At 43.5% G+C, this 57,671-nt stretch carries 37 protein-coding genes and 1 pseudogene (2 of these 38 running past the window's edge); 16 read left to right on the top strand and 22 right to left on the bottom strand.

The genetic code is table 11. From position 1 onward, the window contains the following. The 14 genes from A587_RS0114920 to A587_RS0114855 form a co-directional block, all read right to left on the bottom strand. Positions 1 to 593: the 5' end (the start) of a hypothetical protein gene (locus tag A587_RS0114920; protein WP_017218232.1), read on the bottom strand. 916 nt of this gene lie to the left of the window's left edge; the window shows 593 of its 1,509 coding nt (coding positions 1-593); the start codon lies at positions 591 to 593; the stop codon falls past the left edge of the window. 11 nt (positions 594 to 604) lie between these two features. Further along, entirely contained in the window at positions 605 to 1,444 is an 840-nt protein-coding gene (locus A587_RS0114915) for a GEVED domain-containing protein (RefSeq protein WP_017218231.1), read from the bottom strand. An 11-nt stretch (positions 1,445 to 1,455) separates the two neighbouring features. Then, complete coding sequence (locus A587_RS0114910; protein WP_010377895.1) at positions 1,456 to 2,703, bottom strand: hypothetical protein; 1,248 nt, start codon at positions 2,701 to 2,703, stop codon at positions 1,456 to 1,458. Between the two features lie 56 nt (positions 2,704 to 2,759). Next, complete coding sequence (locus A587_RS0114905; protein WP_017218230.1) at positions 2,760 to 4,706, bottom strand: Hint domain-containing protein; 1,947 nt, start codon at positions 4,704 to 4,706, stop codon at positions 2,760 to 2,762. Between the two features lie 10 nt (positions 4,707 to 4,716). Continuing rightward, positions 4,717 to 8,394, bottom strand: coding sequence for a PKD domain-containing protein (locus A587_RS0114900; protein WP_017218229.1), 3,678 nt, complete (start codon positions 8,392 to 8,394; stop codon positions 4,717 to 4,719). 507 nt (positions 8,395 to 8,901) lie between these two features. Continuing rightward, a complete protein-coding gene (locus A587_RS0114895; protein ID WP_017218228.1) occupies positions 8,902 to 9,438 on the bottom strand; it encodes a hypothetical protein in 537 nt (178 codons plus the stop codon). Positions 9,439 to 9,930: 492 nt separating this feature from the next. Next, entirely contained in the window at positions 9,931 to 11,166 is a 1,236-nt protein-coding gene (locus A587_RS0114890; RefSeq protein WP_010377904.1) for an ABC transporter permease, read from the bottom strand. Beyond that, positions 11,166 to 12,356, bottom strand: a complete 1,191-nt coding sequence (locus tag A587_RS0114885; protein WP_010377906.1) for an efflux RND transporter periplasmic adaptor subunit — start codon at positions 12,354 to 12,356, stop codon at positions 11,166 to 11,168. The genes A587_RS0114890 and A587_RS0114885 overlap by 1 nt, the downstream gene beginning before the upstream one ends. Next, positions 12,353 to 13,507: an efflux RND transporter periplasmic adaptor subunit gene (locus tag A587_RS0114880; RefSeq protein ID WP_017218227.1), complete on the bottom strand. Its 1,155-nt coding sequence runs from the start codon at positions 13,505 to 13,507 to the stop codon at positions 12,353 to 12,355. Before A587_RS0114880 ends, A587_RS0114885 begins: the two co-directional genes overlap by 4 nt. Then, positions 13,497 to 14,447, bottom strand: a complete 951-nt coding sequence (locus tag A587_RS0114875; protein WP_017218226.1) for an HlyD family secretion protein — start codon at positions 14,445 to 14,447, stop codon at positions 13,497 to 13,499. Before A587_RS0114875 ends, A587_RS0114880 begins: the two co-directional genes overlap by 11 nt. Next, on the bottom strand, positions 14,429 to 15,115 hold the full coding sequence (locus A587_RS0114870) for an ABC transporter ATP-binding protein (RefSeq protein WP_017218225.1): 687 nt from the start codon (positions 15,113 to 15,115) through the stop codon (positions 14,429 to 14,431). Before A587_RS0114870 ends, A587_RS0114875 begins: the two co-directional genes overlap by 19 nt. A gap of 226 nt (positions 15,116 to 15,341) precedes the next feature. Beyond that, positions 15,342 to 15,794: an NfeD family protein gene (locus A587_RS0114865; RefSeq protein WP_017218224.1), complete on the bottom strand. Its 453-nt coding sequence runs from the start codon at positions 15,792 to 15,794 to the stop codon at positions 15,342 to 15,344. A 5-nt stretch (positions 15,795 to 15,799) separates the two neighbouring features. Continuing rightward, positions 15,800 to 16,750 carry an SPFH domain-containing protein gene (locus A587_RS0114860; RefSeq protein ID WP_010377916.1) on the bottom strand — a complete coding sequence of 317 codons (951 nt, stop codon included), beginning with the start codon at positions 16,748 to 16,750 and terminating at the stop codon, positions 15,800 to 15,802. Positions 16,751 to 16,897: 147 nt separating this feature from the next. Continuing rightward, complete coding sequence (locus tag A587_RS0114855) at positions 16,898 to 18,358, bottom strand: pre-peptidase C-terminal domain-containing protein (protein WP_017218223.1); 1,461 nt, start codon at positions 18,356 to 18,358, stop codon at positions 16,898 to 16,900. A 189-nt stretch (positions 18,359 to 18,547) separates the two neighbouring features. Between A587_RS0114855 and A587_RS0114850 the strand changes: the two genes are divergently transcribed. Then, on the top strand, positions 18,548 to 19,426 hold the full coding sequence (locus A587_RS0114850) for a hypothetical protein (RefSeq protein ID WP_017218222.1): 879 nt from the start codon (positions 18,548 to 18,550) through the stop codon (positions 19,424 to 19,426). Between the two features lie 43 nt (positions 19,427 to 19,469). On the opposite strand, the gene A587_RS0114845 is transcribed toward A587_RS0114850, so the two are convergent. Both A587_RS0114845 and nudB read right to left on the bottom strand, forming a co-directional pair. After that, a complete protein-coding gene (locus A587_RS0114845; protein ID WP_017218221.1) occupies positions 19,470 to 20,591 on the bottom strand; it encodes an alanine racemase in 1,122 nt (373 codons plus the stop codon). A 7-nt stretch (positions 20,592 to 20,598) separates the two neighbouring features. Then, positions 20,599 to 21,039 (bottom strand): dihydroneopterin triphosphate diphosphatase, encoded by a 441-nt coding sequence (gene nudB, locus A587_RS0114840; protein ID WP_017218220.1) that lies wholly within the window; start codon positions 21,037 to 21,039, stop codon positions 20,599 to 20,601. A 509-nt stretch (positions 21,040 to 21,548) separates the two neighbouring features. On the opposite strand from nudB, the gene A587_RS0114835 reads away from it, so the two are divergent. Both A587_RS0114835 and A587_RS0114830 read left to right on the top strand, forming a co-directional pair. Beyond that, on the top strand, positions 21,549 to 23,456 hold the full coding sequence (locus tag A587_RS0114835) for a M6 family metalloprotease domain-containing protein (RefSeq protein WP_017218219.1): 1,908 nt from the start codon (positions 21,549 to 21,551) through the stop codon (positions 23,454 to 23,456). 185 nt (positions 23,457 to 23,641) lie between these two features. Next, positions 23,642 to 24,940 (top strand): methyl-accepting chemotaxis protein, encoded by a 1,299-nt coding sequence (locus A587_RS0114830; protein ID WP_017218218.1) that lies wholly within the window; start codon positions 23,642 to 23,644, stop codon positions 24,938 to 24,940. 678 nt (positions 24,941 to 25,618) lie between these two features. Here A587_RS0114830 and A587_RS0114825 read toward each other — a convergent pair. Continuing rightward, positions 25,619 to 27,466: a choice-of-anchor I family protein gene (locus A587_RS0114825; RefSeq protein ID WP_017218217.1), complete on the bottom strand. Its 1,848-nt coding sequence runs from the start codon at positions 27,464 to 27,466 to the stop codon at positions 25,619 to 25,621. A gap of 318 nt (positions 27,467 to 27,784) precedes the next feature. On the opposite strand from A587_RS0114825, the gene A587_RS24750 reads away from it, so the two are divergent. The 4 genes from A587_RS24750 to A587_RS0114800 all read left to right on the top strand — a co-directional run bounded on the left by A587_RS24750 (position 27,785) and on the right by A587_RS0114800 (position 37,674). Beyond that, the gene (locus A587_RS24750; RefSeq protein WP_017218216.1) at positions 27,785 to 30,598 is read left to right on the top strand and encodes a CHRD domain-containing protein; all 2,814 of its coding nucleotides are present in this window, start codon (positions 27,785 to 27,787) and stop codon (positions 30,596 to 30,598) included. Positions 30,599 to 30,997: 399 nt separating this feature from the next. Beyond that, complete coding sequence (locus tag A587_RS0114810) at positions 30,998 to 32,374, top strand: glycerophosphodiester phosphodiesterase family protein (RefSeq protein ID WP_017218215.1); 1,377 nt, start codon at positions 30,998 to 31,000, stop codon at positions 32,372 to 32,374. 785 nt (positions 32,375 to 33,159) lie between these two features. Further along, on the top strand, positions 33,160 to 34,905 hold the full coding sequence (locus A587_RS0114805; RefSeq protein ID WP_017218214.1) for a methyl-accepting chemotaxis protein: 1,746 nt from the start codon (positions 33,160 to 33,162) through the stop codon (positions 34,903 to 34,905). Between the two features lie 387 nt (positions 34,906 to 35,292). Next, positions 35,293 to 37,674 carry a TonB-dependent receptor domain-containing protein gene (locus tag A587_RS0114800; RefSeq protein ID WP_017218213.1) on the top strand — a complete coding sequence of 794 codons (2,382 nt, stop codon included), beginning with the start codon at positions 35,293 to 35,295 and terminating at the stop codon, positions 37,672 to 37,674. Between the two features lie 344 nt (positions 37,675 to 38,018). On the opposite strand, the gene dgt is transcribed toward A587_RS0114800, so the two are convergent. Further along, the gene (gene dgt, locus A587_RS0114795; protein ID WP_017218212.1) at positions 38,019 to 39,542 is read right to left on the bottom strand and encodes a dGTPase; all 1,524 of its coding nucleotides are present in this window, start codon (positions 39,540 to 39,542) and stop codon (positions 38,019 to 38,021) included. A gap of 617 nt (positions 39,543 to 40,159) precedes the next feature. Here dgt and A587_RS0114790 point away from each other — a divergent pair. The 6 genes from A587_RS0114790 (at position 40,160) to A587_RS0114765 (ending at position 47,990) form a co-directional block, all read left to right on the top strand. Next, positions 40,160 to 40,762 (top strand): class I SAM-dependent DNA methyltransferase, encoded by a 603-nt coding sequence (locus A587_RS0114790; protein WP_017218211.1) that lies wholly within the window; start codon positions 40,160 to 40,162, stop codon positions 40,760 to 40,762. Positions 40,763 to 40,766: 4 nt separating this feature from the next. Continuing rightward, the gene (locus A587_RS0114785) at positions 40,767 to 43,760 is read left to right on the top strand and encodes a DEAD/DEAH box helicase family protein (RefSeq protein ID WP_017218210.1); all 2,994 of its coding nucleotides are present in this window, start codon (positions 40,767 to 40,769) and stop codon (positions 43,758 to 43,760) included. A 189-nt stretch (positions 43,761 to 43,949) separates the two neighbouring features. Beyond that, complete coding sequence (locus A587_RS0114780) at positions 43,950 to 44,720, top strand: hypothetical protein (protein ID WP_017218209.1); 771 nt, start codon at positions 43,950 to 43,952, stop codon at positions 44,718 to 44,720. Between the two features lie 24 nt (positions 44,721 to 44,744). Then, positions 44,745 to 45,098 (top strand): hypothetical protein, encoded by a 354-nt coding sequence (locus tag A587_RS0114775; protein WP_017218208.1) that lies wholly within the window; start codon positions 44,745 to 44,747, stop codon positions 45,096 to 45,098. A 282-nt stretch (positions 45,099 to 45,380) separates the two neighbouring features. Then, a complete protein-coding gene (locus A587_RS24105; protein WP_017218207.1) occupies positions 45,381 to 46,520 on the top strand; it encodes a DUF1570 domain-containing protein in 1,140 nt (379 codons plus the stop codon). Between the two features lie 228 nt (positions 46,521 to 46,748). Continuing rightward, positions 46,749 to 47,990, top strand: coding sequence for a UPF0149 family protein (locus A587_RS0114765; RefSeq protein ID WP_017218206.1), 1,242 nt, complete (start codon positions 46,749 to 46,751; stop codon positions 47,988 to 47,990). A gap of 86 nt (positions 47,991 to 48,076) precedes the next feature. Here the strand turns inward: A587_RS0114765 and A587_RS0114760 are convergent, their stop codons facing one another. After that, entirely contained in the window at positions 48,077 to 49,768 is a 1,692-nt protein-coding gene (locus A587_RS0114760) for a hypothetical protein (RefSeq protein ID WP_017218205.1), read from the bottom strand. A gap of 388 nt (positions 49,769 to 50,156) precedes the next feature. Between A587_RS0114760 and lodA the strand changes: the two genes are divergently transcribed. Beyond that, positions 50,157 to 52,241: a CTQ-dependent lysine 6-oxidase LodA gene (gene lodA, locus A587_RS0114755; RefSeq protein WP_017218204.1), complete on the top strand. Its 2,085-nt coding sequence runs from the start codon at positions 50,157 to 50,159 to the stop codon at positions 52,239 to 52,241. Positions 52,242 to 52,246: 5 nt separating this feature from the next. Further along, complete coding sequence (lodB, locus tag A587_RS0114750; RefSeq protein ID WP_232288078.1) at positions 52,247 to 53,377, top strand: lysine-epsilon-oxidase maturase LodB; 1,131 nt, start codon at positions 52,247 to 52,249, stop codon at positions 53,375 to 53,377. A gap of 68 nt (positions 53,378 to 53,445) precedes the next feature. Here the strand turns inward: lodB and A587_RS0114745 are convergent, their stop codons facing one another. Next, the gene (locus tag A587_RS0114745) at positions 53,446 to 53,751 is read right to left on the bottom strand and encodes a hypothetical protein (protein ID WP_010375339.1); all 306 of its coding nucleotides are present in this window, start codon (positions 53,749 to 53,751) and stop codon (positions 53,446 to 53,448) included. Between the two features lie 112 nt (positions 53,752 to 53,863). On the opposite strand from A587_RS0114745, the gene A587_RS0114740 reads away from it, so the two are divergent. Continuing rightward, on the top strand, positions 53,864 to 54,745 hold the full coding sequence (locus A587_RS0114740) for a LysR substrate-binding domain-containing protein (RefSeq protein WP_017218202.1): 882 nt from the start codon (positions 53,864 to 53,866) through the stop codon (positions 54,743 to 54,745). A 159-nt stretch (positions 54,746 to 54,904) separates the two neighbouring features. On the opposite strand, the gene A587_RS0114735 is transcribed toward A587_RS0114740, so the two are convergent. Then, a complete protein-coding gene (locus A587_RS0114735; RefSeq protein ID WP_017218201.1) occupies positions 54,905 to 56,815 on the bottom strand; it encodes a S9 family peptidase in 1,911 nt (636 codons plus the stop codon). Positions 56,816 to 56,985: 170 nt separating this feature from the next. Beyond that, positions 56,986 to 57,671 (bottom strand): annotated as a pseudogene (gene katG / locus A587_RS24100) (catalase/peroxidase HPI); it runs 1,514 nt beyond the window's last position.

Here is a 57,671-nt window from a genome sequence, read left to right as displayed (position 1 = left end):
TTCATGTTAATGAGTAGCTGTGCACCGTATTCAATCTCACTGATAAATCCATCGCCTGCCATGCTCATTAGTTTACTTTGATATTCATTCGCTAACGTATTACCTGACGGGGTCAAGGTGTAACCAATGTTGGCATCCGCTGGCATAAGTACACGCTTTTTCGGTGTTAATGATGCTTGGAAAGTATAAGTATTAGAAAACTCAGTCGAGGACATTTCTTTGGCTAAGTGGCCGCCAGCTTTGACACGAATGACCGGAAAGCCAACATCAACATCAACATTACCGTTGAGTTGACGGAGCACTTCGTCATAGCTGCCATTGTTTACCAGTTCAAATTGCACACGGGTATTGCCGAGAGTCTCAACAGTTTCCCCTGCGACAGTTTGAACATTCAAAAAGCGCTTTTGGTCGCTGTTATAAGCCGTACCTAGCACAATGTGATCGTTCATCAATCCGGGAATTTCGCTTTGAAAGGTATTCACATTTTGTGCTTTTTGCATTAATTCCGCTTCGTTCACAAAATTGGAATCTGCGAATGCGAAAGGTGTAGTGCCGGCAATAAGTGCCGCGATAGTCTGTTTGTATAAGTTCATGTTGCCACCTATTACTTCACGTAAAGGAGGTAATCTTCTACCTCTCCAGAGTCTATTTCTTTACATGCGTCATTGCTGCCACCCAAGTAATCCATGGTAACGCGCATTTTCGTCATGCCCTTTTTGGCGCCCGTTGGCGGTGTAATTTCTACCTGAACTGCTTGTTCTGAGACACCTGCAAATAAGGTTTCTTTTGTATCGTTAAAATCACCATCTTGGTTCCAGTCAATAAACACATGCCAAGTTTCCGGATATGTTTCTGCACTACTAAATCCTGGGGTTAACGTTAACTGGTAGCTTCTATCGGCATATATTTTCGCAGTATCACCAACATAGTTACTGTAAAAGGTGTTGCTACTGGTGTTTTCAATATTAGAAAACTTGACTGATTGGATAAACTCATAGGCACGTTCACGAGACTTTGTGGCGCAGTAGTTCGGCATTGCAGGTGTAACCATCACCGCGCTTATGCGATAATCTGATGGGATCTGCAAACAAGAAGTCGTTGGTGACTTACCCGCAAACCAGTTCTTTGGATTCGCATTGTCTTCATCTCCAAAGGTAAGGTATTTTGCATCAGTCCTGAGGGTACTATTTTTGTATAGCATTACTTTTTTAAGATTTGCTATTTTCTCATCATTTGGAATGGGAGTTGTGGGATCAAAGATATTATCAGAGACTTCAACCAACAACCCTGGGTAGCACTTTTCCAACCATTGAAAGCGTCCTAACGCTTGCTGTGGCGTAAGTACATCTCGAGATTCAAATAAAGTCGTATTTGCCTGCGCTGATGGTGCTACTGTCGCAGCGAATGAGGCAATTAATGTGCTGGTTAGCATGACTTTTAACATAGTCTTATTCCTTATAATTCTAGCCATTTACGGTCATACTGATGAACGCGGCCACGAGTCTGTAGCTCTCTATCGCGACAGTAATTACCAATTGGATTACGCTTACAATAATCAACGGCGTCTGCCAGAATAAATGAGTTAAAGAGCGCATTATCGCGAATGGTTTCTAATGCAGTTCGATGTGAGTTATTCAGCTCACTGGCGTAGTAATTGAGTAGGTTATCGGCACGACGATTGTCGAGAATTGCCTGTACCCAATCATCACTCATGTTTTTCAAAGCCAACTTAGTCAAGATGCTTTTGGCAGGATAGACATCATCAGGTACTAAGGGAGATAGGCTTGGTCCAGAGTCGGTATAACTTTGTGTTAAGACTCGACCAACGTTGTATTTATCTAATGTATCAAACTGAGTAACGTAGTTAGTTTTGATGTAATCGATACTGTTTTTAAACACATCAAAGCATGGTGTTGGGTTTTCCATCGTACAGTTGACGAGCTGATTGGGGATCACCTTCAATAGTTCAGTTGGATCACCACCAAGCTGTAGCGCAGAAACGGTAATTTTGATGTTACGCTTCACATTTTCGTCTACTTTTTGCAGTTTACCACTGACACTGACTTTACCCGCCCAGTCCACACCAAGCTGACCCCCCCATTTGACTTTGTCTTCGTCATTTTTATATTGGAACTTGAGGTTGATCATAACTTGAGAGCCGTACTCAATCGCTGATACAAACTCATTACCAATATTATTGAATTTATCTCCAGGGTTAGCATTGACCAAATCAAGCGCAGCTTGTGTAGGTTTAAATCCAGTCTGAGGATCCGCAACTAACAGTCGTTTTTTCGGTTTTAAGGAGAGAAATAGGGTGTAAGTGCCAGTGTAGTTATCTGCGGCGTTTTGTTTTGCGTAGCTTGCGCCAACGCCAACTTTTATGACTGGAACATCAAGTGCAGCGCCTAAATTACCATCTAGCATACTAGATAGTTGGCTATAGCTCATATCTACACCGACGACAAAATCCATTTCGGTATTGCCATAGGTTTCATCAACTCGGCCAAGCACACTTTGCAGTGCATAAAAACCTTCTTTTTCACTATGGTAAGCAGTACCGAGTGTCACTGAGTCTAAATCAGAGTTATTTGCTTGGGTAGTGAACTCTGGATTAGCAATTTGATCAGCAGTAGCTGAAAAACTGCAGGCAAAAAGTCCCATTACCCCCATGGCACGTGCCAATGGAGAATATATAAATTTCATGTTGAATTCCTTACTGAGAAGTATGGCCCCTCAATAGGAGAGGCCAGATGCAGCGATTAGTTCAGGCTGTTGATGTAGTCTGTTTTCCACTTTTCAGGAAGACGTTGGAGGATCTCTTCTTCTGACATGCGTACGTCCTGATCTTTGTAGTTAAACTCATCTTGTGTAGCAAGATCGCCTACCGCCATACCATTGGCAAACATGGCAAAGTTACGTGACTCAGCTAGTTTAGAATCTGCTGTTGGCGCAAGTTTTAGGTTATAAATCTTGTCGCGATACTTCTCTTTAGTCACGCTTGTTACCAGCACCGATCCATTCTCAGTTAAGATACGATCGCCAACTTTTAGCTCTTTCGCCCAAATAATTCCTTTATTTGAGGTCGAAATTGGGTGAGTCTCGGTAGTTAAGATATCAGAGCCATCTGCGCCTTTTACGCGATACATCTTGATAGCTTCAATCCCAACCGACACATCAATAACTTGCATTGGTTCTTTAACTTGGGTATTCGAAGCAAGTGCACCTAATACCAAATCGCCTTTCGCAATGTCTTCAATAGCAAGTTGTTTGCCATCGGCCATGGTGATCATTGTGCCTGTAGCTAGACAGCTATAACCTAACTTCATCATAGGTAATACTTCACTATAGAAGTTACCAAAACGCGTTGATGTTTCTGACGTTAGTGAAACTTGGAATGCAACGGCACCACCACGTCCTTTCTTAAAGTACGGATAACCTTTAACAGCAAAGGTCATATACCAGTTTGCTTCAGCGATGTTTGAGAACAGTTTGGCATTACCAAAACGGCCCTCAGAACGTGGAATATTCCAACGGATAATCGACTCTTGGTTTACTGTATCAACTTCGAACTCCAAGTAATCGGAAAATTGCTTAACCGCGTTTTCGAGCCCTTTATAGCTTTGCTTTGTCGCGCCGCCATAGATACCTTCTTGTAGATAGATATTCGTTGGTTCATCTATACCGTTTGGCAAATCGCCTACAGTTGGATAGATTTCAGTGATTTCGTGAGGAACACGTAACTCGCCGTTGAATGGGATATTTACATCGGTAATTTCATTCGGTTCACGGTATTGATCTGCTGCGTAATCACAGTCAGTATGACTACGGTTTAAACAGATTTTAATAACCGCGTCGTTGTTTTTATCGATAGGCGCAGTCGCATTATACTTCGGACGTGTATCCAAAGATGAGGTGATCCCTACGTTAAGTGCAGAAGCCTCACCTTTTGCAGCTGGTGCAGCAGAGCCATAAAGCGCTTCAAAGTGCTCCCATGAGAATGGGTATTCAGTGTACTTCATCGTCGTACTGATAGTGCCATCTTCTTGCTCTAGTTCAACGTATGAACTTGCGTAAATGGTATCTAGGTTGGGAAAGTTTGCTTTCAATGACTTCAGTGAAATAGTCGAAGTTGCAAGTGTGTCTTTACCATCTAGTACATTAAATGTAGAACCTAAAGGCGCAAGCTGATTACCATTTGCATCTTCTAACAACAAGTCGATGTAGGTCGCCTTTGTACCACCAAAGCGTGAGCTTTTTGCACGTACAATGAGATAAGGCTCGTTTGTATCAGACGAAATAGCTAAGTTCATATCCAAGAAGAAATGTGCTTCTTTAATGATATCCACTTCAGTTTCACTAACTGGCGGCACTTCAGAGGTGGTCATATTCATTTTGGCTGATAAGTGCTGTCCTTTTGCTACATCTAGCGTTTTGTGTAGCTGTGGGAACTCGCTCTCAATACGGTTTGCTTTGATTAAGCGTGACTTAGCCAATTGATAGTGCTGCGGATTGGACATATCGAGTTTACGGATCCCGAATTGGTCTGGCTGAGTTACTGCGATCCCCTGGGTTGCAGCAGGTCCAGACTTCTGTTTCGACGCCGTGGTAGTTGGTTGTTCATTAACACTGTTGCTAGCAGCTACCGCATTGCTGACTGCTAACGCGATTGCAAGCGGCATGAGCACCTTTTTGTTTAGTTTTTTCATTTTATTTTCCTTAATTCTTATAGATTTCTACAAGGTAGTCTTCAATTTCTCCGCTCCCCGAGGTCGCGGCACTGCTATAGTCAGAGCAAGGATCGATACTATTCACTCTGCTAAATCCGTAATACTGTAAAATTCTCATTCGAGTCGTTGTGACAGGTTGTGACAGCTTATTGCTTGGAATGCTAAATTCACCCTCAACATAGCCTTTACCGTAGTCTTGGTTAGTTTGGTCAAAATCCATAACCAGCAACTCTGATTTGTTGTTTCTCCAATCGCCATCGCCAAATTGACCGTCGCTGTTTAAATCTATCCAGATGTGGTAGTTTTCAGCGAAGGCTTCATTGCCTGCATAACCTGCCTCAATACGATAAGTATTATTCTGTGTGGCATAGAGCTTAATTGGATTGTTAGGATTAACGACACCAGGTTGCTGTGCATTGCTAAATGGACCATCTTGATTGAAAGTCACGTTACTGATGTGTTCATAATCGGTCAGACCTACAGCCGTGCAATATTCAACAGGTTGTGTTGATTTAAGCTCTAGCAGCATATTTTTGGTACCTGTAACTCGGCTTCCCCAATCATCCCAAATAGGTTTGTTGTAACTAATAGTTAGGCTTGCGCTAAAGTTACCTGCGGCTTGATAGGTGTGTTCGGTGTCTTGGCCAAAATTACCAGTTTGCGTAAGTGTTGAGCCATCTCCAAAGTTCCATTCCAATGTTACATCTGGGTATCTTGCAGCATTATCAGGTTTTGTGGTGGTATTACTAAAGCTGACCTTAAACGTACCGTCTGCTTGTTCGCTTACCGTGTAGCTCACTTCAGGAGTAAAGCTCGTTTCGCCAATTTTCACTGTTTCAGTGGTAGATTGTGTACCATCAGCATGATTAATTGTGAGTGTGATCGTGTACTCGCCATCGGCTTGATAGGTGTGCTGAGTGTCTCTTACTGAAGACGTGACACCATCTCCAAATTGCCACTGTATCGTGCTACCTTTAGGGATAACACTCTGATTTGTATCTACATATACTGTGCTACCGGATTTACGAGGTGTGAATCTTGCCGTGATAGTGGTGTTAAACTGAACTTGTTTGTTCCAGCTTCCAATTACCTTGTTGAATCTGTCATATGCTTTTAGCTCAACCGCATAGTTGCCAGATTGCGCATATTGGTGAATAGGCGACTTTTCACTACTGGTTGTGCCATCGCCAAATTTCCAATGCCAACGTTTAACACGTGCATCGACAGTATTGTTTTCAAAGCTAATCTGATTGACACCTTGGCTTGTGCTGATCCTTAAATCAACAGGATCTGTGTTTTCAATGAGCTTCACTGTGTAGTCTTCAACTTCGCCCCAAGACATGTCGCCACACGCGGATTTCACTAGACCAAATGACACCATAGTTCGAAGGCGGTAGCTTTGGTTTAGCTCACCACTCAATGAGATCTCGCCAGTCAATTGCGTTTTACTGCTGCCAAAAAGTACGAGTTCTTCCGTCTTATGGAATAAGCCATCATTATCTTTGTCTAACCAGACATAAAAGTTCTTTGTCTTGTCTTGAGTATCTGGATGGGGTGCTGCGGTTAGCGTTACATTGAGTGCTTTACCATCCTTAACTTCGACTACATCATATGAGTAGTCGCTATAATTGCTTGATGTAGAATCGTTTTTGTAGCTGTTCAACGAAACTGATGATAAGTAGTACTTGCTATGATTGATGCCTTGCGCGGGGCAATAGTCGTCAAAAACTTCAATAGGCAGCATAAAAGTATCAGACTGGCCAGAGGGGGCGATAGCGGTCAGTTCAACATTGTATTCGCCCGCAGTAGTATAGTTATGTGTGGGCTCAAAGGCGCTACTTTGTGCACTTCCATCACCAAAATTCCACTGCCATTGCCAGCCTTCGCTGCTACTAGCCGAAACTTGCTGGCCGTCACGACGGGTTAAGTTCTTAAAATCAAAAGCTAAGAATTGACGATCAAAGCCAAGTTCGCTCTCGAGTCCACGGTCTACTTTCAAACCTATACCGACTTGTGCAAATGCCTTACGTACGTGGTTTTGTAATTCAGTAGCTTGCCAGTGGCTACCATCTTGCTTTTTAATCCCATCTTGAGTCAGTTGATCAGTTACCGTGTGAGTTTGTCTCATTACACAATCAGCACCAGTAAGATATGTACTATTGCTGGTCCAGCAGTTTTTATTTGCGTTAGCAAACAAGATAAAGGCGTACTTTGTATTCCACGGTGAGGTTTCGTTGTCTAGCTCTGCAGTAGTGAGGTAATAAAAAGCTTTGTTAAATACGCCTGCGCCATGGTGAGAAGTGACTGAGTCGTCATAGTCCTCAACATGATCAATTGAATTTCCATCTAGCGTAGGAGTTTTGAAATAACGTAGTGCATCATCAAGGCGGAACGTTTCGTGATTACTTTTCCAATCATTCGTGCCAGAGTAGAAGAATTCAGCTGCTTCACCCGCCATATCAGAAAAGGCTTCATTGATGGCACGAGCTTGGCCTGTCAGCATTGATTTTGGCGTATTTGAGCCATACTCTTCGGTAAAACCGTGAGCGATTTCATGGGCAACTACATCCAAGGAAACCATAGGGTAGAAGAGGTAGTCACCATCACCAAAATAGACCTCGCCGTTTTCATAAAATGCCTGATCCATGTTTAGTCCGTAATGGACATTTTGAATTATCTTTTTATTAAAGTAGGGTTTATGTCCAAGATACGCCTCGAACATCAAGCTTGCTGTTTGTCCATGATGATGAGCATCATTTAAGGCAGAGCGAGCGCCGTGATATTCTTTATAGTCATTGCGAGTTGAATCTGAGCAGTTATAGCTATAAGGCGTATTAACTTGGGCTGTACCGTGATTGTAGTTTCTGGTCTCAACGTTTTTTGCATCAAATAAGCAGTTGGTTTGCTGAGCATCAGTTTCCATGGCGACAACAAAGGTCTTTGGTGGGTAAGAAACATAATCAGCTTGTTGATAATCTGGACGTGAAACCTTGTCATTACCAGATGGTCCACTTCCGCCTTCATAAACAACGCGTTGCAATACATCAGATTGGCTGATAAGCTCGTTTGTTGTTAAATCTACAAAAGCAAGGATCCTTTGTGGCTTAAAAGGACCAGACTCAAAGTCAGTGAAAAAAGCAAGCTTGGCAGCATGTCGGGCTTTGCCCTGAGTATCTATATAAATTACTTCTTCTGCTGATGAACGTCTAAAAATTCTAGGGCGTTCACTGTTAAACAGAGAAATGACTGAGTCTAAAGCTGCGCTAAGTTGTGCTTCAGAAACTGGAGTGAGCGTGGGTATATCTTTAGCGACGTTAACAATGAGATCACCATAAACTTGCTCAACAGTTCCGTTCTCGTCTGTCAGCACAACAAGGTCATGATTCCAGATTGGAATATTCTGGTATTTTTGAGTTATGGTATGGCTTTGCTTCGTTTGACCTACTCGGCTTTTATGAAACGTAAGCGTGTGACCTGCGTATTGCGCTGCAAATGTTTTCAGCGTGAGTAGATAGTTTTGATTAGAATCATCACCAAATGTGGATTGTTTTTGTTGTAAAGTTGGCGCAATTTTCTGCGTGTCATTGAATAAAGAGACGCGTTCAGCGCCGTGACAATACATACTGATCGCTGATGCTAAAACGCACAGAGACTTTAACCCTTGCATGTTAACTCCATAATTATTTTGAAGATTCCTTCCCACTAAAACGCAACTACTCAGTACATGAGATAAAAGAGCGAATGAGTGCGGCTGATTATTAGTGCTATTACTTTGAGCACAAACTCTAAGGTAATAAAGAATTTCAAATAAATAAATAACAAAAAATAAACAAAATAATAACCTTATGTTTTCGTTGGGAATTTAGGGGGAGGTTTTATTTTTTGTTATTTTTATCTAACTAATTATTATTGTTGAATAAATCTGAATTTTTTTTGAGCTTATAAAAAACTAAGAACAGCTCATACGCTAGGGGAGGTAGTCATCATTTTGTAATGTAAGGTAAATTTTAATGCTGGCAGATTTACTGTTCGTTCCTATATTAGGAGCTTCTGCAAAATATTGATGAAATAAAATGAATAAGAAGCGTTGTTTTGGGTTGCTTGATTAAAGAGGAAATTGGTCTGGTAAAAAGTACCTAGCTGCTATACAAGTACTAGGTACTTTTTGTGATCTTTATTGAACGGTTACATTAATGTAATTAGTAACAAAGGGCGATATCTCAATAGTTCCGGTCGCATAGACTTTTTTACCCACATCTTCACCTTTTATCTTTATATAGTATTGGCCGGCTGGAATAACAATGTCAGAGTAATGGCGTGTGCCAAAGTGAATAGTATCGCCTTTGACCAACCAGCCCTCTGGTGAAACTTCGTATAGATAGCCTTCGCACCTTATTTTGCCAATTCGCGGATGTTTGCATTCATTAAACTTAAGTCTGGTTTTACCACTTGGATTCTTTGCCGTTTTTACAAATGCCAATGAGCCATAGTCTCGAGCCGTTTTCGTTGCTTGATGAGGCCATACATCTTCTTTTTCGACTGAATAATCGTTACTTGAGCCACTACCAGTTGCTGAAACGACGGTTCCTGAACTGCCAAAAATACCATTAATAGCACCGTCTACACCGTCATTCACGACGCGGTTGATATCATTACTTTTACAAGCAGTGAGAGAGGCGAGAGAAAGCGCGATAAGCGTTACTTTTTTCATTATTTGTCCTTGAAGTTCCATTCTCAGCAGCATTTTACTGTGTCAGCGATTTTTTCAAAGCTTAGCTAGTTAACTATTTACTAAGCCGAAAACCAACACAAGTCATAAGAGCATTCTATGCTCATTCAATGCTTCCTGTTATTTTTGATTTAAATCGCATAAAAGTTTACCTTGTGGCGAAAAAAAGTCCAACAAAAAGCATGCTAGTTAACCTGAATTCGGGATAAGAAGTAAGTTAATCCACTAAAATCACTAAGTTCAAAAGCATAATATCACTCTAGCCAGAAGTTATTTCTTAATACAAGGCAAATTTGTGCGTCAATAGCTGGCCTATTGCAAGCAAATTTAACGCAGTAGTAAGGGATAACGGCTGCTAGAGAACAAGTTGTTATCCCGAGTTCTGGTTAGTTAATGACTCTAGTCATTGAACAGCATGCGAAAAAGTATATTAGACTTGAAATATGAAGAAGGTGTTAGTGCCTCCCTTATTGGTTAGTCACTTTGCAGTGCTTCGATTGGGTCTAGCTTTGAAGCCTTAATGGCCGGGTATACCCCAAATGTTAAACCGACTAAAGCACAAATACTAAAAGATAGGAAAATAGCACTTAGAGACCAAGATACCGCCCAATTTGAGTAAAATGCAATTATCTCTGAAAGTAAAATACCAAACACCACACCGAGTAGTCCGCCTAATATCGAGATGGTAAAGCTCTCTGTAATAAACTGGACTTGAATATTTTTCCGAGTGGCGCCTATTGCGCGTAATAAGCCAATTTCTTTGGTTCGTTCAAGTACGGTTGCGAGCATGATATTCATAATACCAATACCACCAACAAGGAGCGATATACCAGCAACGCAAGACATGACCATATTAAAAATAGCCTGTGTTTGTTTTTGCTGAGCAAGCAAAGCTGCGGGAATGGTTAGCCTATAGTCATCAATATCGCTATGGCGATTGGTTAATATGTTAGTGATAGCTTGAGATGCCAAAATTGGACTCTGAGATTTGTCGATGGCAAGTTTTAGTTCGGTAACCTCTGGCTCAAGTAGTCCTTTATTAAAGCGATGGATGGCGGTTGTTAGCGGAACAAAAATACGGCTTTGTTCACCACCTAGAGCAACGCCTTGAAACTCCTTTTTGTTCAGGTGCGGTGCTTGCAAAATGCCAACAACCTCAAACCATAAATGGTTAATTTTTACTTGTTGCCCAACAGCGCTCCCGAGGGGAAATAGGGTTTTTGCGGTATTTGCGCCGAGTAATGCAACCTGCCTATATTCCTTGCTATCTTCAGTATTTAGTAGGCGACCAGCCGCGAGTTCATAATGCGCAAGGCTAAAATAGTTTGCTGTTACGCCTGCGGCTTCGCCTTCAAAGCTGCCGAATTCGCTAAATATCTGGTAGGTATCCACCAGTCGCTCAGCCGAAAAGTCGGTCACAAATGGCAGGGCGTCGACAATCACTTGGCCGTCTAATAGATTAAGACCTTGCGAGTGTTTTCGTTGTTCTTTTAGGTCATTTTCTTCAATGTCTTTGGCGCTGACAATAACATTATTGATCCCCATAGAATCGATCATTTTAAGCGCTTCGCGTTCTGCACCTTCACCGATGTTTAACATGGCAATAACGGCACCCACACCAAAAATCATCCCGAGCAAGGTCAATAAGGTTCTGAGCTTATGCTGCTTTAATTGCACAATGGCATCGGTAAATAAATCCAAATATTTCATTACAGTTCCTTATTCGCGACGAGTGCAATTTGTTGCTTGGGAGATAAGCCTGCCAGTACTTCAGTATGGCTTAGGTTGCTTTGGCCTAATTCCACTTTTACGCGTTTAAACTGGCTACCGTCTTTAACTTGAACAAAAAATGCGTTGTTATCATTGATCACGCTATGTTTAGGCACGAGTAACGCTTGTTTATTTTCTTGGACAAATACCGTAGCAAGCACCTTATTACCAGGTTTAAAGTGGGCTGGAGTCTCATCAAGGCTCGCTATGATCTCATAGTATTTTTGTGGATCTCCGCGGCGAATAGATTGTGGGTAAGGTGATACTTTTGTGACTTTACCATCAAAGCGCTCATCGCTATTGGAGAGCAGGGTAAACATAACCTTTTGGCCAATCGCAAGGCCAAGCGCTTCTTTTTCATGAACGAAAAGCTTAGCTTGCAGAGATGAAATATCTGGTAACCCCCCGATCTTTTGCCCAGGCCATAGCGCTTGGCCTGATTTGGGTTTCTCTCCACGCCAATCGGCACTGAGGGTAAGTAAGCCATCGTGTGGCGCGATTACTTCAAGACCTGCTAAGTTTGCGTTGTACATCGCAATTTTGCTTTCATGCTGTTTTGATTGCAGTTTTAACAGTTCCATTTCTCCAAGAGCTGAAGATGAAAACTGCTCTGTCTGCCAGCCAAAATAAGCCTCTTTTGCATTGAGATATTCAACATTTTGCATTTGATCTAAAATGTCGAGCTTTGAGCGGATCCGTTCATCGTCAACTGAAAAGGTCTCGGCAAAGTGTTTCTCTTCACTGACGATAACTTTGTCGCTATCCAAATGGGACTTTCTCGTGGTTAAATCACTATCGGTGACTGTGATATCTTGTGCGACTTTGCCTTTGTCAAATTCACTAAAGCGTTTTCGTCTTTCTAATTGGCTACCATCGAAGCGTGCAATAATATCGCCTTTTTTCACCTGAGTGTACTCAGGCATGATCCATGCGAGGGTCTGAGCCCCTCTTGCTGAGGTTGGGGCGGATATAACAGTTTCACTTGCGGCTTGTAATTCTCCCTCTGCATCCACAGTAATCGAAAATGGCTTTGACTCTACGGTATATAGGAGTTGCGCTGGCTGCTCAGGTGCTTCTTGGCAGCCAAGTAACCATAGTGAGACAATAACTGCGAGTAATGTTTTTCTCATAGCTTTACCTCCACGCCTTGACTAATTCCAGAAGAAATCACGGCAAGCGTCGGTGTGGTATAAGAGACGGTGACTTCTTTCTCTCCGCTGTTTGTGTTTACAAGCACTTTACCCGCACTTTGTTTTAAGGCGCTCAATGGCACGGTTAAGGCGTTATCAAGTTGTGCTGTCATTATTTCTACACGAGCGCTCAAGCCTGGCCGCAGCTTTTCGGGATCGACTTTGTCCAGCTCAATAATAGCATCAACAATGCGGCTTTTATCTTGATGCGACTTTTCTCTAAAAGCTTTTCCTATTTCAACGAGTGTTCCGCCGATAACATAACCGTCGGCGCTGTCTATGGTAACTTTGACCTTTTGCCCCAAAGTAATCCGTCCAAAATCGGCTTCTTTAATTTGTGCTTTTACTTGCATTTGTTCAATAACTGATAGCTCAACAACAGGTTGACCAAATTGCATGGACTCGCCAACACTGGGCTTTTCACCTTCCCAGTTTGCTCGATATGCAACTAACCCATCCATTGGCGCTTTTACTTGTAAACGCTCTATATCACGTTTTAGCTCTTTTACTTCAGCATCCGTTCGCGCAACCTTGCTTCTTGCCATTTGGATACTCAGCTCTTTGTTGTTTAGGTGAAAGGCGAGTTTACTGCGGGCAAGCTCTAAATCATTGGTTGCAATGGTGAAATCGATTTGCGCCTTCTTTCGGTCATTGTCTGAGCGTGAGTTATCTATGATCTCTGCGCGGCGTTTTGCCTTATCGAAGTTCATTTGCGCTTCAGCGAGTGCGAGTTTGTATTCTTCTTCTTGCTTCTCGACTTGAGCTTGTTTATTTTCTAGCTCTTTTTGCGCTTGACTTAGCTTCGAATTATATTCCATCAAGCGATCTCTAACGGTTTGATCGTCAAATGAAACAACAATTTGGCCTTTTTGAACCGTGGTATTTTCAGGCATTAACTGTTTTATTTTGTATTGCCACATACGCTTGATTGAAGGGGGGGCTATCAGCGCTCGGCTTTTTGATTCCAATTCACCATTCGCTTCTACTGTGATAGTGATTGGCTGTGCCTTAACGATATGTATATCGCTGGGGGCCTGACTGCAGCCTAGTAAATAGAGTGGAATGATGACCGCCAGTAACTTAACTTTCATTTTTCTCTCCTGGCAAAGTTATGCTTCCGCTCATGCCCGGTAGTAGTGGCAAATCGGTGTTGAATGTGAACTTAGCTCGGTAATACATGCCTTGGCCCCAGTCTTGGCGCTTTTCTGGTTGTGTTGATAGCTCAGTGAGGGTACTAGGCGTTGATGAGGAGCGAAAGGCGTCAAACTTTAAATCGGCAGTTTGACCCTCCTTAATACCAATAGCATCTACTTCATGGATCCATGCTTCTAGATACAGACCCGCTGTAGAAGGGATTTCTGCTACTTTCCAACCCGGTTGTACAGTTGCGCCAGCAAACAACTTGTTGCCATTCCAAGGGTGATCAGCATACAGAATAGGGCCGCTATTACTAGCCGTTAGACTCATTTTCTCGAGCTGCTCTTGGTTGTGCGTGAGACTTGCTTCTAACCGCCTTATCTCCAGTTGCTGTTTCTGAGTATTTGCCTTTGCTTCAGTTTCGGCCTTGCTTAAACTGATTTCGGCTTTATGGTTTTCGATAATCGCTTTTTCTAACGTCAGCTGGTGTTGCTCGTAGTCGTAGGAGCTGATATTGGCTTTTGGCACGCTAGCATCTATCTTGGCTCTTTCGACGAGCAAAATGGTTTTTTTCAACTGAAACTGAGCTTCGAGTATCTTTTGTGCACCGTCTTGCTCAATTCGTTTGTACTCATCTTTTGCAGCATCAAGCGCAACTTTATCTTGGTCGATTGAGGTCGCGATAGAGCCGGAATCATAGACGACGACAATGTCACCCTTATTAGCAACTTCTCCCTCGGGCAGCATCCACTGGATTTGCGTTTTCCAAGAGTCGCTCATCGGCGCGTGAAAGATCTGAGTTTCACCTGCTTTAATAACACCCGAGACGATAATTGGTTTGGCAAAAGCCTGCAAAGAGGTGAGTAGGGCGATGCTTATAATATAGCTGCGCATTGGCTATCCTCCATTTTCTCACCATCTTTCATTCTGATGATACGCTCGGCATATGCTGCAATATCGTCTTCATGCGTTACCATTACGATGGTGTGGCCTTGCTGGTGTAGCTGACACAGTAATTCCATGATCTCATGCGAAGTTTTACTATCTAAGTTACCAGTTGGTTCATCGGCAAAAATGACTTTTGGCTCATTAATGAGTGCCCGTGCAATGGCAACACGTTGGCGTTGTCCGCCAGACATTTCGAAGGGTTTGTGATGTGCTCTGCTATCAAGACCTACTTTTTTTAGCATGGCAAGTCCGCGACTTTTTGCCTCTGATGGGGAAGTCTCAGTGTACCGTAGCGGTAAGATGACATTTTCCAGTGCGGTTAGGCGAGTAAGTAGATGGAATGTTTGAAAGATAAAGCCAATTTTTTGATTTCTAATTTGTGATAAGGCTTCATCTTCCACGGCCTGAATTTCTTGATTAGCAAGATAGTAAGAGCCGGAAGTTGGAGAATCTAAGCAGCCAAGTATATTCATTAAGGTAGACTTTCCAGAGCCAGAAGACCCCATTACTGCGACAAATTCACCTTCCATTACTTCTAGAGAAACTGATTTTAGTGCATGCACTTGGGTTTCTCCGCTTCCGTATACTCGGCTTAAGTTTTCGACCCGAATCATCGTAGATTATAATCCCTTGTTTTTATTATATTTTATTCATGGTTCAGAGGTGTTTAGCCTTGTACCTAAATTTGAGTGTAACTGTTGTGTAGGATAGAGTAAACCGAGTAGGTACTAGACGAAAAGAGAATAAGGTAAAAAGTTGTTTCTGAATACTGCGGATTACTGAAAGTGCCTAACAAAATTGGCTGTTAGGCACTTTGTTCGCAAGGCTATACCAATTTGCTTAATTAGGCTCTACCCAAAACGCTCCAACCTCTTTTTTAACCACTTTGACTTGTGTTCCTGCAGTAATAGGTTGTTTACTTTTTAGTTGCCACGCAATACCAGAATAAGTATGAAAAATACGACTATCCGCATTCAAGTCCTTTTCTAGCGTAAAGGTAAGCTCAGCAAAATCACTGGTTACTTCTTTGTTGTCAGTGACATCTTGCATGCGTCTTAGTGGTTTCCATAAAAACACAGCCAATAATGTCGTGACTAACGCATTAAACCAAAGTGCAGTCAGCCAAGTTTGGTCAAGCATGCCTGCGTACATTAGACCACCGCTGATCACCAGCGACAGACCCAAAAAGAACAGTACAAAGGTCGCAAAACCAAGCACAGCAACCTCAACAATTAGGCAAGCAATTCCTAGTACTACTAAGGTTTGTGCTAAATGCTCAAGTAAAAAGGCCATAGGTGTTACCCTTGCTTTTTATTTAATGTATTAATAATAGACATGCCTTGTGCCACAAGCGAACTTGCATCTGTGCCATTGTCTGGTAGCAATACCACAGAAGATTCTTTGGCTATTGCTTCTTTTGCTGCAATGGCTTTTGTAGCTAAGTCAAGCTGGATAGCTTTTTGACCTTCTTCGGTATTTGCGGCTTCACCGACTTTACGAAGGGCTTCGGCTTGTGCGTCTGCAACGGCAATAATCGCTTTTGCTTCACCTTCAGCTCTTAGGATCTGCTCTGCCTTTTCGGCTTCAGCTGCAAGCACCTGCGCTTGCTTCTTACCTTCCGCGACATTGATTGCGGCTTGACGGTCACCCTCTGACTCTAGTATTTGAGCTCGTTTCACACGCTCAGCCTTCATTTGTGCTTCCATTGCTTCCATTACTGAGTTTGGTGGCACAATATCTTTAATCTCGTAGCGCAGTACTTGAATGCCCCAAGGATCAGAAGCTGAGTTGATGGCGGCAACGATGTTGGTATTAAGTAAATCTCTCTCTTCAAAGGTTTTATCCAACTCCATTTTACCCAGTTCGCTACGCATGGTGGTTTGCGCGAGCTGAGTTACCGCGAAGATATAATCGTCAACACCGTAAGTCGCTTTATACGGATCTAAAACCCTAAAATAGAGTACACCATCAACAATCAATGAAATATTGTCTTTAGTTATGGCTGATTGAGATGGTACATCAACGGCTTGCTCTTTTAAGCTCCTATCGGAGGCTACACGGTCGATAAATGGCAGAATAAAGTTAAGGCCGGCTTCTTTAGTGGATTGATACTTACCGAAACGTTCAATAATCCACGCACGGTTCTGCGGGACAAATTTGATACTCCCTTTTAGTACCACAATAACGAAAATCAATAAAAACGCTTGAATGGTAAAAAGGTAATCAAAAATAAGTGTGACTGGATCCATGTTAGCTCTCCTACTACATAAGAATTGTTCGCATCAAATGCATGTTCCCAATATAGATGAACCATTAGTGAATTTCTATAAATAAATTCACTCAGAGGTATAGCGATGGCAATCATCCTCAAGCGATAGCCATCGTTACTTACTCTATTAAAGTAGTTCTACTTTTATTTCTATCCATGCGGTAGCGCTATTTTCTGCTCCGCCCTTTGATGTAGGGGTGATTTTGAATCCTCCCCAGTGATCGGTATATGAATTTCCGATTGTTAGCTCCGAATCGGTTTGGTCGTCACCCCACCAGCCTGGTGTTTTTGACCCTGGAGTCATATCTAAGAGGTAAGAGGTCGTTTTCCAAAAACGTGGATCTTGCTCATTTTCGAAGTAGCCCTCTAAATTGATGAGTATGCCGTTTTTGGTATTTGGATATCGCGCATTTGTAGTTCTGTACTCTAACCAATACGTATATAAGCCGTTACCCGATTTTAGCTTTAATCCGATATATCCTTGATCATTGCGCCCGTGGTCAAATGCATAAATGCGATATGTTCCCGATGAGGTAATGAGTGGGACTTCTGATCCGCTTACCCAACCGAAATACTTTTTGTACAGTAAGTTATATTCTTCTAAAGAATGAGCGCCCATTCCCATCATGCTATATACGTTACCATAGTTTAAACTTTCCTTTGCATAATCATGATCGCCAATGACTCTACCAGGGCCAGCTTCTAGCGCTTTAGCATGACGTAGTCCAAGTGCATGCCCTAACTCATGCGCCACCACGCCTGATGTGTGGTGATATAAACTGATTGAAGGAGGAGCAGCGCTGGAATTGAAGTTACCAACTTGAGGGGCAACCATCATTACCACATTACCAGTTCCAGGGTTTTCTGGGTCAACGCCGTTTGCTTTAACATGCTTCTTCCATTCAGCTGTCCAACCGTGAAAGTCACTGTCAAAGTCACTTTTGGGCCGATTAATATTAATTATTGGCACCGATGTATCATATGTGAGGTTAAATTTACCGTAAGATTGGTCCGTGTAATATGCTGCAGCGTCAGCTAAATCACGCTGCATTGAATTCCAGTTAAGTTGCGCATCGCTAAATTGAAATCTAAACACTTTGATGTTGGCATAATTTAAAGGATAACCATCATTATCTCCAGGTGGTGGAGTAGAACCTAAGTTACGGCATGAGGTTGCACCTAAATCAACGACCAATGAGGCACCTTGACTGGCCCCATCTAACGTAATGTAAGTCCAATATTGGTTTAAGTTCTTAAGCACGATACATTCGCTATTACCGTTTCTTTTTGAATTTGGATCGCTACCGTCCAGTTTTGGCCACCCCCCATTTTTTGAATATAAATTAAGATTTCCTGAGCCATGTCCAGTGGTAATTGCCAAACTATTTACACTATTTGTACCTGGAATACTTAAGTAAGTTCGAGTGCCACTCGAAAGGCAAATAGGTTGCTTATTGACAATTTCTCTTCCAGTAAATGGGGCTGAGGATTTACAGGTGTCAGTGAGTTGAGCTGCACTTGCCGGACCTGCCGTTAATAGTAATAGAAGCGCATAACAGCGCGCTCTTCTCAAATATATCTTTTTCACAGTTGTATCCTTATTAAATAAGCTTGCTAATTTACAAGCCTATTTAACATAGGATTAAAATATACAATATTCAATATAATATTCTTGTGAATTGGTGAAAGGTATGGATTTTACAATCGTAAAATCCTCAACTAAGTTTAGAGAGGGAGGTATTAGGCTCAGGAATCCTTTTGTTTACCAGGTAATTGAATGATGTATATGAATTTTCTGAGGTACCTATTTGTCGTTTTTTGCTTAGCTGTCACTGCTAATGTTGATGCAACAACGATTCAGATATTTTTGGATGATGAAGAAGACCTCGCTATTTTGACGCAAAAAGCTAAACCTGAAAATATTGCTGGCGCAACCAACAAAATACTATTTGAACAATTAAACCTCTCAAACATTGAGTTTCTCGGCGCAAGTTATAAACGGACGTTACGCTCAATGCTAAAGCAAGATAAATCAGCTATTTGCACTCTTAACAAAGTAAAAACTACTTATCGCGAAAAAAACTTTCTATTCAGCTTGCCAGTAAATTTTTATATCAGTAGACGTCTATATCAACATGCTGATTCACCTCCGCTATCTAAAGAAGTGCTTGATGAAGAAGGTAATGTAGTCTCTCTTATGCAACTTTTTAACGTATACAGAAATAAGCTGATAGTAACTGCTGACGATCTTTCATATGGGCCTTTTTTAGATAAGCAATTAGCACAGGTGGATAGCGCTAATAAAGTGGTGAGAGGTGGAAGTAATCATTATGAAACTGTACATCGGATGTTCGAATTGAAACGTGTGGATTTTCTGCTTGGTTACCCTGTTGAAGTGATGCGATACGCGAAAGCCAATCAAGATAAATATGAGTCCTATCTAATCGCGGATTCACCTCGGTTTATTTTAGGTCATGTGATGTGTAATAAGACTCAAGTAAGCAGGCAGGTGTTAGAGAGAGTAAACCAGATACTACTCAGTAATTATGGTACCAAAGAGTTTTTATTGGCCCATATAAATTATTTACCCGTTCAGGAGCATCGATCTATTCAGGAAGTTATAGAGCGCTACATAGATCAACTCGGCTCAAACTAATCCACTAAGCATGCTCCTGATCCTGTGTCGGGCGGTACAGCTATCACCACCCCCCAAATCTTGGCCAAAACTCGATGTCATCATGACTTAACACATGATAGCCTGAGTGCTGAGCGGCTGTTGCACATGCATGATTCGGTAAAATACGTAGTAGGTCACCATGTTTCATGTCTGGTAAGGTAAAGCCCGGTTCACATTCAATAACGCCATGTTCTTGATTTGCTGAGGTTACTTTGAGCCCAGGCAGCAAATTACCCGCTTGGTCACAGACGAGGCCATAGCCGCAATCAAACGCTTGACTCGCGGTACCTCTGTCTCTTGAAAGCGCCATCCAGCCTGCATCTATAAAGAGCTTATTTTCACTACGTTTGATACCAGTGACACGCGTTAGCACGCTTAGTGCAATATCTTCGATGTCACATATGCCGATACCAGCCATAACAAGGTCGAAGAATGTATAGACCCCAGCTCGTACTTCTGTTATCCCATCGAGGTTTTGTGTTGACAGTGCCGTTGGGGTAGAGCCAATACTTAGCACTGTTGTGGTGATCCCAGCCTCTTCCAGCATGGATGCAGCAGTCACCACGGCTAAGCGCTCTTTCTCAGCAAACTGTATTAGTTGCTCAGCTGTGCTACACGCGTATGAGCCACCGGCATGCGTTAGTAAACCCCGATATAAACCACTGCTTTCCAGTATGGTTGCGATGGTCACGATTTCTTTGTTTTTAGGGTGCAGTCCTGCGCGATGTCCGTCGCAGTCTATTTCTATCAAGCAAGGAATCGTACACTCATTTTCCGAGCAAAATTGAGAGACAAGCATGGCTTGCTCCATACTGTCTAGCAGTACGGTTAGATTGACACCTTGATTGATTAGGGCAAGAACGCGTTGTAGCTTATCTTCTGTGATCCCTACCGCATAGGTGATATTGGTGTAACCTTGTGCTGCAAATGTTTCTGCCTCTTTTAGAGTGGAAACCGTACATCCCGCTTGTTTGTCGGCCAAAATATAGCTAGCGGCCGCAATGGATTTTACCGTTTTCAAATGTGGGCGAAGGGCCACATTAAAAGCATCAAGATGCTTTTCCATACGCGAAAGGTTATGTAAAAAAGCAATTTTATCAACAACTAAACATGGTGTTTGTAAAGATCCTAATGTCTTAAACATAGCTCAATCATACTCCTATGAGTTCTATTTCCTGTCGATTGCTTGGGGACCAGACGCGTTCACAAGCGTGTGTTTTGTTAAGCCAAATAAAGTCTGTATGTTCATCATCAGCAAGTACCACACTGATCCCTGACGGTACTTGGATACTAAAAACATGCTCAGTGTTTATGGTAACACCCGGCTCATACCGATGGCGCCACTGCGGTCTTATAGTGTATTGATTTGTTTTATTATGCGAGTGGATGGTGATCCCAAGCGCCGCGGCGTCAATACCGGTCTCTTCTTTTAACTCTCGATACGCGGTAGTGATTGGAGTTTCACCGAGCTCTACTCCCCCAGTGACTGATTGCCAAAAGTGTTTATCGTCTGCTCTTTGTAATAGCAAAAACTCATTATGCTCGTTGTATATTACGACCAATACCGAAACGGGTTTACGTAGTGCCGACATGGTTTACATCAAATCAGGAACATGTGCTTTGAGTTTAACCAGTTGAGTTGCTCTCGGCAATTGGTATAAAACTTAGATGGCGAATTTTGGACAAAAAAAAAGCAGGCCATCTGGCCTGCATAAAAACTCCAATAGCAACAAGCTGTGCCAAGGAAATCCCAATAATGCCAACATCCCAGTCGGCAAGCTCTACTTCTCGGGAGTTCAATTGTGACTTTAGGCACGCCTAGATACGCAGGTAAAAAGGTGCAGCCCCAAAGGAACGAGACCAATGCTAATGTAATGTTTAGTACTTGTAAACTAAAAATTGAAAAAAATAGTTTAAACGGATTTTCTTTGCTCACTTTGAAATATAAAGCTTCTAAAATGATGGAATTACAACCGGTGTAACTATTTGTTATTTATCTGGTTGATAAGTTTTGTACCTTTAATGGTCTGATGGTTGTTGCAATTTTGTATCCATTCTGTATGTTAATGGGTTGTACAACATGTAACCTAGGAAAGGAAAAATGAAATTAACATCAGCAATTATCGCAACGTCATTATTGGCAACCAGTGTCGCAGTAAACGCGGCTATACCTTATAAAAATGAACAGTATCAATTTACTCAACCAAGTGGTGAGGTGATCACTCTTATTCTTAATGGTAATACGTACTTTGCACAGCAGCGTACCCCTGACGGCGAGCTTGTGGTGTATGATGCCTCGCTCAAAGGCATGGCTTACGCACAGGTGTCAGTCGATGGGGAGCAGCTTATATCAACAGGTAAGCTTGTGACCAAACGCAGTAAGCGGGGCATGCAACGTCACTCAGTAGATGCTATGCAGCAAGGGTTATCCTCTACTGCTATTGCAAAAAAGGTAAAAGCGGCGCAGCAGGTAATGCTGGGTCAAAACCAAACACCAGTCGACTTGATACATACGCATCAGTTTGAGCGTAGTGATAATGCAATGGCTTTGAATGCCGAGATCAGCGGTCAAGTTAAAGGGTTAACTATCATCATTGATTTCCCTGATGAGCGCGGCACTATCACAAAAGCGCAAGTTGAGCGTTTTTTAAATGACCAAAATTACGATGAATTTGGTAACGCGCAGTCAGTAAGAGGGTATTTTTCGTCGGTCTCTGGAGGCAAGCTGGATTATACCAATACGGTAACGGCTTATTACACCGCAAAGAAAAACAAAGCGTATTACGCGGATAGCGCATTAAGCTCAACAGTACGCTCGCAAGAACTCATAAAAGAAGCGCTAAATTGGCTTGAATTTCAACAGGGATTTGATTTTAGTTCGCTTACTACAAATAGTAGTGGGCAGATCCGTGGGTTAAATATTTTTTATGCTGGCAACTCTGATAGTGCATGGTCTAAAGGTCTGTGGCCACATATGGCAAGACTCAGTCCTCGTTTTTGTGCTGACAGCGTGTGTACCGATCGCTATCAAATCACTGATATGGGAAATAGCCTTGCAATTGGCACCTTTGTACATGAGTCTGGTCACTTAATCACAAATTGGCCTGATCTTTATGATTATGACGGCAGCTCAGAGGGCTCAGTCGCAAGTTTTGGCGTTATGGGGTTTGGCGCGATTGGTGCTTCCAACCGTTTTAAGCCGACGCCACCTGTCGCACACTTCAGGGCCATAGCTGGTTGGGATACGGTAACTGAACTTAATCCGGCCGTAAATGCCAATGCCCCAACGGGAAGGCTCAGTCATATTTCGGGCGCTAATAGCTCATATAAATGGACCAACCCAAGCAATACAAATGAAGCATTTTACATTGAGGCTATTCATCAGTCGGGACAAAACTCAGAGCAACTCGATTCTGGCTTGGCTATTTGGCACGTTGATCCCGCGGGCAATAACTCGAATGAATGGTATCCATATATCCAAATGGAGCATGGTGATGCCAAACGAGATCCTGAAAATGGTCGCAACCGTGGGGATAATGGCGATTTATTTGATGTGGCAGGAGAGTTTAGTGCCACACTGCCGAATGCGTTGAGTAGCAAAGGGACGAATGCGCTCTGGTGGAATGGAAGCGACTCAGGTTTGTCCATCAGCAATATTTCTGATCCCGCTGCAGAGATCCAATTTACGGTGAGCGGCAGTACAACTCCGCCACCAGTGGGGGATGTTTATACTGGATACTTAGCGGACAAGCAACAAGCTATACAACCTGACGGCAGTTGGTTTCAGTACAGCGGTGGCACAATCGCACTTACTTTAGAGGGGCCAACAAACGCAGACTTCGATTTAAAACTCGAAGCTTGGCAAGGTGGTGCATGGCAACAAGTTGCCATTTCGGAGACACCAACCTCACAAGAGTCAATTAACTATACGGCAAACTCAGGTTATTACCGCATTTTGGTTTACTCATACAGCGGTGCGGGTGACTACCGTTTAACGGTACAGAAGTAGTTAACCAAAGCGCTGATTAGATATAATGCCAAGTCGCGCTGCTTGTGTGGTAGGCGCGTGGCTTGTTTTTATTTTGGGAGGTAGTTAGAACGTCAAATTCCACTTTCTTATCTATAATTCATACTTTATTACCAAAAATTATGATAATAATGCAGTCATGCATATTGTTTGTTATGGAATAGCTTATGAACTTTTTTCGAAAGCCAAATCAAGAAGTTGAAAATTTGACCGCTGAACTCAACCGTGCTCGGGCATTACTTTCTGCGATTGATGAAGCGGTCGCAAAAATTGAATTTACACCCGATGGTCAAATAGCTGCGGTCAATCGACATTTTCTCGCTGTCGTGGGTTACACCGAGGCTGAAGTGATAGGACAGCACCATCGTATTTTTTGCCACAAGGACTACGTAAATTCTTCTGAATATCGCAGTTTCTGGGCAAGCCTTCAACGTGGCCAAGCTCAGTTTGGTAATTTTGAGCGCTTTACCAAAAAAGGTGACGTGGTTTGGCTTGACGCTACCTATTTTCCGGTTGAAGAAAATGGCAAAGTCACCCGTATTGTTAAAATTGCGAATGACATCACAGCAGAAAAACTCACCATAACGGCACAAGAAGCGATAGCTAACGCACTCAATAAATCCATGGCAACCATAGAGTTTACACCTGAGGGCGTTATTTTAGATGCGAATCCAAATTTCACCGCAACTGTGGGCTATAAACTCAGTGAGATTAAAGGTCAGCATCATCGAATGTTCTGTGACGACAGCTTTTATAAAGAGCAGCCACATTTTTGGCAAGAGCTAGCAAAAGGCCAGCATAAAAGTGGTCGCTTTCATCGCTTAGGTAAGCATGGCGAAGATATTTGGATTGAAGCAACATATAACCCTATTTTTGATGAACATGGCAAAGTCGTTAAAGTGATAAAGTTTGCAACAAATATCACGGCGCGGGTGCAAAAAGCGCATCGAGTCGCACAAGCTGCTGAGGTTGCGCAGGTGACATCAGAGCAAACCGAGCAAATCGCAGCCCGTGCGAGTTTGCTGCTGCAAGAGTCTGTCAGTACCTCTGGACTTATTTCTAATCAAGTACAAAGTGCAATGGCCGCAATAGCACAGCTTAATGAACAGTCAAAAGGGATTTCGGCAATTGTGTCTACCATCAGTGCGATTGCGGAGCAGACTAATTTGTTAGCTCTTAATGCAGCGATAGAAGCCGCCAGAGCGGGCGAGCAAGGAAGAGGGTTTGCGGTGGTAGCCGATGAAGTAAGAAGCTTAGCAGCACGTACTTCGCAGTCGACCAACGAAATCAATGATGTGGTAAATCAGAACGAAGTGTTAACTAAAGAAGCCACGGCACTGATGAATACGGTGTCTGAGAGCACTGAGCTTGGTCTTGCACAAATCGATGAAGTGAATAAAGTGATGAATGAAATAAAGCAAGGCGCAGAAAACCTCACAAATACGGTTAAAGGATTGTCAGAATAACCTAAAGATCGCCGCGTAAAGCGGCTCCCACTAAGAGCTTGAATATATTGTGGGAGCGGGTTCACCCCGCGAGCTTTTCCCCAATAATCGCGCGTAAAGCGGCTCCCACCAAGAGCTTGAATGTGGTGTAGGAGCGGGTTCACCCCGCGCTCTTTTCCCCAATAATCGCCGAGTAAAGTGGTTCACACCAAGGGCTTGAATATGGTGTAGGAGCGGGTTCGCCCTGCGAGCTTTTCCCCAATAATCGCGCGTAAAGCACCCCCACCAAGAGCTTGAATGTGGTGTAGGAGCGGGTTCAACCCGCGCTCTTTTCCCTAATAATCGGCTCGTAAAGCACCTCTCACCAAGGGCTCGAATATGGTGTAGGAGCGGGTTCACCCCGCGCTCTTTTCCCCAATAATCGCCGAATAAATCGGCTCCCACCTAAGGCTTGAATATGGTGTAGGAGCGGGTTCACCCCGCGCTCTTTTCCCTAATAATCGGCTCGTAAAGCACCTCTCGCCAAGGGCTCGAATATGTTGTGGGAGCGGGTTCACCCCGCGCTCTTTTCCCCAATAATCGCCGCATAAATCGCCTCCCACCAAGAGCTGAATATGGTGTGGGAGCGGGTTCACCCCGCGATCTTTTCATCAAGATCGGCGCATAGAGCGCCTCCCACTGCAACATAATGTGAATGGTTTATTTTTCAGCGATTTGCCATACTGCAACTGAGCCGGAAATTTCATTACCGATCACCAATAAGGCTTCGCCAGTTGCACTTTTGTCGGCAGGAATAAATGCCATGCCCTCTGGGGCTAAGTCGCCACTGATTTCGGCATCTTCAACTAATCCGCGGTTGTAGAAATAATCTTCAAACTTAACATCGTAAGGGTTGGTGATATCGTAAACCATGATACTACCCATACGCTCTAAGCCAACGAATGCAAAAGTGCGTTCACCAATTTGACCTAGCGCTAGTGCTTCCGGTTCTGGGCCTTTTGCATCGGATCGCGTATCGCCTTCATTGGTGTCTTCATCATTGTTAAATTGTGCGCCATGCACGGAGGCTGTGATCCGCTCGATTTGATCGCCTGAGTCGAACACCACAAGGCCGTTGCTATCCCAAATCGTAAATGAACGTGCACCATAGGTGTATAGCGCTTCATATTGGCCGTCTTTATTTTCATCGCCTTTCACCGTTGTAACTTTAAGGCGACCAATGTCGTCATCGTCATTATTAAGATAAGCAAAGTTGCTTGCTAAGGTAAGATCTTCTGTACGGCTCTCATCAATGTACGCTAAACAGCCATCGTCTTTATCGTAATCTAGGCCACCTTTCGTGGTGCAGTCGGCTTCATCGGCAGCATCAAAAAAGTATTCTCTACCATCACCTTCATTGGCAGAGACAATAAAGTTCGCGCCTTTCCACGTGTAGCTAGAGATAGTGTCTGGCTGATACATGCCGTAAAGGCCGGGATACTTTTGAAAATTGATCTTTTTATCTTTATCCGAGGCATCCATGGTGTAATTAGACCAGTCTTTGAATCCCAAACCGACTAAATTAAGGCTATTGTCACTGAGATCTACGATAGCGAGTGCGTTGTTTTCTTGGATTGAAACATAGGCGAAGCGGTTGTCTTTAGAGATGGTGACATATTCCGGTTCTAAATCCATCGCAACTGTCGTATTAATAAGTTTGCCATTGATAGTGCGACCAGTTGGATTGGCGAAGACAATGCCTTGTGCTTCTAGCTCAGCTTGCTTGGTGTTAAATGCGCTAAAGTCTAATTGTGTTGCTGTATTTGCAACTACGCCATTTTTAATTTTGATAATGCTGATGCTACCTTCAGGATCAACGCTGTAGTCACCTGCGGGTTCCCCTTCATTTGCGACCACAACTTTGCTGCCATCATGAGTAAAGGTAACCATATCAGGTAGTGCACCCGCCGTTACATTTTTAACAAAGGCCGGAGTTGCACCTGAGATATCATAAAAAGCGATTTGTCCTGCATCACCCGTCGTCTTGGCGGCCATTGCAACCGCCAATAGTTGGTTGTTTTCGTCAACTGCAATACTGTTTGCGTCGCCGGGGGTATTGTCGTTTAAGTTGATTGTCATGGCTGATGTTAAATTTGTAGCGGTAATAACACCTTCATTATTTTTGACCAGAGCGGCCGTATCAAAGCTGGTTGCTGGAATAACTTCAACCACAGCGGCACTGCCTGAACTATTAATGGCATATATCCATTTTTTGGACGCTTGGTAAGCGACAATTTCAGCGGCGCCTTCAGGGCTTTCTGCATTAAGCACTGCGCGTCCTACAAGACTTATTTCAAGCATGCTATTGGCGTTAGTGCCATTGGTTCCGTCTTGTCCGTTTGCTCCATCTTGGCCGTCAGAGCCATTTGTACCATTTTCTCCATCGTTACCATCTTGTCCGGCGACGCCTTGTTGCCCTTGCGAACCCGTGGCGCCATCGTCACCATCAAGTGAACAGCCAGTGAGAAGAGAAAGCAAAGAGAGCGCGATAAGTGAGTGCTTAAACATAAAATATCCTGATTATTATTGTTAAAGTTGCTACTTAATCACAAAAAGATGACTCTTATATGGCAATGAGGTTTCACAATTATTGTGAGAAATTCATTGATATCACTGAGCTGGATGTAATGCCATTCAAGCGTTAGTACCATCGATATCAAAGGATGATTAGGCAAAAGTTGGTATTGCGGCTGGTGCAATTAGGTACAGACAAAAAATATACAATAATTTTGCAAATTTGATGAACTTTTATTCAAACCTGTTCGTAAGGGTTAGCTATGGGTGACAAAAGTCATTCTTTTTAACCGAGTCTACAGGATGAGTATAATGAAAAAGTTTATAGTAAGTGCCAGCCTCATGCTTCTTATGGCATGTAGCGATAACGACGATAACGATACGGTTACACCTCCGCCACCGCCGCCAGTCCAAGAGTTTTCAGCGACTAAGACCTTTGAATTGATGTTATCAGGAAAGCAAGAAGTACCGATGAATACGTCAATGCAAACCGCTTTTGCAACAGTTGAGCTTGATGAAAATCTGATGCAATTTAGAGCAACACTCGACTACAGCAATGTCGAAGGTTTTAGTGCTGCACATATTCACGATGGCGATTTAGGTGCGAATGGCGATGTGGCATTCGCCTTTGAAGCATCGGATGACAATAAGGTGAGTATTCCAATCACAGATCTGTCTGAGGATCTAATTGAGGATATGCTGGACGGTGATTGGTATATTAATCTACACACCGAAGCCTTTCCAAGCGGTGAGTTACGCGCTCAGATTGTGCCTGACACGGTAAGCGTGATCACGTTCAAATTAGATGGCTCACAACAGGTGCCAATGAATGAAAGTAGTGCTATGGGGTATGGTTATGCGTCATACGACAGCACCGATGGCGAGCTCTACCTTCGCGCGGTCACTATGGGCGTTGATGATGCCACAGCAGCACATATTCACACTGGCCGCATTGGTATGAACGGCGATGTACTTGTGGTGTTAGAGCAGGACGACGAAGTAATGACAGACTGGGTAACGCCTGATGACACGATGATCGACGAAGCGACGTTGAATGTTTTGCTCTCGGGCGGACACTACGTCAATGTACACACGCCAGAGCTACCAAATGGTGAGATCCGCGGCCAAATTCTGACGGACAATTACGCGGTTGCTACATTTGACTTATCCGGCAAACAGGAAGTGCCAGCAGTAGCAACAATGGCATCTGGTGATGGCTATGCCCTTGTTAACACTGATAACTATGAAGTAGAGCTCAGAGTTGTCACTAGCGGTGTTGAGGATGCAACGGCGGCACATATTCATACTGGCCGGATCGGCATGAATGGTGATGTTCTAGTGGGCCTTGAGCAAAGCACCGATGATATGAATGTATGGATGACGCCAGGCAACACCATGATCAATGCCGAGATTTTTGCGGTGCTCGCATCAGGTGGTCACTATGTTAACGTCCATACTCCTAGCAATCCCAGTGGTGAGCTACGTGGCCAAATTCTTACCAGCAATTATGCACTCGCTACATTTTCGCTTTCAGGTCAGCAAGAGGTTCCTGCAGTATCGACAATGGCGTCAGGGGATGGCTACGCATTGGTTAACATGAAGGATTATGAAGTTGAACTTCGTGTAGTGACAATGGGTGTTGAGGATGCAACGGCGGCACATATTCATACCGGTCGGATCGGCATGAATGGTGATGTTTTAGTCGGCCTTGAGCAAAGCACCGATGATATGAATGTGTGGATGACCCCAGACAACACCATGATCAATGCTGAGATTTTTGCGGTGCTCGCATCAGGTGGTCACTATGTTAACGTCCATACTCCTAGCAATCCCAGTGGTGAGCTACGTGGCCAAATTCTTACCAGCAATTATGCACTCGCTACATTTTCGCTTTCAGGTCAGCAAGAGGTTCCTGCAGTATCGACAATGGCGTCAGGGGATGGCTACGCATTGGTTAACATGAAGGATTATGAAGTTGAACTTCGTGTAGTGACAATGGGTGTTGAAGATGCAACGGCGGCACATATTCATACCGGTCGGATCGGCATGAATGGTGATGTTTTAGTTGGCCTTGAGCAAAGCACCGATGATATGAATGTGTGGATGACCCCAGACAACACCATGATCAATGCTGAGATTTTTGCGGTGCTCGCATCAGGTGGTCACTATGTTAACGTCCATACTCCTAGCAATCCCAGTGGTGAGCTACGTGGCCAAATTCTTACCAGCAATTATGCACTCGCTACATTTTCGCTATCAGGGCAGCAAGAGGTTCCAGCAGTATCGACAATGGCGTCAGGGGACGGCTATGCACTGGTTAACACAAACGACTATGAAGTTGAACTGCGTATTGTGACAATGGGTGTTGAAGGTGAGCTACGTGGCCAAATTCTTACCAGCAATTATGCACTCGCTACATTTTCGCTATCAGGGCAGCAAGAGGTTCCAGCAGTATCGACAATGGCGTCAGGGGACGGCTATGCACTGGTTAACACAAACGACTATGAAGTTGAACTGCGTATTGTGACAATGGGTGTTGAAGATGCAACGGCGGCACATATTCATACCGGTCGGATCGGCATGAATGGTGATGTTTTAGTTGGCCTTGAGCAAAGCACCGATGATATGAATGTGTGGATGACCCCAGACAACACCATGATCAACGCTGAGATTTTTGCGGTGCTCGCATCGGGTGGTCACTATGTTAATGTGCATACACCAGCAAATGCGAGTGGTGAACTCCGTGGTCAGATCCTCACTGACAACTACACTTTGGTAGCGTTTCCATTGAGTGGCGAGCAAGAAGTCCCAGCCGTCACAACCACAGCTACTGGTAGTGGATATGCTTTGGTAAATCGAAACGGCTTCGACCTTGAATTACAAGTCCTCACCTCAGGTGTCGCCGATGCAACGGCTGCGCATATACATACAGGTATTGCTGGTGAAAACGGCCCTGTGTTACTGGCATTAATGCAAGATAGTAGTGATGCCAATCGCTGGATGGCTCCGGCCAATGCAGCATTGACAGCGGAAATATTTGCGATTCTGGCAGGCGGTGGTCACTACGTGAATGTGCATACACCAGCAAATCCAAGTGGTGAGTTAAGAGGCCAAATAGTTAATTAACCTGAGGTTTGGATAAGGAATGTTCCAACTCATTGTTTCTAAAGAACAACTTAGTTTTTTCCTTCTCTAGTCAGAGAGTTTTAGGGAAAACAAGGCGAATTTACGCACCAATAGCTGGCTATTGGAAGTGAATTCAACGCAGTTAGCGCTAAAACTGGCTGCTAGAAAGGCATTAATTATCCGCAGCTCAGGTTAATTAATCGCTTAGATAATTATATCGCATCAAAGAGTCTGTTAAGTGCAGACTCTTTTTCTTTATATTCAAGCTACACAACCATTATTCAGTCAGGGGAGTTATATTTAGTTAAAAAGATGTAACCAAAAAATCATGATTTGTTCCTGTAATCGTAATGCAAAGCGTCTAGCGTAAGCCTTCTTTAAAATAATAATGGTATTACAATGAATAAGATAAGCGTTTGTTCTGCGATCATAGCTACATTATTACTGAGTGCATGTGATGATGACTCTGTGGAGGTTGTACAGGTTGAAAAGCCGGTGATCACAACGGAGACTGAAATAAAGGTCGTTGAAGTTCCGGTAATTGTGGAGGTGCCTGCAGGTAGCGCAAGTGCCATGCAAGTGGGTACTCGTCCTGATTTCTTAATTCAAGATATGGAAGAAGGTGCACTCAAAACCAAGCTTGAGCAGTGTGCTAACGGACCTTTTTATAAAACAGACTTTTCAATTGGACACCGTGGTGCGCCAATGCAGTTTCCTGAACACACCAAAGAATCTTATATTGCGGCCGCTAAAATGGGTGCTGGGATTTTAGAGTGTGACGTTGCCTTTACTAAAGACAAAGAGCTGGTTTGTCGCCACTCACAATGTGATTTACACACAACAACAAATATTTTAGCAACGGATTTAGGCCAAAAATGTACAACACCATTTGTACCAGGCGATCCTGAAAATGGAATTGCAGCCCAAGCTAAGTGTTGTACCAGCGACATTACTTTGGCTGAGTTTAAGACATTAAAAGGTAAAATGGATGCCGCGAACTCAATGGCGGCAACCGTAGAGGAATATATGGATGGCACGGCAAATTGGCGCACCGATTTATATGCGAGCCGTGGCACTTTAATGACCCATGCCCAGAGTATTGAGTTATTTAAAAGTTTAGGCGTGAAAATGACGCCAGAGCTGAAGACTCCGTCTGTCGCGATGCCTTTCGACGGTTTTACACAAGAAGCCTACGCACAAAAAATGATCGACGAATACAAAGCCGCAAATGTAGATCCAAAAAATGTATGGGCACAGTCATTTAATCGTGACGATGTCATCTATTGGATAAAAGAAAATCCAGAGTTTGGTGCACAGGCAGTGTATTTGGACGACAGGTACGAAGTGCAAGTAGCTGACAATGAAACCATGGTATCAGCAGAGCAAATCGTGCATAACCCTGAGTTAATGTCGCCAACAATGGAGGAGCTTGCAGCGGATGGTGTTAACATTATCGCACCGCCTCTTTGGATGTTATTAACCGAAGAAGGGGGGGAAATCGTACCTTCACCTTATGCCAAAGCTGCAAAAGCAGCAGGGCTTGGGATCATCACTTGGACATTAGAGCGCTCTGGTCACTTAGCCAGCGGTGGTGGTTGGTACTATCAAAGCATCAACGGCAGTCTGTCTGGTGCGGCGATGATAGATAATGATGGCGATACCTTTAAAGTGCTGGATGTATTGGCCAAAGAAGTTGGCGTACTTGGCGTATTCTCTGATTGGCCAGCAACGACCACCTACTATGCAAGTTGCATGGGTATGCCTGCCAGTATTTAAGCGGTGTTAATTGTGGTAGGAGCTGGCTTATTCAGCGATCCTGTTTCTAATAATCGCCGCCTAAAGCGTCTCCCACCACGAGTTTGAGTATATGGTAGGGCGGGTTTACCCCGCGATCTTGTTTCTAATAATCGCCGCCTAAAGCGGCTCCCACCACGAGTTTGAGTATATGGTCGGAGCGGGTTTACCCCGCGATCTTTTTCTAATAATCGCCGCATAAAGCGGCTCCCACCACGATTTTGAGTATATGGTAGGGCGGGTTTACCCCGCGATCTTTTTCTAATAATCGCCGCCTAAAGCGGCTCCCACCACGAGTTTGAGTATATGGTCGGAGCGGGTTTACCCCGCGATCCTTTTTCTAATAATCGCCGTATAAAGCGGTTCTCACCACGAGTTTGAGTATATGGTCGGAGCGGGTTTACCCCGCGATCCTTTTTCTAATAATCGCCGTATAAAGCGGTTCTCACCACGAGTTTGAGTATATGGTCGGAGCGGGTTTACCCCGCGATCTTTTTCCTAATGATCGCAGCGTAAAGCGGTTCCCACCAAGGGTTTGAGTATATGGTCGGAGCGGGTTTCCCCCGCGATCTTGTCTTTAATTATCGCCGCCTAAAGCGGCTCCCACCACGAGTTTGAGTATATGGTAGGAGCGGGTTCACCCCGCGATCTTTTGATTTGGTTTTCACTGTTATTATGTCAACTCCGTTTGTTCCTAATTCTATGCTAGAAGAATCTCACCCTCTGCACTAGTCTTTATTGTGAACGCTTTAATAAAGGCTAGAATCATGAAGTTAAACTCTATCCGTATCCTCATGACCACTATCTTTGGTGGCATTATTGTTTTTGTCGTCATCGTTACATTATTGGTTGTTAACATGTACAACGCTTTGCTTGATTTTGAACAAATGGCTGACAACCGTTATAAAGCCTATCAACTGGCCGATGAATTAAGACAAAGCTCCGATGATTTAACGCGATTGGGCAGAACTTATGCGGTAACTGGGAACGATAAATACGAAAAGATGTATATGGATGTATTAGCAATTCGTAATGGTGAAAAGCCAAGACCTGAAGGTTACCATAAAATTTATTGGGATCTGGTGCTTAACTATGGTGAGAAACCTAAACCAGACGGTCAGCGAGAAGTATTACTCGATGCCATGAAAGCGGCGGGCTTTAGCCAAAAGGAGCTCAACTATTTAAGTGAGGCGCAAGCCAATTCCGATGGCCTCGTCGCATTAGAAGTCGAAGCCATGAATGCCGTAAAAGGTAAGTTTAAAGATAGTTCAGGAAATTACACCATTCAAGGCGAGCCTGATTTGAACAAAGCGGTTAAGCTTACTCACAGTGATGATTATCATCGCTATAAAGCCAACATCATGAAACCAGTTGAATCGTTTTTTACGGAACTTGAAAGTCGTACCAAACAAAATGTTGTGCAAGCTCACAGTGCTGTAGAGTCTTATGTTTTGTGGGCGATGGTGATGTTAGTCATAACCGTATGTTTTAGTTTATTCGGTGTGTATTTAGTTCGTCGTCGTATCGTGAAACCGATAGAGTTACTTGGTAGAACTTTTGAAGAGATAGGCAGTTCAAACGATCTTAGAAAAACGGTAGACGAAAGCGGCGCAACTGAGATTAAAGCGGTGGCCAATATCGTAAATCGTATGCTCAATAGCTTTAAAAATACAGTCACGAATATCGGCTCAGCGGGTGGCGCGATGTCACAATCTTCCAAAGAAGTGGCGCACTTTATTCGCAGTAATAAGGAGATAAGCGAAGAACAAAACGCCCGTCTTGAAACCATCGCTACGGCTGCGGAAGAAATGACCGCAACACTCAATGAGGTCACGTCCAGTACCGTGAGTACAGCAGATTATGCAAATCAGGTTGAACTTGAAGCACAGCGGGGGATGGAAGTGATGTCGCAAACCAGCCAGCAATTTAGTGATTTGTCAGTGCGCTTTGACGAAACCGCGAATATTATCTCTGAGTTGACTGAGCAAAGTGATCAAGTGTCAAATGTAGTGAGCGTGATCCAAGCTATTGCAGAGCAAACTAATCTGCTTGCATTAAATGCTGCCATCGAAGCGGCAAGGGCGGGAGAGCAAGGCCGCGGTTTTGCTGTTGTTGCAGATGAAGTAAGGACCCTTGCACAAAGAACCCAAAAATCCACCGAAGAAATTCGCGATATCATCAACCAGCTGCAAACCAAAGCGGGGAGTGCGAATACCGCCATTCAGCAAAGTCAGCACCAAGTGCAAGCGACGGAAGAGCAGGTGATGGTATCTTCCGAAGTGCTCGATAGTATCTTTGAAGCTGTAAGCAAAATCAAAGATTTGACTCAAGGTGTTGCCACCGCTTCACAGGAGCAGTTATCGGTGACAGAAGACATTAACACCAATATCAATGGCCTGAGTGATATCTCTAAAGAAGCGATTAAGCGGATGAATGAGTTTATGGTCATTGTTGAGCAGTTGGAGCAAACCAGTCATCGCCTCAACGACAATGCAAGGGAGTTTACTGTTTAGCATGTAGGAAGTGTTTTACGCGGTGGCCTCTTCTTTACTGATCGCCGCGTAAAGCGGCTCCTACTAAGGGGTAGAGTATGTTGTAGGAGCGGATTTACTCCACGATTTTATCTCTAATTATCGCTGCATAAAGCAGCTCCTACCAAGGGGGGGGATTTGGTAGGTGTGGGTTTACCCGCACTTCTATCTCTAATGACCGCCGCTTTACGCGGCGATCTCTCCATGAGTAGAACCAAGAAAAATCAATAAATCTACAACTTCCCTTAAATATCACTTAGATCAAAATGCAAATGAGATTAATTATCAATATTTTTGACTTTTATTCAGTTTCCATTTAGAGTACGCGCCAAAATTTACTTTAATGCAATAAATTTTGGGATATTAACAATGACAAACACGCCTTTTAAACGTGGTGTACTTTCTGCTTTGGTGCTTTCTGCCCTTAGTCCAGTTGCTTTTGCTGATGCAGTAAAAGCGCAGCCAGACATGGAACGCATCGTTGTAACTGCGACCGGCTTTGAGCAAAAAATACCAGAAGCACCTGCGAGTATTTCAGTGATCACCGCTGAAGACATTCAAGCTCAGTCTTACACTACGTTGCTTGATGCCGTGAAGTACCAAGAAGGCGTGGACATTGGCACAACTCGAGATAAAACCGGCCAAGGCAGCGTGAGTATGCGTGGTTTAACAGGTGAATATACGCTGCTACTTATTGATGGCAAGCGTCAAAATAACCACGGTGATATCTACCCAAATAACTTTGGTGGTAACGCGTTTAATCATATTCCACCTAAAAGTGCCATTGAACGTATTGAAGTCATTAGGGGACCTGCCTCTACACTTTACGGCGCAGATGCGATGGGCGGCGTAATCAACATTATTACTAAAAAATCAGTAGATGAATGGACTGGTAGCATCGATTTTGGCCGAAGCCTACAAACAAACGACCAGTTTGGCGATGACATTACCACAGACTTCAGTATCTATGGGCCTTTAGTTAAAGGTTTACTCAATTTTTCTGCTCGCGGTAGCATTTATGAGCGTCAAGCCTCAAATCCTGAGTTTTCACCTGCAATCGATCCAAACGGTGAGCTGCATCATCGTGAACTTGGTTTTGGGCGAGGTGGCAAAACAGTGGACAATACAAACACCCAATTAGGTGCGACGTTTGTGTTCACGCCAAATGACAACCACACGGTTACTTTTGACTATGATATCTCAAACCAAGAGTACGATAACACACCAAACTACGACGTTGAGTCGGGCAAAATTACCTATCCGCTTGGCACCAAAGATAACATCGAATCAATCTGGCAAGACCGTCGCGGTGTGGTAAATCCACGCGCTGGTTATGCAGCGGATCAAGAATTTGACCGAAGCTGGTGGTCACTAACGCATCAAAGTACCTTTGGTGATATTGAATCCTTTGTGTCATTGGCGTTTGTTGATACCGATAACAATGGCCGTACTATGCCGCTTTCTGTTGCAGAGCGTAAATTACTACAAGCCATGTATGATGGCAGTGGTAAATATGCTGATATGGAAGAAGCAGAGCGTAAAGCGCTTGCTGAAAGCACATTCTTACCACGTCCAAAGCGTACACTGAACAGTAACCAATATACGTTAGACGCGAGAGTAGATATTCCAGTTGACGATTTATTTGGCGATCACGTGTTTGTTGTGGGCGGCCAGTGGGTTGACGGTGAATTACAAGATGGCGTATTTGGTATGGAGTCTGGCGTTGATCAAGGCGTTCAGGAACACCAAATGTACTCGCTATTTGTAGAAGATAACTGGAGCCTGAGCGATCCGCTAACAGTTACTGTGGGTGTCCGTCACGATAACCACGATGTATTTGGTAGCCAACTTTCTCCGCGTTTATACGGTGTATACGAGCTGTCTGACGATTGGACAGTAAAAGGTGGGATCAGCACGGGTTATAAAACGCCACAAACGACCGACTTATACAACGGTATCACCGGCTTTGGTGGTCAAGGTACGTCACCGTTTGCAGGTAACCCAGATCTGGAACCAGAAACCAGTGTAAACAACGAAGTTGCATTGTATTGGACGCACCCAACAGAGAACCACAATTTTAATATCACTTACTTCTCAACGGAGTTTGACGATAAAATCGCCCGTGGTGATACCATCAAGAGCTGCTCTGCAACCAATGGTGCAAAACCATGCGTGAATTTGGGCGTATACGATGAGCTTGGTTACGATACTTATAGCCAAAAAATCAATATCGACAAAGTTGAGATCCAAGGTATTGAGCTTGCAGGTCGTTACCAGTTCACAGATGTAGTTTCACTATACGCAAACTACACCTGGACCGACAGCGAGCAAAAGAGTGGTCCTCAAGAAGGTCAACCACTAACCAATACCGCTGAACATATGGCAAATGCCACGGTAAACTGGCAAGTAACAGACGAGTTCTCATTGACGCTAAATGCTGAAATGCGCTCCGATCGTTACCGTGGCTGGGACAATAACCTAGACAAAGCCATGTACTACAAAAACTACAACCTACTGCACTTAGGTGCTAAATACACCTTTAACGACAATGTCACTGTATTTGCGCGTATCAATAACTTATTGGATGAAGACTTTACGTCTTATAGCACGGATTACAACGACTTAAATGGTGATGGTAAATACGAATACCTAAGCGGCCGTGGTGTGGTAAGCGAAGTCGTATTTAGCGACGACTATAACGTAAAAGACAAAGCTCGCAATATCTGGTTTGGTGTAAACGTGACGTTTTAATATCCATGTAAAGCACTACTCGATTACAAAAGTCAAAGGAGGTGCAATTTGCACCTCCTTCTTTATTGCCACTTGTGCAGGACGCAGCGATAATTTCTCTACTTTTTAGCTCACCCGTAGCAGCGGCTTTACGCCGCGACAGTCATCTGTTTTAACAGAATAAATCCGCTTGCTACCTTGTGCAGGACGCGGCGATCATTTCTCTACCTTTTACCTTACTCGTAGCAGCGGCTTTACGCCGCGACAGTCATCTGTTTTAACAGAATAAATCCGCTTGCTACCATGTGTAGGAGCCGCTTCACGCGGCGATCTTTTCAACAAGACGCGCGAACATTTCCTAAACCTCAATCCAACGCGGTCAAGGCACGATAGGTATCATAGGCAAACTGGTCTGTCATACCGCTAATAAAATCCTGAATAAGGCGGCAGCGATAATAAAACTCAAAAATCGGCTCTGCTTGCTCAGGCTCACTAAGCTTCGTGACCGTCTCGCGGTATACCGCAACATACTTTTTGGAAATCCGATTAACCAATCGCGACTCTATCGCAAAGTTATAGTCGCCATTTAATGCTGCGTTAAATTCATCAGCGTCTAAATCAAGCACCCGTTGATATTCATTCAATATGCTGCTGGTGATCTTATAACCTTGAAGCTCCAACTGCTCGACTTCTTTATTCGAAAATACCTCGTTGGCCGCAACCGTTTTCAACGATTTTACAATGGCATGAAGGTGGCTATTATCCTCCAGTAACGAAGCGTTAAAACTCCCTTCGTAGATCGCATCAATATTATCGATAAAACGCGTTTTGGCATGTTCAGCAAGCGGGTGCAACAACCCCACGCGGAGCCAAATAAAAAACTCGTTATCAAAATTCGCCATATGCTTGCTGGCTTTGTCATTGGCATAATGCAGTTTTTTACTCATAAGCTCTAATAGCTTGTCATCGGTGATCCCAAATCCTGCTGCGATATTTTGATATTCCTCTATTAAACAGCCCGTTAACTCATCTACGCTAATAATGCCTTTTTCTACAGCGTCTTCCATATCAGCAAGGCAATAAGCAATATCGTCAGCCGCTTCCATGATATAAGTCACAGGATGGCGATTACCCACTTGGATCTGTAACTTGTCGCACAGCTCACTGACAAAACCACTTTCACTAAAATAGTATCCTGCTTTCTTTTGCAGATAAGACTTATCAGTGGCTACGGTTGATTTAGGCGTGGTCGCGCAGCGGGTATATTTCATCACAGTGGCGCATTGTGAATAGGTAAGATTGAGTCGAGAAAGTGTATGAATAACGCGAATGGCTTGGGCGTTACCCTCAAAACTACAAATATCGAGCAGTAACTCCATTTCTTGATTTAATACCGCCAGATCAGACGCTTTGCTCTCCTTTGAGCCATACCTAAGCGCCGCCCGAGCACTTGTTGCAAACTGTTGATGCTGACTTAAATAGCGCTTAAACCAATCATTGATAGCGGCCTCGCCGAAGTGACCAAATGCAGGGTTACCAATATCGTGCATCAAACAAGCCATTTCAGATAGGGTGACCAAACACTCCGACAAATCCACCTGCTGGCCGTTTTTATCTGTATATTGCAGTAAATCTTGTCTACCTTGCTGCGCCAGCGCATCAACAATTTTTTTAGCAATGTAACGGCCGTTTTGTTGCACCTCAAGCGAGTGCGTTAAGCGCGAACGCACCGCAGCATTGCGCTCCAGTGGAAACACTTGGGTTTTTTGTTGCAGCCGTCTAAGCGCAGCACTGTTGATAATACGCCCACGGTCGCTCTCAAGGCTACTCGCCTCACTGCCACCGGTATTGTAAGAACGCTCGTTTGTTATTTTATTTTTGAAGTGCATGCCACTTTCCTGTTGAGACCCAAGCTACATTTTCAATGTAGGTGAATGTGGAAAAGTTGTAAACCGAATCGATACCTCACATAACCAGCCTACAAGCAAACCATCATACGAGTTAAGGTAGCGCAGTACCTCTGCACCGAGCTAATAACAGCCAAAACACACAAAAACACCGGCTAAGCCAGCAAAGTGATAAAATTAGTTGTAATGCATTGTAATAGGCTAGCTCATCTATATTTGTTACTTTTACCAGTTTGAATTAACCCTAGTTTTAATAGTCTGGCAAAAAATATCTAACACTTTGGTGGTAAAAACACCTGGATTTGACGTAAATCACTACAAAACGCACGGATTTTCGGGTTTAATACTCTCAGCATTCGTTTACATCTAATTTCAAATAAATATACACAGCGGTTAAGGATGAAGTAACCGCTCACAAATAGGATCTTTATGTGTTTGAGCGTTTGTCTAACCATTTAGATTAGTAATATCAGCGCTACTGTGGCATCACATTGGTAATGGACAGCAAATGTGAGTTGACGGAGTTTCAATGGTTACATGGAAATCATACTTTTCGTCATTTACACTGCGCCACTAAATGAAGTTATGTTAGGTAAAAGATGTCCAAAATTACGCTCGCTTATTACGATCAACACGCAGACGAATTTGCAAACTCAACACTCAATGTGGACATGCAACCGCTTTATCAGGAGTTTCTTCCTGAATTACCAAAGCGTGAGAAAAGTCACATTCACATCTTTGACGCGGGTTGTGGCAGTGGCCGCGACGCGGTAGCGTTCAAACAACTAGGCTATGAAGTTAGCGCAATGGATGCGTGCGAAAAGCTAGTGAAGATTGCCGCTACACAACTAGGCCAACCAGTGAGACACCAATTCTTTGAAGAGATTCAAGATATTGCTGCTTTTGATGGTATTTGGGCTTGTGCCAGCCTTTTACATGTTGCATTGAAAGACCTGTCCAATGTTTTTGTGAAGTTACAAGATGCGCTTAAACCTCATGGTGTGTTGTATGTTTCGTTCAAATATGGTGCGGGTGAACGGGAGCACAATGGCCGTAGATTTACAGATCTTAATGAAGACGGATTATCAAAAGTTATCACAGCATGTCCAAATCTCAACGTCATTAAGCAATGGGTGACGGAAGATAGAAGACCTAACCGCGATAATGAACTTTGGTTAAACGCTCTACTTAGGAAGGATTAATCAAGTGAGCAGTAAGAACCAAGGAGGAAAACTTGCGCTGTGCACCAATAAGCAACTTTATATAGGGGGCGATGATCCCTTATTGCCTGCACTGCTCCATGCCATCGAGCAAGCTGACGAGATTGAAATTACCGTTTCATTTATTCAGCGATCTGGTCTTGATTTACTTTTTGATGCTTTGTACGACGCTCTAGTAAACGGCACTACCTTAAAGCTACTTACGTCGGATTACCTAGACTTTACTTGCCCGTTCGCACTAAAAGAATTGATGACACTACAGACTTTAGGGGCTGTTCTACGAGTATATGAAACTCGCGGAAATGAGAGTTTCCATATGAAGTCATACATTTTTACCAAAACCAAAGGTGAAGATAGTCAAATTTACGAGGGGAGTGCGTTTATTGGTTCAAACAATATAAGTGCAGTGGCATTAACTCAAGGGTTAGAATGGTGTTTTCGCCATGATTTTATAGCGAGTCAGAGTGGTAATAACAAGGCAACGTTTTTGCAGTTTAAGGCTGCGTTTGCCAGTTTATTTAATCACCCTCAAACAACATTTTTAAGCTACCTGTGGATACAGCACTATCAAAAACGTCGTAAGAAACCACAATTCAAAACTGTTAGTAAGGTCGATGACGACATAGATATTGAGCCGATTGTCCCTAGACCTGAGCAGCAAGAAGCCCTAGAAAAACTAAATAACGCAAGAGCACAAAGCTATAAAAGAGGCTTAGTGGTATTAGCGACGGGAATGGGCAAAACGTGGCTTGCTGCTTTTGATGTTCAACAAGTAGGCGCTAAAAAAGTCCTATTTGTGGCACATAGAGAAGAAATTCTCAAGCAAGCGGCCAAGACGTTTACGCGATTAATTGATTGTACTGCAGGGTTTTATACAGGTAAGCAAAAACAAAGTGATGCCGACTTTTTGTTTGCCTCTGTACAGAGCATTGGTAAAACAGAGAGTTTGAGGCAGTTCACTGTCGATTATTTTGACTACATTATTGTTGATGAATTTCATCATGCGAGCAGTAAATTATACCGAAATTTGCTGTCTTACTTTGAGCCGCAATTCTTACTTGGTTTAACAGCTACACCAGAGCGAACGGACCAAGCCGATATTTTAAGCCTGTGTGACAACAACCTCGTTTATGAGCGGAATATGGTGCAGGGGATTGACGCCAAAACGCTCGCGCCGTTTCACTATTATGGTATTTGGGATGAAAGCGTTGACTATACCGCAATTCCTTGGCGTAACGGCAAGTTTGATCCAACCAGTCTAAACAATCAATTTGCGACAGAGCACAGAGCAAAACATGCTTTACAGCACTGGAAACAGTTAGCGCAAACACGCACGCTGGCTTTTTGTATTTCGACCACACACGCCGACTACATGGCAAACTACTTCAATAAAGCGGGAATTAAAGCGGCTTCAGTACATGGAAAGTCAAGCATAAAACGCAGTGAAGCACTCGCGCATTTAGCATCTGGAAAACTACAAATTATTTTTAGTGTTGACCTGTTTAATGAGGGCACTGACTTACCCAGTATCGACACTGTGATGATGCTGAGGCCCAGTGAATCAAAGGTTTTATTCTTACAGCAATTAGGTCGTGGACTGAGAATCCATCAACAGAAAACGCATTTGGTGGTATTAGATTTTATTGGTAACCACCACAGTTTTCTGAACAAGCCTTATGCACTTTTTGGTACACATTCGCCTAGAGACTTAGTTGCTAAGTTCAGTAAAGACAACCAAGTAGTTCAGCTACCTGAAGGGGGTTTTGTAAATTACGACCTAGAAATTACTGACTTTTGGCAGCTACTCGCTAAAGAACAGCGAACCACGGCTCTTGATGATTATCAAAATCTAGCAGATCAGTTAGGTCATGCGCCTGATGCTTGTGAGTTTTTCCATGAGTATGGTGAGTTTAAGAAGATAAAACCCTATGGAAGTTGGTTTGAGCTCGTTGTAAAAGCAAAGAGCGTTAGTAGTATTTCAGCTAAGTGGCTTGCGCCCTACAAGGTGTTTTTAAAAGAGGCTGTCGAAGTGACCAGCATGACAAAATGCTTTAAAGCCATTTTGCTTGAAGCCTTTGTTCAGCTCGATGGTATAGCTTATCCTCCCACATTAAGAGTGCTGGCAGATAAGAGTTATGATGTGCTATTGCACTATCCTCAGTTAAGAAAGCTAGACATATCAGAAAAGGACAGAAGCAAAAGCAAAGGCGGTAAAGCTTGGTTCAACTATTGGTTTGATAATCCGATTAATGCTTTCACAGAAGCAAAAAAGCCTGCACATAAGCGCAAAACACACCACTGGTTTTCAATTGAACAAGCACCAAGTCAATCCATTGAAGAAGCACAGTTCAAACTAAACCTTAAAGTTGAAACGCAAGATATTGAACAGCTGACCGACTGTATATTGGAGTTAAGCCGCTATCGCCTTGCTAGATATCTTCACACCAAACGTGACAGGCTAGCCGAACCCGAAAGTACACAGGCGGTGACAGATGATGCGATACCAAGCCAGCTACAAAGTACAAATGTTGCGGAAAACGTGGTACAGCTGCCATATTTTCCTAATTTAAAAATTGCTTGTGGTCACTTTAAAACAGGTGACAGTAGCGAAATGTCCTTCGTACTTGCACCACCGGGGTGTGGAAAAGTCGACCCTGAGAAACACTTCTTAGCTCATGCTAGTGGCAATTCTATGAACGGTGGTAAATACCCGATCGTCGATGGGGACTTGTTATTACTCGAACGGATCACATCAAGCAATGCAGGATCAATTACAAATACCACTATCGCCATCGAGCGCTTTGACGCAGCTGGCGACGAACAATTTTTACTACGAGATGTAAGAAAACAGATTGATGCGCAAGGTGAAGTAACCTACTTACTTGTGGCAAGAAACCCAGAGTATGCAGTAGTGGAAGCCAATGAAGAGTTTGTGACGTTTGCGCGGTTGAGAGAAGTTTTGAAACTCCCTGTGAACTAACGCAAGGTGGATATGAGCTGTCAGCGTCAAAGAGGAGCTGGTATTGATTTAAAAAACAGATAGGTCTCTCTATCAACATAACGGGTGATAGGTTATAGCTTGAACTCTATGTAGATGGATTGTAAATTTATTTATCGATAAAAACTTTGATTGTATTTCAAAACTTTAGCAACTAGGACACGCAAACAAATGGATGGCTCAGCGTCACAACAACACAACACAGTAAAAAAAGCGGCTTTATTTTCATTTAATAAATTGATTGCTTTTACCGTTTTTATAACCAGTATCGTCATTGGCGCATATGCAACTGATCTTGTTGAGATAGTGAAGGCCTACGTGCTTTATTCTGGTAGTAGCTTGATTCGCTTTATACCAATTTTGGTGCTTAGTGTGGTGATGATAAGTTATTTATATTATCAATTTGAGCGAGCTGGACTAAGCACTTTTAGGAGATTCATAAAGTCAATTTCAACTGTGTTTGTATGTGCAGCATTTTTCTCAGCAGGGATGTTTCTAAAAGATCCTTGGATATCACTTTCCATGTTCAACGATGAATACGATGGCCCCGTCAAAACTTTTCAACACTACGCGGGGTTTGAAGTAAAGAAGGATAAATGTGAAAAGCGCGGTAAAAACCTTACTTGCTCCTTTTACGCTATTAATCTACTTCCTCGTGATAATGCTTTTAGGATTAGAAATAAAAGTTATGCGATTGATCACAAAGATAGTCAAGCTAGATTACTTGCATACTATGTAGGTGAAAAGCGGTATGGTAGTTATAACTCTGATTACTTTACTGTGCCTGTAGGAAGTAAGCGAATGTTTAAAATGGAGTTTGAGCTCTCATCAGATGAAAAAATGGTATTTGCTCCGTACTTGTCAGTAGTGCTAGATGCAGAACATCATGAAGAAAAGCATCTCAACTTTAGATCCATGGATGTTGTGGACTATGTTCATTAGTCTGTGGTTTTGCAAAGGTGAATTATGAACCAAGCCCTTAAATTTTTACTGTCTATCATAATCGTCGTCGTGACTTTTGTCGTGTCAGCAACCTTGGCTGGGATGTTGGCGGAGTATGCGGGCTGGTGGAAGAAGCCTGTGATAGGCGGTGTAGCAGCGGCTTGTGTGGTGCTGTCGGGTTATGTGAGTGCGCCAGTTTATAAGCTGTATTCTGCGACGGTATGGCTGTTGATTGGTGCGGTTGCAGCTTGGGTGATGTCGAGTGTGTTTATGTATGCTGAGGATGCAGGCACTTCAGTGCCTTTATATGTTACTTACGCAAGTGGTGTGCTTGCTTTAGTGCTTTGTTGGGGTTTGGAGCATCGAAAGGTTGTGTGAGGGATTGGTTCTCTGGAATGGGGTGCAAGAGATCGCCGCGTAAAGCTGCTCCCACCAGCGGGGTTAGTGTGGTGGGAGCGGATTGGCTCCGCGATGTTTTATGTAGAAATCGCCGCGTAAAGCGGTTTCTAACAGCGGGATTCTAGTGTGGTGGGAGCGGATTTATTCCGCGATGTTTTATGTAGAGATCGCCGTGTAAAGCGGTTTCTAACTGCGGGATTATAGCTTGGTTATTCTCACTATCACGAAATTTCAATAAAAAATAGGATTGAGGGTCAAGGAATGAAGGGCGCTTGGAGCGAGTGGAAGGAGGCTATTTTTAAGGCCTGTTTGGTTGTGTTTTCTGTGTTGTTGTTTCTCTTTTTTGATGGCCGTGAGTTTTGGTTTACTCAAATACAGCCTCAGTTAACCAATATGCTAAGCAACCAAAAAACGGAATTAAATAATGCGCCTGTGGTTTCTGATAAGACGTTCAAACAACCAAGTCCAGTTCAATTGCCAAACGGGGATACTTTTGACCATCAAACGAGTTTAAGACAGTTTGGTCGCTGTGTTTCTCAGCAAGCCGAGGGAATCAAATACCGTGTTGAGAATGGTATCTACACTTGGGTTGATGAAAGAGGCATTACGAATTACTCGGATAAAAAACCGAGTTCTGCGGCAAAGCATTATCAGCCAGAGCGTAATCGTGCTCTTGATTTCTTTGACCTCAATATCTCCGGTCCAAATATCACTGAAGAGTTTAAAAACACCTTGAGCGCTAAACTGAATGCCGTATTTAGAGGATATACCAGTATTGTTGGCTTGGACGCGATGCGAAAGGTGACGCTCAGGATCAAGGTGCTACCTAATCGGCGCGAATATGAGCGAGTGGTTAAATCCTATGGTGGCAATCCAAAGGGAAGTGTTGGTCTCTACATGGGTAGATACAACCTTGCTTTGGTTGAGCAAAGAAATCATCATGCGACGATGCAAACCGCTGTGCATGAAGCGGTACACGCTATTAATCAGGCTGTGATGGGATATACGCCGCGTTGGTTAAATGAGGGACTAGCAGGCTATTTTCAAACCGTAAAAGTGACGATGCAGGTCGGTACCGTTGCACCGAATCAAGCTAGAGTGCATCGCGGTTATATTACAGGGCGAGTGTTATCGCCTTATGAGCTTATCAATGCAGAATCCAAGTGGAAGTATTACAATTCTGAGCTGATGTATAAAAGTAGTTGGGCGACCATCCATTTTTTGATGTCTACCACGACTGGGAGACTGAGTTTGAAGAAATTGATGCTGCAAGAGCAAACTGAGCGATGTCGTGCTTTGAGTAACCGAGAGTCACAAGCTCTGTTACGTGCGCATTATCCAAACATAGTTGATAGATTCGCCAGCTTTATACGGAGCCCAGTAGAACCGCAAAGGTTGTGATCCTGAGTTTGATGCAAGAGATCGCCGCGTAAAGCGGCTCCCATCAGTGGGGCCAGTGCGGTGGGAGCAGATTGGCTCCGCGATGTTTTATGTAGAAATCGCCGCGTAAAGCGGCTCCTACCAGTGGGAATCTAGTGTGGTAGGAGCGGATTGGCTCCGTGATGTTTTTTGTAGAGATCGCCGCGTAAAGCGGCCCCTACCTACCCAATTATTAAAGGAATGTTTAATATGACTCCTAGTGCGTTACGCAAAGCAGTTAATGCCTTTTCTAAAGATACTCAGCATCAACCTGATTATTATTTTGTTGAAGGCTATTTGATAGGCAAAGTTGCCATTAATGATATTGCTGAAATACACGAGTGGTTGCCTGAACTCTTTGGTGATTACACGGCTATTTACCGTGCTCAGTTAGAGGCCTTAATGGATTTGCATGAGCAGTGCGTTTCAAGCTTGGATGGAAAAACTTATAAGTTGCCAAAAGAGTGTGCGCTCTCTAAGCAAGACTTTGCTGCATCATTAGCAAAGGGGGCTCCGTTATCGAGCTTTTGTCTTGGTCTGCTCAAAGCTTTGGATAAAGTATCTTTTGAGAACTTGTCACTAGAGCAGAAAGGTGCGGTAAGTGAATTACAACAACAGCTCACCGGATTTACAAGCTTAGATGCAGCAAAGGCGGCGTTTTCACACGTTGAGCCTATGATGCCTTTTGAGCGAGAGGCTCATGACGTAAAGCGTTATTTGGCAGGCGCGATTATGGAGTTAGGGGATACGTTGATTTGGGATCCTGAGTTAGACAACGAGTTCGGAGCGTTTGAATTTGACGAAGATTTTGATGAAGAACAAGAAGAAATAAGAAACGCACTGATTGAAAACTTGCTCAAATTGACTCACATTGATTCAATCCCTTTACTTGAACAGTTTATTCATAATGAAGAACAAGACTTTATTACGCCTGATTATATTGAAGAAAATCAAGGCAATTTTTGGCTTATCCACGAAACCAGAGCGTATATGTTTATTCGTTACCATAAAGCGTGGATTTACTTTTGGGCAGACAAAGTACAAGAGGCGGTTGATGAGCTAGAAGTGTTGCTTCGACTTAATCCAAACGATAATCAGGCCTGTCGATACCTGTATGTAAATGGTTTAGTCATCTTAAAGCAGTGGGATAAACTAAAAGCTTGCCTTGATGAATATGAAGAAGAGAGTATTTTTATGCTATCTGCAGAGGCATTGATGCGTTTTGCGCAGGATGGCGATAGCAAAGCTTTGAATGAGCTAAAAGCGACAATCAAAGGGTACAATAAGCACTTTATCAAGATGCTTACAGGTCAAGAAAAGACCAAACAAAAAGAGATATATGGCTACACATTGGGCTCAAAAGAAGAAGTCTTAAGTTATATAGATTGTGGTGGTAAAAAAGCCTGGTTAAGCGTTGAAGGAAGCCTCTTTTGGCTGCGCAAGAAAAGTTAATTGTACTTTGTTTCAGGCACGCTGAGTGAGTCTATTTAGGAAAAGGCCCTAAATGATAGGGCCTGTTGGTTGGGGGTTGTGTTACGTTATATGCCTTCAATCATCCACTTAGCGGATAACTGGTCCGGCTCGCCATGGCGATTTAACTCAGGTTGGTTTTGTGCTTGGTTAAACCAAATATATTGCTGCCAAAATTGATTTTTGATATTCCAAACACCACCTTGATATATCAACGAGTAGAGTGCTTGTTTAGGGGAGTCTACGAGCTTGAGATAACCTGCGCTTTTGCTGCTGTAACTTAAAAAAAGTGAAGGGGCTTGAGTGGCTCTAAAATAGTGCTGACCCTCAGCATTGGTTACCTGAATTAAATCGAGAGGCTCGTTTGGGCTAAAGGTAATTCGGGTGTCATTATTCAGGGTCTGTGCCGCTAAATACTGATTATTTACTGGCGACTTTATCGTGATTTGTGTGCCCGAATCAGCACTTAACTGCGGATATGTCCAGCCGCTTGGTGGCGTTTGCCAGGTTAGAGATTTCCAGCGCCAGTTGTAGGGAATATCTAAGTGTGGGTCGTTAAGATCTTCAAAACCAGGTTCGGCTTCGATATTAAAAAGACATTGGTTTCGCTCTGCATCTAGCTGTGCAACACGCTCGGCTTGGCTAGTTGTACCTACATTTAGCTCTGCCATACAGGCTTCAAGCGACTTCCCTTTTCCCGACTCATTAGGGGCCAGTACATAAGTATGGTCACGTTTACTTTCGTCCTCATACCAAGCCAGCATAGCGGCCTCGTCAAACGCCAACCAGTTTTGTACTAGTCGCTGTGCTTCTTGCTCGGCTACGCTACGTCTTTGTGCCTTTGGTATTGCCATTGTGCGAATAAACGCAGCCCAGAGATCTTTACTGGCCTCCAGCGCGACAATCGCAACCGGTTTCATGCTGCTAATACGATAAGACTGCCAACCAGACTCTAAGCGCGTATTCGCTTGCCAAATTACGTCACCACTGGCGAAGTTGAGCACATCTTTGGTGTCGTGCGAATGCTGCTCGGCACCTTCTGAGCAAAGATAAGCTTTTACTTGCCAAACCTTTTCGTAGTTATCTTGTGGGAGCCTTACCGTATGTTCTGGACTAAATGAGTCTTGAAATAGGTGAACAGCACGGCCAAACAAAAAGTAATTATGATCTACTTCTGCAAGGGCGGCGTGGCCACCACCATCCCATACCTTGAGGCGCTTTTCCTCAGCCATGGCCGCATCAATAAAATGTTGAACAAAGCGTTTTTGCGCGCGATAAGCTGCATCTACACCTCCTTGGCCTGCAATATCATCATAGCGGCGCATAAAGTGATCTAGCTGAATGTCAGCCGGCTCTTGCGAGACTGCGCTAAAGCAGTTTGGGCCGGTAGGATCGGTACTGGCGTTGGTGACGTTAAATCCAGCAATATCAACCCAGCGCTCACCAACGATGGCGGAGTTCACACTGTCGTATCTTGGTTCATAGAGCGGGTTGTTGTTTAACTGGGACTGGAGTCGAGTAATTTCATCTTGTGCGGTATGTAGCGCGATGTTCTTTGCCAGACCATAGCGCCAAGCGTGTCTGGGGTCGTTGGGATCTGGTTCGATAATATGTTCGGCATCCAGCACTTCAAGTGCCGCGGTGCGGGTTAACCATTCATGTCCCATGGGCATGATCCCTTGTCCACCAAATTGGGTGAATGCTTGAACTGTGCTGCTTAATGCAAGTCCTAGTGCAAATGTGAGAGGCTTTATTTTCATATCTACTCCTTGAAAACTAAAAGCAAAAAATAACGTTTTTACTCAACTGAGGGACAAGGATTATAGTTTGTGAAATAAATGTTTCAATTAATTTTTGTTTGTAACGAATAAGTTTTCTAATCACCTGGTTTGTTCTTTGAGTGTTAGGCTCTTACATGGTTTAAAAAAGATAAATATATTTTTCAATTAATATCATATGGTTGTTGATTTTTTTTGTTCGTGTCGTATGTTCTGTAATGAAGTGAAATATGCACATTTTATTGCTGGTGCTACAGTTACTCTACTTAGCTGGGACTCAATTTAAGCGAAAGTTAGCGCACACTTGAGTATATTTTGTTAACAAGTGTGTTGTTTTGTGCCGTGGTTACTATATCTAAAGGATATAAATATGAACTATTCACTTCACCCCTCTGTCGGTGTCGCAAGACTCGGTAATAGCGATGGTCAGTTTTATTTAGCACCAGACAAAATAGGTGGTTTACCGTTTGAATCCGATGAATGGGGCAATCAGATAGACAGCCCTGTCAGTCAGTTTAAAGATGCAGAAGGCCGGATCCGCAGACAGGGCCAACCCTTTAAAATCATTGACGAAAATAACAATGAACTAACGTTATCGAGCGATAACGTGAAATCCATTAGTTGGACCGTACACGTCGCGAATAAAAAGGCGGCATGGTATGAGTTTAATGAATTACAAGGCAACTTACTCTATGGTCAAGATAATAGTTATAGCAATCGCAACACGCCTTGGCGTAATGCAGATGCAACGGATCGTCGAAGCCTAATTATTGACCCAGGTCCAAGAACGATATCTGGCGCAAATGCAAAAGCTGAATTTGACGCCGCCAGTGCCCCTGCAGGATATCCGGTTAGTTTCCCTCCCAAACCGTGCCAAGGCACTGAAATAAAGTCGCTCGGAGATATTTTAACCGATAACGAAGGCCGCTTAGTAGTACTTGGCGGTAAAGGGAATGCGGGTGGTAACCAGCCTCTTGAATCTTACGGTGGCGCGGACACGTGGCATGATGATATTGCGGATGGGACTGTGTATTGCACGATTACGTTTGACGATGGTAAAACCTTGCAGCTCTCAGCTTGGGTAATTGTTGGCTCTCCGGACTTTGCACCGGAAATCGTCAATATCTCCAACCTCAGTGATACTATGTTTGACGTTGCGGTACGTGAACAAAACTTATGTCCTGAGCTTTACAGCAATGGTGAGTATCAGTCTTCTTATCAGGCAAATTATTACCAAGATATTGAGCCGATTATCCAGCGTATCAGTCGGTATCAGTGGGTATCAAATGTCCAATCTATGTCGGCATTTGTTTCCAATATTTTTGATTTTAAAGACAGCTCTGAAGATAACAAAGCGAATCGTCAGGCTTACTTTAAGTATTTTAGACAGCCAGTTGACCCAGCCACAGTGCAGCAAACTCCGCCAAACGATCAAACCAATCAGCAACTCTTCGAGTATGGTATTGAGGGTAATTTACCACTGATGCCAATGAACTCTGGCAGTAACTCGGTGAGCAACGCTGAAGACAATATTGTCGATAAGTTTTTAACGTTAACGCAGACTCAATACTTCTTACTGAGTCAGTGGGCCGCTGGTAACTTTTCAAGTGCCAAACCTTCAGCGCCACAGAGTGCAGTCGATGAGTTTGGCGTATTTTATGCGGATCAAGGTAGCGTGGGTAACTGCGTTGGCTTACCTATGTGCCCAGGGATAGAAGTCACTTGGAGTTTACAAAATCCAGCAGTGTACGCGGCGCCTTATATCATCAAAGATCAAAGTATGGGTAATGGCTTTCCAAGTGGCTTGGATGCTGAGCGTGATGAGTGCGAAGGTGGTGGTTGTCAGCCTGGAGATTTAACCAAGCGCATGGCATGCCCATGGCAAGCTGACTTTTTCAATTGTACTATTCAAAATGTGAACTTTACCGAGCCAACGGTGAATAAAGTGAACGTCGGCACGGAAGACGATCCGCAAATGGTGCCAGCAGCCCCAACTTACTATAGTTACTGGTGGCCACCGCAAAGCCCTTGGGATGTATTGACGAATCAATTTGATGATCAATCACTTACTCACCTTCCAGCTGGCCAGCAAGTCAACTATGCACGGGGTATTAATAGCTTTGTGCAAATGGTTGAGCATTGGTCGGCACTTGGTTTTATCCGCAATCAAAATAGTGATGAACCGAATTTCCCGTACTTTACGGAAATCGAACGTAATCACCAATTGTTTGCGTATAAGGATGTGCCTGTTTCCGATATTACCGGGAATTGCCAAGACGACGGAACCGATATTCCGGTGTTTTACATTCCTGATGACCTTAAAGATCACCTGTCTTGCGGGTGCTCTAAGGCCAAAGCAATACTAAAAGGGCTTGAAGAAAAAATGGCGAAGCCAATTACGCAAAAACGAGCTGCGAAAAAAGTGCCTCGCAGCGGTACTCGAACAAGACGGTAATGGGTATGAATGGTACTCACGAATGTGATGTGCTAGTAATTGGTGCTGGTCCTGCTGGGGCTAGCACCGCATTAAACTTGCTCAATCACACAGATCTATCAGTCATTTTAATCGAGCAGTCTGATTTACAAAAATTAAGAATCGGCGAAAGTGTATCTGCAAGTGTGTTTTCGGTATTGGACTATTTGCAGATAGACAGAGCGGATTTCGGTCCGCACTGTTTTACTCCAACTCAAGGTAATAGTGCGTTTTGGGGAAGTGAGCAATCCGCTAATCGTCACGCGATTTTTGCACCAGATAGAGCAACTTATCAAATTAATCGTGAGATATTTGATCTAACCTTGCTCGAAAGCACTATCCAGCGCGGTGGTACGGTATTTCCGCGCACTAAAAGTAAAGCAATCACTCAGTTACAAGATGGTCGTTACTCAGTGGTCGTGAGTCATCCTGACTATGGTCAGTTTACCATTGCTTGCGAGTATCTTGTGGATGCGTCTGGGCGTAATTCGCTGATTGGCAAATCTCTAGGAGCGGCTGTTCAGCAATATGACAGACTTACAGGGGTTGGTGCCTTCTTTAAAGTAAAGCGAGGGGCACTTGAGCAACTGCAACTAATTGAAAGTGATGAATTTGGCTGGTGGTACAGTGCAGCACTTTCTAACGATATGTTAGTTGTAACGTATTTTAGTGATTTTGAATTGCTCTCAAAACAGCGCTTAAATCGTTTGGCACAGTGGCAAGCTCACTTAGGTAGCAGTAAATATATGTCACGGCGGGTTGAGGGGGCAAAGATGGTCGACGAAAACCTATGGATCCGACCTGCCGGGAGTCATTTTAACCGTTTTGCTCATCTCAAAAATTATTTACCTGTGGGGGATGCAGCTTGTGCGTTTGACCCTATTTCCTCTATGGGATTAGGGTTTGCCATGACATCGGGATGCCAAGCGGCAGCCATTATCGGCAATACCAAAACATCTCAAGCGTTTACGCATAGCAGCAAGGTATATCAACAAGACTTAGCGCGTCAGTTTGATCAGTACTTAGCGCTAAAGCAGCAGTTTTATAATAAGGAAAAACGTTGGTGTGATGCGCCTTTTTGGTTCAAGCGGCAGCAGCTTATCAATCAGGTTGCTTAACTGAAGCTAACCGAAGAATAACAACTGCTAGCGCACAAGTTGTTATTCTGATTTCGGGTTAGCTTATATTAAAGCAAACTTAAAATGTGTTTGGCATTTTGCCGGGCAAGGCAGCCCTTAACGGGATCGGTTGAAAACGTTTTAGCCGATATCTCCATAGGCTCCCCTTCATGAAGTACATCACCGCTATAGACCTTAACTCGACAGGTCGTTTTGTTTTGCTCTTCTGAATAAACAAGCTCCACTTTTTCGGCCTTCATAATTAAGTTTTTGTAGGGGTATCCCGCATCAGTAAATACTTTTTCAGTTTGTACCTGCTCGGATGTTGATGCGAGTGCTGCTAGAGGAAATGCAAGAATAATTGCATATTTCATGATAAAGACTCCTTCCGTCTCTGATTTCACCGTTAAGTATTGTGTGCATTCATAAAACTGACAAACTAGAAATTCTGACCTATAGTTAAGTTTTAATTAAGTAAGATGGCGAATGAAATCACCTCCACTCAAAGGACTTTGGTATTTTAAAACGGCGGCAGAATTAGGCAGTTTTAAGCAGGCGGCGGAAGCCTTATTCGTCACACAAGCAGCCGTGAGTCAACAGATAAGAACTCTTGAGCAACAGCTTGGTTGTATGTTATTTGAGCGGCAAACAAGAAAGGTATTGCTAACTCAGCAAGGACAAGACTTGTTGCCTTACTTACACAAGGCCTTTGGGCAAATGGAAATGGGTCTATCGACGTTAAAATCAGATCCTAACCCAAACACCATTAACCTGTCGGTTTTACCTTCATTTGCTACTTGTTGGCTGTTGCCTAGATTGGCGAGCTTCAACAAAGCATTACCAGACTTCCAGCTGCGTATTGATCCAACCGAGCAACTCGCCGATTTTAACCATGACGATATCGATATTGGGATCCGTTTTGGCTTTGGTAACTATCCGGGACTAAAAAGCGAGCTCATTGCGGAGGATGAGCTGGTTCTTGCCTACCGCCCTGGATTAATTGACCTAAACAAACCGCTGCGAGAGCAGCTATCAAAGCTTAATTTTATTTATGACGAAGGTCGAGATAATCAACATGCGTGGCTTGAGCTAAACAAGCAGCTGGGTTTAAGTGGTCATACATTCAGTAATCTTAAAATTGATAATGCAGCATTGGTGCAGCAGGCAACGGTGGCAGGGCAGGGGTTTTCTTTGTTACGTCGGCGTTTAGTGAATCAATCTTTAGAGCTTGGCCAGTTAGAAATCTATCCCGACTTTGCATGGTTGTGTGAATATCGCTACTTCTTGGTCGCACCTGAGCGTCACTTTGAGTGGCCTAAATTAAAGGCGTTTAGGGATTGGATAGTTGCCGAGCTTAGCGCGTGCTGAATTCTCCGAAGCTCAGGTTTTCTCGCTTCAAAATAGATTTCGTAATTAAGCTAATTGGTATAATTTTGGTCAAAGTATAGTCATAAGCAAGCAGTGTGAGTAGTTCGGATCCGAGCTAAATAACCTGAAGTTAGATACTCGGATCCGGCAGCCTATTTGTTAAAGGTGCTTTTTAAGAAAGTCGAGATAGGCTTGAGAGGCCTCAATACGGTTTTCCTTTTTAGAGAACCCATGCCCTTCATCGTCAAATAGTACATATTTGACAGGCACATTGTTTGAGCGAACGGCTTCGACCAATTCATCACTCTCTACTTGAAGTACACGAGGATCGTTTGCACCTTGCACAACCATCAATGGCTTAGTGATATTTTTGGCATGGAAAAGTGGTGAGATACGATGCAAACGCTCCTTATCGGTAGCCGGATCGCCTAACTCATCATATAGAGACTTCCTATATGCTTCCCACCATGGTGGAATAGACTCAAGAGTTCTTACCCAGTTAGTCACACCAAAGATATTGATCCCTAATTTGAACTCTTCAGGTTCAAATGCCAGTGCCGCTGCAGTCATATAGCCACCGTAGCTTCCACCCATTATGCCGATACGATCAGCATCGACCCAGTCTAGCTGTTGTAGATATTTTTTACTCCAAACGATGTCTTGTAAATCATCCTCACCATGACGTTTGTCATCTAAGTGGAAGAATGTTTTACCATAGCCAGAGCTGCCTCGGTTGTTTACGGCGAAAATCGCATACCCTTGATTAACCAAATGCTGAGTAAGAGCACTATAACCCGTCATGCTTTGGCCTCCGGGACCTCCGTGAACAAATACGAGCGCGGGCACTTTATTTGTCGAACTAGCAAGTTTTGGCTTGTAGAGTACGCCTGGCACCTCCAAACCATCAAAACTGTTAAAGCGAGCGATGGTGCTCTCGACCAAATGTTCGGTATTGATTTTGTCGCTCAAGGTTGAGGTCAACTGCTTAACTTCATCACTGCCAACACGCCATACGTACAAGTTATTTGGCGAGGTGTCCGAATTTAAATAAAAAGCCATCAGCTTTTCGTCATCGGAGAAGTTAACGCTGTTGATACTACCCGCAGGGAGCTTAGGGAGTTTGATGTCCTTTCCTGTTTTAAGATCGGTGATCGTGACTTTTACGCTAGAGTCTTCGCTCACTCCTACAACACGATAGCGGTTGGAATCGGAGAAATATAAGAACCTCACGTCCCAATTTTTTTCTATGTACGGCGTGTGTTTACCCGTCGCGATTTCATAGCGCCAATTTTGATAAAATTCACCATGGGCATCGGTCCCATAGTATAAATATTTGTCGTCTTTAGAAAATGCTGAAGCGGAAAAGTTTGCCTCGTGCGCCACGTTTGAAATCTCAACGAGAGGGGCGCCGGGGTTATGTAAGTCGAGTAAGAATAAGTCGCTGTCTTTATTACCTTGCGCATTGATAAGTGCAAGGTAGCGATCGGTTTCACTCACCTGTTGGACATTTAAATTCTTGTCATTTTTATAAATAAGTTCACTTTCGTAGGTGGCAGCATCAAAGCGATATAGATCCATAAAGCGCTCGTCACGCTGATTGCTTAACACGTAAAAGGCGTTGTTATCGTTAGTAAAACCAACAAAACCTGCTCTCACTTTTTCTCCTGGCGTGAGATCTTTAACGTGGCCATTTTCGTCACGGACAAAAACATGAAAGCGCTCATTTCCACCGTTGTCTCGCGTGAATAAGATGCGGGGGTCATTTGGAAAATATCCGATTGGGTAGGTTGAATCGGTGGCATTCGTTATTTGTGATCTTTCGCCGGTTTTGACGTCAACTTCATAGAGGTTATATATTCCCGACTCGTCAGAAGTGACCAAAATTTTCTGTGCATCCGGGCGAAACGCGCTGCCTTGAATATTTGTGGTATCAAAAAAAGTTTCTGCTGAATAGGTTTTAAAATCAGCGGCAACTTGATTGGTTTGCGGCTTACCAACTTGTTGAGTGGTTTGATTACATGCACTTAGCGTGGCGAGCAAGGTGCATGCAATGAGTGATTTTTTAAACATAATATCCCTGCATTCATTTTTATTATTGATTTCTAGCATATAACGATAGGAAACAATGGCAAGCATCTGGCTAGGGTTTTGTGTAAACCAATGTAGTGGTTAGGATGTGATTGTCTTTGCTGCTGAAAATCAGCGTAAAGAATAATCACATCCTAGGTTTTTTTAAGTGGTTATTTTAGGTCAAATCGGTCTGCATTCATTACTTTTGTCCATACCTCAACGAAGTCGCGGACAAACTTCTCTTTGCTATCATCTTGTGCGTACACTTCGGCGTAAGCGCGCAAAATAGAATTAGAACCAAAGACGAGATCAACGCGAGTCGCGGTCCATTTTACCGTGTTCGTGTCGCGTGTTTTTATCTCATATAAGTTTTCTCCACTTGGCTCCCAACGATATGCCATATCGGTCAAGTTGACGAAAAAGTCATTACTCAAGGTGCCAACGTTATCGGTAAATACGCCATGCGATGTTTGCCCGTGATTGGTGCCTAGTACGCGCATTCCACCAATCAGTACTGTCATTTCCTTGGCTGTGAGTCCCATCAGTTGGGCTCTATCAAGTAGCATTTCTTCTGGTTTTACGCTGTAGTGCTGTTTTTGCCAATTGCGAAAACCGTCATGTACAGGCTCTAATACATCAAATGACTCAATGTCGGTTTGCTCGTCTGTGGCATCGCCTCGTCCAGCGGTAAAAGGCACTTGAACTGATACTCCGGCATTTTTAGCCGCTTGTTCAACGGCAGCGCAGCCACCCAATACGATTAAATCAGCCATGCTTACGGTAGGCGTAAAATTACTTTGTACGGCTTCCAATGCCGCAAGTACTTTCGCTAGACGCTCCGGCTCATTTCCAAGCC

The organism is Pseudoalteromonas sp. NJ631, assembly GCF_000276645.1.
Taxonomy (GTDB): Bacteria; Pseudomonadota; Gammaproteobacteria; order Enterobacterales; family Alteromonadaceae; genus Pseudoalteromonas; species Pseudoalteromonas piscicida.
The sequence above is the reverse complement of the archived record's forward strand: the minus strand, read 5'-3'. Positions and strand labels throughout refer to the sequence as shown.

What these genes read in the sequence shown, in the direction of transcription:
- A587_RS0114915 (WP_017218231.1), bottom strand. Translation starts at nt 1,444, where the DNA reads ATGTTAAAAGTCATGCTAACCAGCACATTAATTGCCTCATTCGCTGCG.
- A587_RS0114910 (WP_010377895.1), bottom strand. Translation starts at nt 2,703, where the DNA reads ATGAAATTTATATATTCTCCATTGGCACGTGCCATGGGGGTAATGGGA.
- A587_RS0114905 (WP_017218230.1), bottom strand. Translation starts at nt 4,706, where the DNA reads ATGAAAAAACTAAACAAAAAGGTGCTCATGCCGCTTGCAATCGCGTTA.
- A587_RS0114900 (WP_017218229.1), bottom strand. Translation starts at nt 8,394, where the DNA reads ATGCAAGGGTTAAAGTCTCTGTGCGTTTTAGCATCAGCGATCAGTATG.
- A587_RS0114895 (WP_017218228.1), bottom strand. Translation starts at nt 9,438, where the DNA reads ATGAAAAAAGTAACGCTTATCGCGCTTTCTCTCGCCTCTCTCACTGCT.
- A587_RS0114890 (WP_010377904.1), bottom strand. Translation starts at nt 11,166, where the DNA reads ATGAAATATTTGGATTTATTTACCGATGCCATTGTGCAATTAAAGCAG.
- A587_RS0114885 (WP_010377906.1), bottom strand. Translation starts at nt 12,356, where the DNA reads ATGAGAAAAACATTACTCGCAGTTATTGTCTCACTATGGTTACTTGGC.
- A587_RS0114880 (WP_017218227.1), bottom strand. Translation starts at nt 13,507, where the DNA reads ATGAAAGTTAAGTTACTGGCGGTCATCATTCCACTCTATTTACTAGGC.
- A587_RS0114875 (WP_017218226.1), bottom strand. Translation starts at nt 14,447, where the DNA reads ATGCGCAGCTATATTATAAGCATCGCCCTACTCACCTCTTTGCAGGCT.
- A587_RS0114870 (WP_017218225.1), bottom strand. Translation starts at nt 15,115, where the DNA reads ATGATTCGGGTCGAAAACTTAAGCCGAGTATACGGAAGCGGAGAAACC.
- A587_RS0114865 (WP_017218224.1), bottom strand. Translation starts at nt 15,794, where the DNA reads ATGGCCTTTTTACTTGAGCATTTAGCACAAACCTTAGTAGTACTAGGA.
- A587_RS0114860 (WP_010377916.1), bottom strand. Translation starts at nt 16,750, where the DNA reads ATGGATCCAGTCACACTTATTTTTGATTACCTTTTTACCATTCAAGCG.
- A587_RS0114850 (WP_017218222.1), top strand. Translation starts at nt 18,548, where the DNA reads ATGATGTATATGAATTTTCTGAGGTACCTATTTGTCGTTTTTTGCTTA.
- A587_RS0114845 (WP_017218221.1), bottom strand. Translation starts at nt 20,591, where the DNA reads ATGTTTAAGACATTAGGATCTTTACAAACACCATGTTTAGTTGTTGAT.
- nudB (WP_017218220.1), bottom strand. Translation starts at nt 21,039, where the DNA reads ATGTCGGCACTACGTAAACCCGTTTCGGTATTGGTCGTAATATACAAC.
- A587_RS0114835 (WP_017218219.1), top strand. Translation starts at nt 21,549, where the DNA reads ATGAAATTAACATCAGCAATTATCGCAACGTCATTATTGGCAACCAGT.
- A587_RS0114830 (WP_017218218.1), top strand. Translation starts at nt 23,642, where the DNA reads ATGAACTTTTTTCGAAAGCCAAATCAAGAAGTTGAAAATTTGACCGCT.
- A587_RS0114825 (WP_017218217.1), bottom strand. Translation starts at nt 27,466, where the DNA reads ATGTTTAAGCACTCACTTATCGCGCTCTCTTTGCTTTCTCTTCTCACT.
- A587_RS24750 (WP_017218216.1), top strand. Translation starts at nt 27,785, where the DNA reads ATGAAAAAGTTTATAGTAAGTGCCAGCCTCATGCTTCTTATGGCATGT.
- A587_RS0114810 (WP_017218215.1), top strand. Translation starts at nt 30,998, where the DNA reads ATGAATAAGATAAGCGTTTGTTCTGCGATCATAGCTACATTATTACTG.
- A587_RS0114805 (WP_017218214.1), top strand. Translation starts at nt 33,160, where the DNA reads ATGAAGTTAAACTCTATCCGTATCCTCATGACCACTATCTTTGGTGGC.
- A587_RS0114800 (WP_017218213.1), top strand. Translation starts at nt 35,293, where the DNA reads ATGACAAACACGCCTTTTAAACGTGGTGTACTTTCTGCTTTGGTGCTT.
- dgt (WP_017218212.1), bottom strand. Translation starts at nt 39,542, where the DNA reads ATGCACTTCAAAAATAAAATAACAAACGAGCGTTCTTACAATACCGGT.
- A587_RS0114790 (WP_017218211.1), top strand. Translation starts at nt 40,160, where the DNA reads ATGTCCAAAATTACGCTCGCTTATTACGATCAACACGCAGACGAATTT.
- A587_RS0114780 (WP_017218209.1), top strand. Translation starts at nt 43,950, where the DNA reads ATGGATGGCTCAGCGTCACAACAACACAACACAGTAAAAAAAGCGGCT.
- A587_RS0114775 (WP_017218208.1), top strand. Translation starts at nt 44,745, where the DNA reads ATGAACCAAGCCCTTAAATTTTTACTGTCTATCATAATCGTCGTCGTG.
- A587_RS24105 (WP_017218207.1), top strand. Translation starts at nt 45,381, where the DNA reads ATGAAGGGCGCTTGGAGCGAGTGGAAGGAGGCTATTTTTAAGGCCTGT.
- A587_RS0114765 (WP_017218206.1), top strand. Translation starts at nt 46,749, where the DNA reads ATGACTCCTAGTGCGTTACGCAAAGCAGTTAATGCCTTTTCTAAAGAT.
- A587_RS0114760 (WP_017218205.1), bottom strand. Translation starts at nt 49,768, where the DNA reads ATGAAAATAAAGCCTCTCACATTTGCACTAGGACTTGCATTAAGCAGC.
- lodA (WP_017218204.1), top strand. Translation starts at nt 50,157, where the DNA reads ATGAACTATTCACTTCACCCCTCTGTCGGTGTCGCAAGACTCGGTAAT.
- lodB (WP_232288078.1), top strand. Translation starts at nt 52,247, where the DNA reads ATGAATGGTACTCACGAATGTGATGTGCTAGTAATTGGTGCTGGTCCT.
- A587_RS0114745 (WP_010375339.1), bottom strand. Translation starts at nt 53,751, where the DNA reads ATGAAATATGCAATTATTCTTGCATTTCCTCTAGCAGCACTCGCATCA.
- A587_RS0114740 (WP_017218202.1), top strand. Translation starts at nt 53,864, where the DNA reads ATGAAATCACCTCCACTCAAAGGACTTTGGTATTTTAAAACGGCGGCA.
- A587_RS0114735 (WP_017218201.1), bottom strand. Translation starts at nt 56,815, where the DNA reads ATGTTTAAAAAATCACTCATTGCATGCACCTTGCTCGCCACGCTAAGT.